Annotated in this window: 65 protein-coding genes (1 of these 65 only partly in view); 26 read left to right on the top strand and 39 right to left on the bottom strand. The window is 41.4% G+C overall.

Annotated features, from left to right (window positions below; genetic code table 11):
- Window positions 1-96 precede the first annotated feature (96 nt).
- On the top strand, window positions 97-567 hold the full coding sequence (locus tag FC093_RS08850) for a low molecular weight protein-tyrosine-phosphatase (RefSeq protein ID WP_240743246.1): 471 nt from the start codon (window positions 97-99) through the stop codon (window positions 565-567).
- Between the two features lie 6 nt (window positions 568-573).
- The gene (gene hisS / locus FC093_RS08845) at window positions 574-1,941 is read left to right on the top strand and encodes a histidine--tRNA ligase (RefSeq protein ID WP_137261405.1); all 1,368 of its coding nucleotides are present in this window, start codon (window positions 574-576) and stop codon (window positions 1,939-1,941) included.
- Between the two features lie 274 nt (window positions 1,942-2,215).
- On the opposite strand, the gene FC093_RS08840 is transcribed toward hisS, so the two are convergent.
- The gene (locus FC093_RS08840) at window positions 2,216-2,908 is read right to left on the bottom strand and encodes a Crp/Fnr family transcriptional regulator (RefSeq protein ID WP_137261404.1); all 693 of its coding nucleotides are present in this window, start codon (window positions 2,906-2,908) and stop codon (window positions 2,216-2,218) included.
- Between the two features lie 147 nt (window positions 2,909-3,055).
- Between FC093_RS08840 and FC093_RS08835 the strand changes: the two genes are divergently transcribed.
- From FC093_RS08835 to dinB, 8 genes are all read left to right on the top strand, one after another.
- Entirely contained in the window at window positions 3,056-4,954 is a 1,899-nt protein-coding gene (locus FC093_RS08835) for a chloride channel protein (protein ID WP_137261403.1), read from the top strand.
- 43 nt (window positions 4,955-4,997) lie between these two features.
- Window positions 4,998-5,426: a hypothetical protein gene (locus tag FC093_RS08830; protein WP_137261402.1), complete on the top strand. Its 429-nt coding sequence runs from the start codon at window positions 4,998-5,000 to the stop codon at window positions 5,424-5,426.
- A 62-nt stretch (window positions 5,427-5,488) separates the two neighbouring features.
- Window positions 5,489-5,923, top strand: coding sequence for a hypothetical protein (locus FC093_RS08825; protein WP_137261401.1), 435 nt, complete (start codon window positions 5,489-5,491; stop codon window positions 5,921-5,923).
- 156 nt (window positions 5,924-6,079) lie between these two features.
- Window positions 6,080-6,577 (top strand): hypothetical protein, encoded by a 498-nt coding sequence (locus FC093_RS08820; protein WP_137261400.1) that lies wholly within the window; start codon window positions 6,080-6,082, stop codon window positions 6,575-6,577.
- 35 nt (window positions 6,578-6,612) lie between these two features.
- Window positions 6,613-6,849, top strand: a complete 237-nt coding sequence (locus FC093_RS24380) for a chemotaxis protein CheB (protein ID WP_170971032.1) — start codon at window positions 6,613-6,615, stop codon at window positions 6,847-6,849.
- Complete coding sequence (locus tag FC093_RS24375) at window positions 6,846-6,968, top strand: hypothetical protein (RefSeq protein WP_262711020.1); 123 nt, start codon at window positions 6,846-6,848, stop codon at window positions 6,966-6,968. The genes FC093_RS24380 and FC093_RS24375 overlap by 4 nt, the downstream gene beginning before the upstream one ends.
- A gap of 21 nt (window positions 6,969-6,989) precedes the next feature.
- A complete protein-coding gene (locus tag FC093_RS24370; protein WP_137261398.1) occupies window positions 6,990-7,166 on the top strand; it encodes a chemotaxis protein CheB in 177 nt (58 codons plus the stop codon).
- 428 nt (window positions 7,167-7,594) lie between these two features.
- A complete protein-coding gene (gene dinB / locus FC093_RS08800) occupies window positions 7,595-8,749 on the top strand; it encodes a DNA polymerase IV (RefSeq protein ID WP_137261397.1) in 1,155 nt (384 codons plus the stop codon).
- Between the two features lie 105 nt (window positions 8,750-8,854).
- On the opposite strand, the gene FC093_RS08795 is transcribed toward dinB, so the two are convergent.
- Both FC093_RS08795 and FC093_RS08790 read right to left on the bottom strand, forming a co-directional pair.
- On the bottom strand, window positions 8,855-9,394 hold the full coding sequence (locus FC093_RS08795; protein WP_137261396.1) for a DUF1794 domain-containing protein: 540 nt from the start codon (window positions 9,392-9,394) through the stop codon (window positions 8,855-8,857).
- A 102-nt stretch (window positions 9,395-9,496) separates the two neighbouring features.
- The gene (locus tag FC093_RS08790; RefSeq protein ID WP_240743245.1) at window positions 9,497-11,509 is read right to left on the bottom strand and encodes a BamA/TamA family outer membrane protein; all 2,013 of its coding nucleotides are present in this window, start codon (window positions 11,507-11,509) and stop codon (window positions 9,497-9,499) included.
- A 222-nt stretch (window positions 11,510-11,731) separates the two neighbouring features.
- On the opposite strand from FC093_RS08790, the gene mqnE reads away from it, so the two are divergent.
- Both mqnE and FC093_RS08780 read left to right on the top strand, forming a co-directional pair.
- A complete protein-coding gene (gene mqnE / locus FC093_RS08785; protein WP_137261395.1) occupies window positions 11,732-12,916 on the top strand; it encodes an aminofutalosine synthase MqnE in 1,185 nt (394 codons plus the stop codon).
- 84 nt (window positions 12,917-13,000) lie between these two features.
- Window positions 13,001-14,875: an LTA synthase family protein gene (locus tag FC093_RS08780; protein WP_137261394.1), complete on the top strand. Its 1,875-nt coding sequence runs from the start codon at window positions 13,001-13,003 to the stop codon at window positions 14,873-14,875.
- 119 nt (window positions 14,876-14,994) lie between these two features.
- On the opposite strand, the gene FC093_RS08775 is transcribed toward FC093_RS08780, so the two are convergent.
- The 7 genes from FC093_RS08775 to FC093_RS08745 form a co-directional block, all read right to left on the bottom strand.
- On the bottom strand, window positions 14,995-15,462 hold the full coding sequence (locus tag FC093_RS08775; RefSeq protein ID WP_137261393.1) for a lipocalin-like domain-containing protein: 468 nt from the start codon (window positions 15,460-15,462) through the stop codon (window positions 14,995-14,997).
- Between the two features lie 336 nt (window positions 15,463-15,798).
- Complete coding sequence (locus FC093_RS08770; RefSeq protein ID WP_137261392.1) at window positions 15,799-16,890, bottom strand: hypothetical protein; 1,092 nt, start codon at window positions 16,888-16,890, stop codon at window positions 15,799-15,801.
- A 6-nt stretch (window positions 16,891-16,896) separates the two neighbouring features.
- Window positions 16,897-17,265, bottom strand: a complete 369-nt coding sequence (locus tag FC093_RS08765) for a hypothetical protein (protein ID WP_137261391.1) — start codon at window positions 17,263-17,265, stop codon at window positions 16,897-16,899.
- 343 nt (window positions 17,266-17,608) lie between these two features.
- The gene (locus FC093_RS08760; protein WP_137261390.1) at window positions 17,609-18,145 is read right to left on the bottom strand and encodes a nuclear transport factor 2 family protein; all 537 of its coding nucleotides are present in this window, start codon (window positions 18,143-18,145) and stop codon (window positions 17,609-17,611) included.
- A gap of 45 nt (window positions 18,146-18,190) precedes the next feature.
- The gene (locus tag FC093_RS08755; protein WP_137261389.1) at window positions 18,191-18,667 is read right to left on the bottom strand and encodes a hypothetical protein; all 477 of its coding nucleotides are present in this window, start codon (window positions 18,665-18,667) and stop codon (window positions 18,191-18,193) included.
- Between the two features lie 292 nt (window positions 18,668-18,959).
- On the bottom strand, window positions 18,960-19,970 hold the full coding sequence (locus tag FC093_RS08750) for a chitosanase (protein WP_206106536.1): 1,011 nt from the start codon (window positions 19,968-19,970) through the stop codon (window positions 18,960-18,962).
- Between the two features lie 3 nt (window positions 19,971-19,973).
- Window positions 19,974-21,293: a hypothetical protein gene (locus FC093_RS08745; protein WP_137261388.1), complete on the bottom strand. Its 1,320-nt coding sequence runs from the start codon at window positions 21,291-21,293 to the stop codon at window positions 19,974-19,976.
- 363 nt (window positions 21,294-21,656) lie between these two features.
- On the opposite strand from FC093_RS08745, the gene FC093_RS08740 reads away from it, so the two are divergent.
- The gene (locus FC093_RS08740) at window positions 21,657-22,283 is read left to right on the top strand and encodes a class I SAM-dependent methyltransferase (protein WP_137261387.1); all 627 of its coding nucleotides are present in this window, start codon (window positions 21,657-21,659) and stop codon (window positions 22,281-22,283) included.
- Between the two features lie 563 nt (window positions 22,284-22,846).
- Window positions 22,847-23,053, top strand: coding sequence for a hypothetical protein (locus FC093_RS08735; RefSeq protein ID WP_137261386.1), 207 nt, complete (start codon window positions 22,847-22,849; stop codon window positions 23,051-23,053).
- A gap of 659 nt (window positions 23,054-23,712) precedes the next feature.
- On the opposite strand, the gene FC093_RS08730 is transcribed toward FC093_RS08735, so the two are convergent.
- The gene (locus tag FC093_RS08730; RefSeq protein WP_137261385.1) at window positions 23,713-25,080 is read right to left on the bottom strand and encodes an efflux RND transporter periplasmic adaptor subunit; all 1,368 of its coding nucleotides are present in this window, start codon (window positions 25,078-25,080) and stop codon (window positions 23,713-23,715) included.
- A 36-nt stretch (window positions 25,081-25,116) separates the two neighbouring features.
- Window positions 25,117-26,550 (bottom strand): TolC family protein, encoded by a 1,434-nt coding sequence (locus tag FC093_RS08725; RefSeq protein ID WP_137261384.1) that lies wholly within the window; start codon window positions 26,548-26,550, stop codon window positions 25,117-25,119.
- A gap of 264 nt (window positions 26,551-26,814) precedes the next feature.
- Between FC093_RS08725 and FC093_RS08720 the strand changes: the two genes are divergently transcribed.
- Window positions 26,815-27,105: a GNAT family N-acetyltransferase gene (locus FC093_RS08720; RefSeq protein ID WP_137261383.1), complete on the top strand. Its 291-nt coding sequence runs from the start codon at window positions 26,815-26,817 to the stop codon at window positions 27,103-27,105.
- A gap of 208 nt (window positions 27,106-27,313) precedes the next feature.
- Here FC093_RS08720 and FC093_RS08715 read toward each other — a convergent pair whose 3' ends face one another.
- Entirely contained in the window at window positions 27,314-28,171 is an 858-nt protein-coding gene (locus tag FC093_RS08715) for an AraC family transcriptional regulator (protein WP_137261382.1), read from the bottom strand.
- Window positions 28,172-28,323: 152 nt separating this feature from the next.
- On the opposite strand from FC093_RS08715, the gene FC093_RS08710 reads away from it, so the two are divergent.
- The 11 genes from FC093_RS08710 to FC093_RS08660 all read left to right on the top strand — a co-directional run bounded on the left by FC093_RS08710 (window position 28,324) and on the right by FC093_RS08660 (window position 39,194).
- The gene (locus FC093_RS08710) at window positions 28,324-29,301 is read left to right on the top strand and encodes a phytanoyl-CoA dioxygenase family protein (protein ID WP_137261381.1); all 978 of its coding nucleotides are present in this window, start codon (window positions 28,324-28,326) and stop codon (window positions 29,299-29,301) included.
- A 72-nt stretch (window positions 29,302-29,373) separates the two neighbouring features.
- On the top strand, window positions 29,374-29,598 hold the full coding sequence (locus FC093_RS23725; RefSeq protein WP_170971031.1) for a hypothetical protein: 225 nt from the start codon (window positions 29,374-29,376) through the stop codon (window positions 29,596-29,598).
- Window positions 29,567-30,184 (top strand): HAD family hydrolase, encoded by a 618-nt coding sequence (locus FC093_RS08705; protein ID WP_137261380.1) that lies wholly within the window; start codon window positions 29,567-29,569, stop codon window positions 30,182-30,184. The genes FC093_RS23725 and FC093_RS08705 overlap by 32 nt, the downstream gene beginning before the upstream one ends.
- Before the next feature lie 103 nt (window positions 30,185-30,287).
- Window positions 30,288-31,592, top strand: coding sequence for an NCS2 family permease (locus FC093_RS08700; protein ID WP_137261379.1), 1,305 nt, complete (start codon window positions 30,288-30,290; stop codon window positions 31,590-31,592).
- Between the two features lie 146 nt (window positions 31,593-31,738).
- Window positions 31,739-33,139 (top strand): glycoside hydrolase family 140 protein, encoded by a 1,401-nt coding sequence (locus FC093_RS08695; RefSeq protein ID WP_137261378.1) that lies wholly within the window; start codon window positions 31,739-31,741, stop codon window positions 33,137-33,139.
- 189 nt (window positions 33,140-33,328) lie between these two features.
- Complete coding sequence (locus tag FC093_RS08690) at window positions 33,329-34,507, top strand: thiolase family protein (RefSeq protein ID WP_137261377.1); 1,179 nt, start codon at window positions 33,329-33,331, stop codon at window positions 34,505-34,507.
- A gap of 132 nt (window positions 34,508-34,639) precedes the next feature.
- Window positions 34,640-35,494: a universal stress protein gene (locus FC093_RS08685; protein ID WP_137261376.1), complete on the top strand. Its 855-nt coding sequence runs from the start codon at window positions 34,640-34,642 to the stop codon at window positions 35,492-35,494.
- Window positions 35,495-35,692: 198 nt separating this feature from the next.
- Window positions 35,693-36,121, top strand: a complete 429-nt coding sequence (locus FC093_RS08680; RefSeq protein ID WP_137261375.1) for a TerB family tellurite resistance protein — start codon at window positions 35,693-35,695, stop codon at window positions 36,119-36,121.
- A 383-nt stretch (window positions 36,122-36,504) separates the two neighbouring features.
- Window positions 36,505-36,819, top strand: a complete 315-nt coding sequence (locus FC093_RS08675; protein ID WP_137261374.1) for an ArsR/SmtB family transcription factor — start codon at window positions 36,505-36,507, stop codon at window positions 36,817-36,819.
- Between the two features lies 1 nt (window position 36,820).
- Window positions 36,821-37,327 (top strand): SRPBCC family protein, encoded by a 507-nt coding sequence (locus FC093_RS08670; RefSeq protein WP_137261373.1) that lies wholly within the window; start codon window positions 36,821-36,823, stop codon window positions 37,325-37,327.
- A gap of 418 nt (window positions 37,328-37,745) precedes the next feature.
- On the top strand, window positions 37,746-39,194 hold the full coding sequence (locus tag FC093_RS08660; protein WP_137261371.1) for a glycine--tRNA ligase: 1,449 nt from the start codon (window positions 37,746-37,748) through the stop codon (window positions 39,192-39,194).
- 301 nt (window positions 39,195-39,495) lie between these two features.
- On the opposite strand, the gene FC093_RS08655 is transcribed toward FC093_RS08660, so the two are convergent.
- From FC093_RS08655 to FC093_RS08530, 26 genes are all read right to left on the bottom strand, one after another.
- Window positions 39,496-40,227 (bottom strand): ferredoxin--NADP reductase, encoded by a 732-nt coding sequence (locus tag FC093_RS08655; RefSeq protein ID WP_137261370.1) that lies wholly within the window; start codon window positions 40,225-40,227, stop codon window positions 39,496-39,498.
- 148 nt (window positions 40,228-40,375) lie between these two features.
- Window positions 40,376-41,611, bottom strand: a complete 1,236-nt coding sequence (locus FC093_RS08650) for a BaiN/RdsA family NAD(P)/FAD-dependent oxidoreductase (RefSeq protein ID WP_137261369.1) — start codon at window positions 41,609-41,611, stop codon at window positions 40,376-40,378.
- A gap of 79 nt (window positions 41,612-41,690) precedes the next feature.
- Window positions 41,691-42,515 (bottom strand): type I methionyl aminopeptidase, encoded by an 825-nt coding sequence (map, locus tag FC093_RS08645; protein WP_240743244.1) that lies wholly within the window; start codon window positions 42,513-42,515, stop codon window positions 41,691-41,693.
- 91 nt (window positions 42,516-42,606) lie between these two features.
- The gene (gene secY / locus FC093_RS08640; RefSeq protein ID WP_137261368.1) at window positions 42,607-43,956 is read right to left on the bottom strand and encodes a preprotein translocase subunit SecY; all 1,350 of its coding nucleotides are present in this window, start codon (window positions 43,954-43,956) and stop codon (window positions 42,607-42,609) included.
- 99 nt (window positions 43,957-44,055) lie between these two features.
- Window positions 44,056-44,505, bottom strand: coding sequence for a 50S ribosomal protein L15 (rplO, locus tag FC093_RS08635; RefSeq protein ID WP_137261367.1), 450 nt, complete (start codon window positions 44,503-44,505; stop codon window positions 44,056-44,058).
- A gap of 109 nt (window positions 44,506-44,614) precedes the next feature.
- Window positions 44,615-44,797: a 50S ribosomal protein L30 gene (rpmD, locus tag FC093_RS08630; protein WP_137261366.1), complete on the bottom strand. Its 183-nt coding sequence runs from the start codon at window positions 44,795-44,797 to the stop codon at window positions 44,615-44,617.
- 71 nt (window positions 44,798-44,868) lie between these two features.
- On the bottom strand, window positions 44,869-45,390 hold the full coding sequence (gene rpsE, locus FC093_RS08625; protein ID WP_137261365.1) for a 30S ribosomal protein S5: 522 nt from the start codon (window positions 45,388-45,390) through the stop codon (window positions 44,869-44,871).
- 54 nt (window positions 45,391-45,444) lie between these two features.
- A complete protein-coding gene (gene rplR, locus FC093_RS08620; protein WP_137261364.1) occupies window positions 45,445-45,798 on the bottom strand; it encodes a 50S ribosomal protein L18 in 354 nt (117 codons plus the stop codon).
- A 99-nt stretch (window positions 45,799-45,897) separates the two neighbouring features.
- Window positions 45,898-46,452, bottom strand: coding sequence for a 50S ribosomal protein L6 (rplF, locus tag FC093_RS08615; RefSeq protein WP_137261363.1), 555 nt, complete (start codon window positions 46,450-46,452; stop codon window positions 45,898-45,900).
- Window positions 46,453-46,593: 141 nt separating this feature from the next.
- On the bottom strand, window positions 46,594-46,992 hold the full coding sequence (gene rpsH, locus FC093_RS08610; protein ID WP_137261362.1) for a 30S ribosomal protein S8: 399 nt from the start codon (window positions 46,990-46,992) through the stop codon (window positions 46,594-46,596).
- A 99-nt stretch (window positions 46,993-47,091) separates the two neighbouring features.
- Entirely contained in the window at window positions 47,092-47,361 is a 270-nt protein-coding gene (rpsN, locus tag FC093_RS08605) for a 30S ribosomal protein S14 (protein WP_137261361.1), read from the bottom strand.
- Window positions 47,362-47,399: 38 nt separating this feature from the next.
- Entirely contained in the window at window positions 47,400-47,975 is a 576-nt protein-coding gene (gene rplE, locus FC093_RS08600; protein WP_137261360.1) for a 50S ribosomal protein L5, read from the bottom strand.
- Complete coding sequence (rplX, locus tag FC093_RS08595) at window positions 47,975-48,313, bottom strand: 50S ribosomal protein L24 (protein WP_137261359.1); 339 nt, start codon at window positions 48,311-48,313, stop codon at window positions 47,975-47,977. The genes rplE and rplX overlap by 1 nt, the downstream gene beginning before the upstream one ends.
- 82 nt (window positions 48,314-48,395) lie before the next feature.
- Window positions 48,396-48,764, bottom strand: coding sequence for a 50S ribosomal protein L14 (rplN, locus tag FC093_RS08590; protein WP_137261358.1), 369 nt, complete (start codon window positions 48,762-48,764; stop codon window positions 48,396-48,398).
- A 111-nt stretch (window positions 48,765-48,875) separates the two neighbouring features.
- Window positions 48,876-49,136: a 30S ribosomal protein S17 gene (gene rpsQ, locus FC093_RS08585; RefSeq protein ID WP_137261357.1), complete on the bottom strand. Its 261-nt coding sequence runs from the start codon at window positions 49,134-49,136 to the stop codon at window positions 48,876-48,878.
- A gap of 38 nt (window positions 49,137-49,174) precedes the next feature.
- On the bottom strand, window positions 49,175-49,399 hold the full coding sequence (rpmC, locus tag FC093_RS08580; RefSeq protein ID WP_137261356.1) for a 50S ribosomal protein L29: 225 nt from the start codon (window positions 49,397-49,399) through the stop codon (window positions 49,175-49,177).
- Window positions 49,400-49,437: 38 nt separating this feature from the next.
- On the bottom strand, window positions 49,438-49,857 hold the full coding sequence (gene rplP, locus FC093_RS08575) for a 50S ribosomal protein L16 (protein WP_137261355.1): 420 nt from the start codon (window positions 49,855-49,857) through the stop codon (window positions 49,438-49,440).
- 95 nt (window positions 49,858-49,952) lie between these two features.
- Entirely contained in the window at window positions 49,953-50,783 is an 831-nt protein-coding gene (gene rpsC, locus FC093_RS08570) for a 30S ribosomal protein S3 (protein ID WP_137261354.1), read from the bottom strand.
- 104 nt (window positions 50,784-50,887) lie between these two features.
- The gene (gene rplV / locus FC093_RS08565) at window positions 50,888-51,244 is read right to left on the bottom strand and encodes a 50S ribosomal protein L22 (RefSeq protein WP_137261353.1); all 357 of its coding nucleotides are present in this window, start codon (window positions 51,242-51,244) and stop codon (window positions 50,888-50,890) included.
- Between the two features lie 72 nt (window positions 51,245-51,316).
- Window positions 51,317-51,586: a 30S ribosomal protein S19 gene (gene rpsS / locus FC093_RS08560; protein WP_137261352.1), complete on the bottom strand. Its 270-nt coding sequence runs from the start codon at window positions 51,584-51,586 to the stop codon at window positions 51,317-51,319.
- A 42-nt stretch (window positions 51,587-51,628) separates the two neighbouring features.
- Window positions 51,629-52,468, bottom strand: coding sequence for a 50S ribosomal protein L2 (gene rplB / locus FC093_RS08555; RefSeq protein ID WP_137261351.1), 840 nt, complete (start codon window positions 52,466-52,468; stop codon window positions 51,629-51,631).
- A 133-nt stretch (window positions 52,469-52,601) separates the two neighbouring features.
- Window positions 52,602-52,901, bottom strand: a complete 300-nt coding sequence (gene rplW, locus FC093_RS08550; RefSeq protein ID WP_137261350.1) for a 50S ribosomal protein L23 — start codon at window positions 52,899-52,901, stop codon at window positions 52,602-52,604.
- A 28-nt stretch (window positions 52,902-52,929) separates the two neighbouring features.
- Complete coding sequence (gene rplD, locus FC093_RS08545; protein ID WP_137261349.1) at window positions 52,930-53,574, bottom strand: 50S ribosomal protein L4; 645 nt, start codon at window positions 53,572-53,574, stop codon at window positions 52,930-52,932.
- Window positions 53,575-53,594: 20 nt separating this feature from the next.
- A complete protein-coding gene (rplC, locus tag FC093_RS08540) occupies window positions 53,595-54,212 on the bottom strand; it encodes a 50S ribosomal protein L3 (RefSeq protein WP_137261348.1) in 618 nt (205 codons plus the stop codon).
- A gap of 322 nt (window positions 54,213-54,534) precedes the next feature.
- Window positions 54,535-54,840 carry a 30S ribosomal protein S10 gene (gene rpsJ, locus FC093_RS08535; protein ID WP_137261347.1) on the bottom strand — a complete coding sequence of 102 codons (306 nt, stop codon included), beginning with the start codon at window positions 54,838-54,840 and terminating at the stop codon, window positions 54,535-54,537.
- A gap of 380 nt (window positions 54,841-55,220) precedes the next feature.
- Window positions 55,221-55,986, bottom strand: the 3' portion of a protein-coding gene (locus FC093_RS08530; RefSeq protein ID WP_137261346.1) for a TIGR03118 family protein. 299 nt of this gene lie beyond the right edge of the window; only the last 766 of its 1,065 coding nucleotides appear in the window; the start codon falls outside the window, past its right edge — the gene reads right to left on this strand; it ends in the stop codon at window positions 55,221-55,223.

The following is a 55,986-nucleotide window of genomic DNA, read 5'->3' as shown; positions in this document are numbered from 1 at the left end:
CATGCTTTTTTATTTAAAGCAATGCTTAAAGCGTTAACATTCTTCGTCCTGAAAATCTCCCTTTATCTCCCCAAATCTCCGGTTATCTTTGCATGCATGAAAGTGTTAATGGTTTGCCTTGGCAATATCTGCCGCAGCCCGCTGGCAGAAGGCATTTTAAAATATAAAGCAAAAAACGCAGGACTGAACTGGATAGTAGAAAGTGCGGGTACCGGCGGCTATCACACCGGCGAGCCGCCGCATCGTTTATCGCAAAAAGTAGCAAAGCTGAATGGTGTTGATATCTGCGACCAACGTGCGCGCCTGTATAAAAGAAATTTCATACAGGAGTATGATAAAATTTATGTAATGGATTCGGAAAATTACAATGAGATAAAACGCATCAGCGGCAACCTCTGGGATCCGTCTAAAGTAGATTTATTGCTTAACGAATTGTATCCCGGTGAAAACCGCAACGTGCAAGACCCGTGGTATGGCGCCGAGCCGGGCTACCACGAAGTGTATCACCTGATAGATAAAGCCTGCGACAACATTATACAAAAATACGGCACAAAAGAAACTGTTTAAACATTTATGAAACCTTCTATACCGCAGGGCATGCGCGACTTTGGCGCTGCTACTGTACGCAAGCGTCATTTTATCTTTGCCACCATTCGCAATATATTTGAGAACTATGGCTTTCAGCCGCTGGAAACGCCTGCTATGGAAACCCTGGAGACACTTATGGGTAAATACGGCGAAGAAGGTGATAAACTAATTTTTAAGGTATTAAATAATGGTTTGAACGACCCGAAAAATACAGCAAAAGCAACTGCTGCATTTGAAAATATTTTGCACGGCAAAAATGATAGACATCTCACGGAGCGTGCCTTGCGTTACGACCTCACTATTCCGTTTGCACGCTATGTAGCCATGAATTACGGACAGTTATCTTTTCCTTTTAAGCGTTATCAAATTCAGCCGGTGTGGCGTGCCGATCGCCCGCAAAGAGGTCGCTACCGCGAATTTTACCAATGCGATGCTGATGTAGTTGGAAGCTATTCGTTGCTGAATGAAGTAGAACTGGCTGCCTTGTATGCTGATGTTTTTAAAAGACTGAGCATTGAGGTAGAAATCAAAATCAACAACCGCAAGATTCTTGCTGCGCTGGCAGAGATATGCGGTGGCAGCGATAGTTTGGTTGACATCACAGTGGCAATTGATAAGCTGGATAAGATAGGATTGACTAAAGTAAAAGAAGAATTGAGCGAAAGAGGGTTAAACATGGAGCAGGTAGGTATTATTGAGCAGTATTTATCTATCGCCGGCAGCAACGAAGAAAAAATAGCCCAGGTTAAAGCATTGCTCGGTAATAACGAATGGGGCAAAAAAGGCATCGAAGAATTAGAATATATGATCAACTTTCTTCCGCCATCTGTCAACGAACAACTTATTACTGACTTCACGCTTGCACGCGGACTTAACTATTACACAGGAACCATCTTTGAAGTAAAAGCGAAAGGTGTACAAATGGGTAGCATTGGTGGTGGCGGACGCTATGACGATTTAACTGGTTTGTTTGGTGTGCCCAACCTGCCTGGTGTAGGTATTTCTTTTGGGGTGGATAGAATATATGATGTAATGGAAGAATTACAGCTTTTTCCGGCTGATATTGCCACCGGTACGCGTGTGCTGTTTTTTAATTTAGGTGAAGCGGAAAGCAAAGTTGCTTTTGCATTAATGCAGCAGTTACGCAGCAATAATATTCCGGCTGAGTTATACGCGGAAACAGCCAAATTCGATAAGCAATTTAAATACGCCGAAAAGAAGAATATTCCTTTTGTAGTGATTATTGGCAGTAAAGAAATGGAGGCAAAAACCTGTGTTATTAAATCCTTGCAAACCGGCGTTCAGCAAACTATTCCGCAGGAAGAATTAACTGACTTTAAGTTTACTGTTTAAAGTATTTCAACAACACTTTTCATTTTTCGCCGCTGTTGATGTTCTTCACCAACAGAAAACGCCTTTACCGGTGATAAAAAAACTGGCTAAGGCGTTAAAGCATTTCAAATAGCTTTCCATTTATATAAACCATAAACAATTGCTGCCGTTGCGCGTGTCTTCCCGCGCACAAGGGTTTTATAGCATTTTCAATCAAGTAGTACTGTCTGTTCTTAGTTCAAAAGCCCGTAACTCGCAGCCTAAAGCGCAGAGTTTCTCTCCGAAACCTATCATCTCACACTGCCGCTGCCGTATAAGCCTGCAATTGTAGCTCATTGAGAATTTTAATATTCTTTTCCTGTACGGCTATAATTTTATCATTCACCAGTTCATTCATAATCCTGAAAATGCTTTCGTAGCTGGCACCGGCAAAAGATGCAAGGTCTTGCCGGCTGATGATGATGTTAATATTCCCATCTTCGTCCAATCCAAACTGATTTTTAAGCATCAGTAAGCTATCTGCAATACGCCCTTTCATATCCATGTGCACCAGGTTGCTCATGCGGTGTTCGGCAGCCTGCAACTCACTTGCATAAAATAGCATTAGCTTAAAAGTGAGTTGAGGATTGATGTTGAGCGTAGAAAGGAAGAAGTCGGTTTCTACAAAACAAATAATAGTTGGCTCCAGCGCCGTAGCAGAAACCGGATAGGTAGCATTGCTGCCAAACCCGCGATGTCCAACAATATCACCATTCGTTGCAAACCGTATAATTAATTCTTTCTCTTGTCCCCAATGTTTATGCACTTTTACTTTTCCTTTATACAAAAAATAGATGCCTTCTATCGGCTGTCCCTCTTTAAAAATGAGTTCGCCTTTTCTGAAATGCAGGTTTTTCTTATGAATAGCCATCAACTGCAGCCAATCGGGCATACAACCCTGGCACATAAAGCAGCTTTGCACATCACAACTGGTCTTTGTTTTATTCATAATAAATTAGCACAAGATATTTTATAGCTCAAATTAAGTTAAAAAATATGCTATGTGGAATAGGTTTTGTGATAAATAAACTAAATTTAACTGTAAATATATTCTATATAGAATACCTTTGCAGCCCAAAATATATTTTCTATCTACATGAGTACGCGAGCAAAAACATCCGCCATCCCGGTATCCCCTTCTTTAAACAGCACCTTTGATAATACCGACAATACTTTACCCGAAAAACCGCACCTTTCGGGCAGGGTGTTTTTTTTGAGCTTGCAGGCAGTAGTAAATGCTATCATTATAGGCGTAATTGCTAAAGTATTGGTTTTACTCATCCAGCTTATCACCAATATTGCTTTTTACAAGCAGTTTTCTTTTGAACCTTCCTCGCCTGCCGGCAACCATTGGGGCTGGATGGTGATCTTTGTGCCCATTATCGGTAGCATTATCGTAGGTATTATGGCACGTTTTGGCTCTGCAGCCATCAGAGGACATGGCATACCCGAGGCAATGGAGAATATTATTACAAACGAAAGTAAAATAGCACCGATTATTACCTTTTTAAAGCCCATATCTGCGGCCATTTCCATTGGTACCGGCGGTCCGTTTGGCGCCGAAGGTCCAATTATAGCTACTGGTGGAGCGCTGGGTTCGGTAGCCGGACAGGTTATGCGCATTTCTGCCAGTGAGCGGAAAATTATGCTGGCTGCTGGTGCCTGTGCAGGTATGGCTGCTATTTTTGGCAGTCCGGTAGCAGCCGTAATGTTAGCTATCGAGTTGTTATTGTTTGAGTTTTCGCCACGCTCTATTATACCCGTAGCGCTCTCCTGTGCGGCTGGCGCAGCCATGCACTTAATCTTTTTTGGCAACGAGCCGGTGTTTAGTATGCCCGAAATACCGGTACCCGGCAATGCTGCACTGGCAACTTACGTGCTGATGGGTGCTGTGGTGGGGGTAGTAGCTTCCTGGGTGTCCAAATCGGTATATTGGGTAGAAGACATGTTTGAAAAATTACCTGTCCACTGGATGTGGTGGCCTGCAATTGGTGCCATAGCCGTTGGTGTGATCGGTTATTTTGCACCTCATACGATGGGTGTGGGCTACGATAACATTACCAGCCTGCTTACCGGCAAGCTGCCTGTAGCCATGTTATTATCGCTTTGCCTGCTTAAATATTTATCGTGGGTTATATCCCTCGGCAGTGGCACTTCCGGCGGTACGCTGGCGCCTTTGTTTACTATCGGCGGAGGTCTGGGTGCGTTGCTGGGCTTGGGTGTGCTCTACGTTTTACCTGGTACACACATCAATATTGCTACCGCCGCACTCATTGGTATGGCAGCCATGTTTGCCGGCGCATCACGGGCTATACTCACCAGCATCATATTTGCCTTTGAAACCACGGCCCAGCCACACGGACTTTTACCACTTTTAGGGGCATGTACCGCCGCTTATTTTGTGTCGTTCTTTATGCTGAAAGGCAGCATTATGACTGAAAAAATTCTGAGACGCGGTGTGCGAGCTCCTGATGCTTTTACACCTGATGTTTTACAAAATATAAATGTGGGCGATGTTATGGAGGATGAACCGGTAATAATAAGTGCCGATAATAGCATTGATGAACTGCGTACGTGGAGTAAAGAAAATATAGACAAAAGCAGCAATAAATTCTTTGTGGTGGCTGATGAAGAGGAAAACTTTAATGGCTATGTACAAAGAGAAAAACTATTCGACGAAACAATTGACGAAAATGCCTCTGTAAAGGATGTAATGACAGCCTACAATCCGGTGGTATTAGAAGATCAGCCGGTAAGTGATGCAAGCGAAATAATGGGGCGCACTGGTATGGATGTGATTGCCGTGCTGAGTAAAGAGGAAAAGAACAAAATTGCCGGTGTCATTACCGCACCGGACATCCTGAAGGCATATAGTGATATGCACAGAAAAGACAATTATTATCATACCTCTATTTCGCTGCCAAGGCGAACGATGCGCCTGATAGTAAGGGGACGCACGCTGATGCAGCAGCGAAGGAAAGAGGCAGATGCATAATATTATTTAAACAAAAAAATTCAATTAAAAAAATATACAATTTATGAACCACGATTATCCACAGACAAGACTTTCCAAAACTTTATTGACAGGTGTATTTGCCGGTATTATTGCAACACTCATTAATCTTGCGTACGACTTCTTTTACCGTGACTTTGCTGAGTTTTATCCTTCCGATTTTATCAATGTTTCTTCTATCATTTTTGCTACCATGCTGTTATTTACAATAGCAGGTATTATTTACTTTTTCCTCAATAAGCTTACGAAGTATGGCAACATTGTGTACATCGTTATTTTTCTCATACTCACTATTTTTTGCTTTTATGGCAGCCTGCACGTAATGCGCTCCAGCAATGCTATGGAGAACCAGGAATTCAGGGGACTGCTGCTGGGTACAGTAGCGGTAACGGGTTTACTGCTTACCTTTTTTATTCCCTATCTCACCACACACGATACATTGTACAACGATTAATCCTATCGTTTACAATGTGCATAGAAAATGATTTGTACCATTTGTATTAAAGACGTTTTACTATGAATTACATGGCGATGCTTACCAACGACGAAAAAGAGCAATTATATAAACTGCCGGCATACATTTCGTTGCTGGCTGCCAACCACGACGGCGGTATGGATGAAACGGAACGAAAAGCCGCTGTTAAGTTGTCGCATATTAAAACGTATAAATGTAATCCGATACTCGCCGCTTTTTATAATAAATCCGACGAAGTATTTGAGCAAAATATAGCAGAACTGGATAACGCCTTGCCGAAAGGTAAGGCAGCACGCGAACAAGCCATTAAGCAGGAAATAGCCAGGATAAATGATATTATTGCCAGGTTGGGACCCGAATATGCAACGGCTATGCGTCACGGTATGCAAACCTTCACCAACTATGTTGCCAAAGCGCATAACAGCGTATTTGAATATTTTCTTTTTCCAATGCCCATCAAAGGCATTACTGAATAATATCAGCCTTTGTCTCGAAAAAGCTTTTAATTAAACAACAGCCCTGCATTTTACGGGCTGTTTTGCATAATAACTTCTTATTAGTTAATCTAAGTACATGTATTTCAGGTGCTGGCATGAAATTAGAAGACTGAGCGGTATAAATTTTTGGTATTAATGAAACTATTTTCGTCTCTCCTGCTGCTGCTCGTTGTTATAACCGTAGGTTGCAGCCGCAAAACAACTGCTGCAAGTAAAACTACAACTACTACCCCTACCACCACAACGACAACTACGACAAACGAGCCGGTAAAGCCCTTGCTGGATTCAGCAGAAGCAGCGGAAGGAACGACGACAGCCCCTGCAGCACCGGCAGCCGTTGCAAAACCTATGATTATTGTAGATGCGCGGGGCAACTTTGCAGTAAAAGAAGAAGATCTGCCACCTGACGCGTCCAAATCCATCTTAAACAATTCCAATGCCCGCGCCTATACACCCGCCGAACTTAAAACTCTCTCCTATCGTTATGGGCAAATACCACCGCGCATTTTATATGTGCCCACTGCACTACAAAAAAAGAATAGCCGCGGCACTTATTATGTATTTATGAAAAAGTACTGGTACTGGCAAAAGTCCAACGGCTATTTTTATTTGGATGAGCATTATTATAAGTAGCTGAATAGAGGACCATTATTCTGCAATTCTTACTGGTGTGCCTCGGAGCATCTGCCGGCGGTGTACAGGCACTCAAGGACTTTTTTGGGCATGTGCCTGCCAACAGTGGTATTGCTTATGTAGTAATCCTGCATCTCTCGCCCGACTACGACAGCCAGCTTACGGCTGAGCTGCAGGCAGTATGCGCACTGGCAGTATCGAAAGCAACGGAGAAAGTACAGGTAGAACCTGACTATGCATATATGGTGCCGCCCAACGGCAGCCTAAAATGACGGGCCGGAACATTGCCGTAGAGCAAATTCATACTGTTGAGGAACGCCGTGCGCCGATAGATATCTTTCGTACGCTGGCAGATACGACCGGGCCACGAGCCGTGGCAGTAGTACTATAGGGTACCGGCGCTGATGGCTCGATGGACTTAAAGCGCGTAAAGGAAAACGGCGGCGTTGTATTTGTGCAAAACCCGCGCGAAGCCGAGTATTCCGATATGCCGCGCAATGCTATTGCTACCGAGTTGGTAGATGAGATATTGAACGCAGTCGAAATTCCTAATAAAATAATTACCTATAAAGACCACATGGTACCGTAGAAATTCCCATTACGCAGGAAGAACTCGAGGAAAAACAACAGGCTGCGCTATGCGAAATTTTTACACAACTCCGCATACGCACCGGCCACGATTTTACCAGTTATAAAAGAGCCACCATATTGCGCGGTATATAACGCAGGGCAAACACATTAAAAGGAGTTATTCACATCAGGCAAATAGTGGCTGGGATAAAGATTATCTCTTAAAAGTGCTCAATACCTCTAACCAGTTTTAATGCGTTTGCCCTGATCAACATATAGGCACTTAAAATTTATCCTTTTTATTTAACTATCTTTCCCTGCCAGCCCTTTACCAGTTATCATTTCCCTTACGCTCTCAATATTAGTGCTACCGGTTTTTATTTTCTTTTACTATCGGCAAAATCAGTTATTTTACTATTCGTTTTATCAGTTATCATTCAATCACATATGCCGCAACGCTATATTGCCCATTTCGATTTAGACTCTTTTTTTGTAAGTGTAGAAGTGCTGCAAAACCCTGCATTGAAAGACAAGCCGGTGATAGTAGGTGGCAGCCGCGAAAGAGGCGTTGTTGCTGCAGCCAGCTATGCAGTGCGTAAGTTTGGGGTGCATAGTGCCATGCCTATGGCAAAAGCGTTACAGCTTTGTCCCAACGCCATAGTAGTAAAAGGAACACGCGGTGCATACAGCCATTACTCCAGACTGGTCACTGACATCATTGCTGCCAAGGCACCGCTTTTTCAAAAGGCCTCTATTGATGAGTTTTATATTGACCTCACCGGGATGGACAAGTTTTTTGATGTGTATCAATGGACTATCGCCCTCCGTCAGGAAATTATTGATACAACCAAACTACCTATTTCGTTTGGTCTTGCCAGTAATAAACTGGTGGCAAAAATTGCAACGGACGAAGCCAAACCGAACGGTTACTTATTTATTCAGCCTGGCATGGAAAAGGTGTTTTTGGGTCAACTTGCGGTAAACAAAATTCCTGGTGTTGGTAAGCAAACGTTTGCTGCATTAAAGGCATTAAATATTCACTATATCAAAGACATCCTCAACTATTCGCCCGAAGCACTGGAAGAACAGTTGGGTAAATGGGGTGCCGAGCTTTGGCAAAAAGCCAACGGACAGCACGATGGCGAAGTAATCAACGAACACGAAGCAAAATCCATCTCTACCGAAAACACTTTTCATGAGTTTAGTGCCGATATTAATTTTTTGCTGAGCGAACTCGTTCGTATGACCGAAAAAGTGGCACATGAGCTGCGCCAAGATGAAAAGCTTGCAGGTTGCATTGCCGTAAAAATCCGTTATCCCGATTTTGAAACCACTTCGCGACAGGCAAGTATTGATTATACGTTTAAAGATGATGAATTTATTGAAGCTGCCAGACAATTATTTCACCAGTTGTATCGCAGGGGGCAACCGGTACGGCTGCTTGGCGTGCGCTTAAGCGATTTAACTTCGCATGCTATGCAGGGTAGTTTGTTTGAAGACTTTGATAAGAAGGCTAATTTATATAAAGCCATCGATGCTGTGAAAAACAAGTACGGTAACCCGGCCTTGCAAAAGGGAAGAGCAATTAGAAAGGGAAAGTAGTTTTACGCTCACCGCAGAGAATACAAGTGAATAGTGTTTATGCAGAGGATACTTATTCTATCCGCATAAACGCAGCGTTCCTAAATCCTCAGCGTTAAAATAAGATTACCGCTTTTTATTCAGTGTCATATTAATAAATAAACCCCAGGTTTGTTTATCTTTTGAGTATTCGCCGGTTTCTACCCATTGTCCGTTTTCATTCAGGTTGGCTTTGTAGCGCATGTAACCACCATTTTCGTTAGATATAAATTCAAACGAATTTTCACCCACTTTAAAGTTGGCTTCATCATAGCTGTCGCCGGGGTTGCGCCAGGTACGCCAGCGGTATTGTTTGTCTTTTACATTATACGAAATAACGCCAAAAGAACTATACACCTGTGTCATCTTATTGGTAGCCGAATCTAAAGCCGTTCCACGGGCAGACACCGTAAAGATGGTGTTATTGAGCATAGGTGTAATAATCTCCTGCACGTAGGTTATCTGCTTGCTATCATTTACATTTACTTCACTGGTACCGCTCCATCTGCCAACCAGCCATCGTAGCTGTTGCATGGCAGCCTGTTGCGATTGTGCCTTCGTTTCCTGGGCAAACGAAGCAGTTACAAAAACAATTAAGCCAAGCAGCAATAAAGCCCCCTTTTTCATATAAAAAATAGTATTTGTTTGTATGAAGCAAAATAAGTGCTACAAACATATTGCGAATAGCGCATTTGCCACCTAAATATGTTTGAATGATAGTAAAGCTCTTTAAAATACACTGTTACTATAGTCTGCATTTAACTGTATAATGTCGGGTGGACGCACATAATTGGTGTTGTATCTAAACCGGAGATTGATACTCCCTGTTATCTTAAATTGATTCAATCCATCAATACGGCGCGGAAAATAAATAAAGCGAAATTCCATGGTGCCAAACACCAGGTTTTCATTCCTGGTGCGTACACCGCCGCCAATACCACTGTAAAAATTGGTCTTCGCCAGCGATTTATTTTCGGGGGTCAGCCACGACAAATCGGCAAAGGCAAACGGTGAAAACTGAAAACCAAAGGCGCGGTAATTCATAAATACAAAGGTCTCGGTATGCAGGCTCAGGCGGCGGTCGCCAAGTATAGAATCATTTTTAAAATAGCGTAGGCCAAAAGGATTATTAATCTTTAGTTCATCGAGCGATACCCGGTTGAACTGCCTTGTGTAACTAAGCCTAAAGTATTGGCGCAGCTTGAGTTTATCCGTTACATACAACCTGCTGAAAAAGGAAGTGCCCAACAGCAAGCCGGCATCTTCCATTCTACCTTTATTCCAAAAGCCACCTACCCGTGCAAAATACTGTACAAAATCGCCACTGCCATTGATGCGGTAAAAGTTGGCATCTACCCCATTATAAAACCTTGACAAATTAAGTTGCTTGTACCAACCAGTAGTAACGGCTACATTATAACCCGTAGGAATATCCTCGGTAGTACCAAAACCATAGATATAATTGGTTTTATAAAAGTTTTGTTTAAAAAAAGTAAACTGCGTTAAAATGCCGGTTTTATCGTTGTACCACTGGTTAAAACTATCGCCAATCTGGTAAGGCAATTGCGTAAAATTGTTGTTGAAAAAACGGATGCTTACAAATTTCCGGTCACGCATGTTGTTATCTCCCATCAGCTTTTTTACCCCCAGATTGTAACCTATCCAGCCATCCACAATGTTGTAGCGGTATTTGTAAAAAAAGCTATCGGGTTGCAGGTAATCATTGCTCGACTGGTTGGCACCCAGCGTAAGTCCGCCTGCAAAGCGCGCGTAAGCCGACATCAGCGGGCGATTAAAGCTCAACAGGGCAGCATGCTCGTTTTTGTAATTCCTGCTCAGGTTCTGGTTCATCTGGCTATAGGTAAGCGTGGCATCAATAAAAGAATGATTGATACTGTTGATGCCATACAACACTGCCGCAGCCATATCCGGGTCGCGCGCTTTCTCGTACAGCCCGGTCACTTCCAGTTTCTGCCCCGTGCCAAAGAGGTTTTCATCACCTGCTTTCAGTCTTATTTTGCTCGAAGTAAAACTGCCAATAGAACCATTTATACTAAATAAATCTTTGGTTACCACCACCAGGTCAATAGAATCGGTGCCAGGCAGGTCTTTTACCAATATACGCGCATCCTGTATATAATCCAGCGAGCGCAGGTAACGTTCGTTTTCTGCCAGCAAATACACATTCAATGGCGTGTTTTCCTGTATAAACAGGTTATTGCGAATTTGCCAGGTGCGGGTATCTCGATGCAGGTGATTAAGTATGCGCGTTCCAAAATACGTACTGCGCTTGGCAGTATCGGTAAAGGTTTTTTCAAACCCATACTTCTGAATATCAATATGCCGGATAATTTTTCCTTTATAGGGCAAATAAGGCACTTCGGCTTTGGTAACCAGCTTAGGCATGATGGGTGAATAAGCCGTATCGGGGTGTTTTTTACTTATCAGGTGCAGGAGCGCCTGAAAAATATTGCGCTTTTTTTTGGCAATTGCTGTGTCCTGTTCAGCTTTCGTACTATCCGCGGTGTTGTATTGCTGTATGCTATCCTTAGCAGGCGCCTGCTGGGCAGTACCCGCATGGCAGCAACAAAGCAAAAAGTATAAGAAAATTGAGGATATTAAAAAACGTTGCCGGCGTATAGATTTAGTGCCACAACCGCTTGCAACAACCAAACGCAAACGATTAAGCACCGTTGCAGCTGCAAAACCCTTAAGTAAATGTCTGTTGAGTTGTTGTAACATTCAGCAAATAAATAAAATGAATTTGTTTTTGCGGCAGATTTATAAAAGCAGGCATGCTATTCAATTTTAGTTCCAAACCATTTATTCTTCAGCGTGTGGGGATGCTAAAGCAGAAAGCGGTAGTAACCTTTACATTTGATTAAACGAAAATGGCAACTTTTTGTTATTTGTAGCAAACCAAAAAATTCATTAATAAATTTGCAGCTAATTAAATGAAGTGTGATGATATATACCGAAAGGACATCCGTACTGCAACGATTAATAGATACAGAAAGAGACAAGGAATTACAGCAGATAGCAGAAAAAGTGGTGCAAAAGCAGCGTATTGGTTTTAATGAAGGCGTATTATTGTTTGAAAAAGCAACACTGCCTTTTGTGGGCGCTTTAGCGAATTTTGTGCGCGAAGAAAGGCATGGCAATAAAACCTATTTCAACCGCAATTTTCATATAGAGCCAACCAATGTATGCGTGTTTTCGTGTGCGTTTTGCTCGTACAGCCGCCTGTATGCGCACCGTGAAGAAGGCTGGGAACTAAGTATACCGCAGATGATGGATATTGTAAAGAGCTACGATGGCAAGCCCATTACCGAAGTGCATATCGTTGGCGGCGTGCATCCTAAACTCAACCTGCGTTTCTTTATGGATTTGATGCAACAGATAAAAGCGCATCGCCCGGAATTACACATTAAAGGTTATACAGCGGTAGAGTTGGATTATATGTTTCGCAAGGCAAAAGTGAGCATAACCGAAGGCATGCGCCTGTTGCACGAGGCGGGTTTGGATTCGATGCCGGGCGGCGGCGCTGAGATCTTTCACCCCGAAATAAGAGAACAGATTTGCGCCGATAAAGTAGATGCCGAGGGCTGGCTGGCTATTCATCGGGCCGCGCACGAACTGGGTATGCACACCAATGCAACTATGTTGTACGGACATATAGAAAAGCCCTACCATCGCATAGACCACATGGAACGATTGCGGCAATTACAGGATGAAACCGGCGGCTTCAATACCTTTATTCCACTCAAGTTTCGCAACCGCAATAATGATATGAGCAATGTGCCGGAATCGACCATTACAGAAGACATGAAGCTGTATGCGATTGCACGGCTGTACATGGATAACTTTCCACACCTGAAAGCTTACTGGCCCATGCTGGGCAGGCAAAATGCGCAGCTTTCATTATCCTTTGGCGTAAATGATTTGGATGGCACCATCGACGATACTACCAAAATTTATTCGATGGCGGGTAGCGAAGAGCAATCGCCGTCACTCTCTACCACACAGTTGGTAACGCTGATAAAACAAGCAGGCAGAGAGCCGGTGGAAAGAGATACACTGTACAACGAAATATATAACTATAAAGATGCCGATATAGCAGCAATGGAAGCCAATCCGCTGTATAATTAAGCATAGAGGGCAAACCTGAGCGCTTTTCAGGTTTGCCTTTTTATTTTATCTCACTTATCTCCTTCTTAATCTTGCCTTTTACAAATGCTCCACAACCTGCTTGCTGCTTTTAAATATTATTGCTTCTGGCTCATTTTCTTTTTTATAGAAAGGCTGGTTTTTATCCTTTATTTCTTTCCTAAAACACGCTTGTTTGCAGCTACAGACATCAGTAAAGTAGCCCTTTACGGCTTGTGGATGGACCTTTCGATGGCGGCATATATATGTGCATTGCCATTGCTTTTTTTTATCGTTCGTATGTTTGTTCCTGCTATAAGGTGGGGGAAAAAAATATTGCGTATTTATACCATTATTGTTCTTTTTTTATGTGCCTTTATCGCTATTGTCAATCTCAATATTTACTTTGAGTGGGGCAGCAAAATAAGTTATAAAGTAGTGGAGTATGTTATACGCTTTCCTGAAGAAGCAGTTGCTTCCAGCAGTTCTTCGCCTGTATTTTTATCGCTTGCCATATTGGCTGTTTTAGTATTGCTTGGTATTTTTTTATATAAAAAAATAATGGTTTTTGCCAGAAGCAAACAGCTCAAACCTTTGCTGGCAGCCGCTTGCAGCGTATTATTGATTGGGTTGGAAATACTGGCATTGCGCGGCGGCTGGCAACTGGCACCCATGAATGAAAGTATGGCTTATTTCTCCAACAGTCCTTATCTCAACCATGCTGCCGTGAATACCGAATGGAGTTTTTTAAATGATATTATTAAAAATACCGGCGGTAAGTACGGCCATAAAAATCCGTTTATTTATTATCATAAAGAATCTACTGCTGATAGTATCGTACGCAGTTTATATGCTGTGCCGCAAGTTCCGCCACCCGATGTATTAACAACAGCAACACCCAATGTAGTCATCTTTATTATAGAAAGCTATACTGCCGATGTAATAGAAAGTTTAGGCGGCGAAAAAGGCATTGCTCCAAATATGGAGCAGTTAATTAAAGAGGGCATCTTATTCACCAATACGTTTGCATCGGGCGATAGAACCGATAAAGGAACAGTTGCGGTTTTAAGTGGTTTTCCATCGCAAGCCATTACCAGTATTCTTAAATTTGATAATAAACAAAAGCAATTGCCTGCTATTTCGCAAGTGCTGGCTAATGCAGGCTACAGCACTTCTTTTTATTATGGTGGTGAAAGTGAATTTGTTAATACAAAATCATATCTTTTAAGTCATGCTTACTCGCGCATTATTGATAAAAATAGTTTCGATAAGAAAGATATGAACTCCAAATGGGGCGCGTATGATGAAGTGGTTTTTAACAGGCAACTGGAAGATATGAATAAAGAAAAACAACCTTTCTTTTCTACCATACTCACACTTACCAATCACGAGCCTTTTGAACTGCCCACTACTGCGCATTTTGGCCGTGCTACGCCGCCTCAGATGTTTAAAAGCACTGCTTATTATACCGATTCGTGCATTGGCGATTACATGCGCAAAGCAGCACAACAACCTTGGTTCAATAAAACCTTATTTATACTTGTTGCCGACCATGGGCATCTGTTGCCCGAAAACAGATATGACATCAACAACTATCATCGTTTTCGTATTCCATTGCTGTTTTATGGCGGCGCCATTGCACCTGCATGGCGTGGTAAAAAAATAGATAAAACAGGAAGTCAAACTGATATTGCTACTACCCTATTGCACCAAATAAATAGGAATGCAGATGCTTTTGTATGGAGCAAAGACTTGCTTAATCCGGCTTCTAAATCATTTGCTTTTTATGATTGGGATAATGGTTTTGGCTTTGCATCGCCGGAACAGATTATCTCTTTCGACAACATTGGCAAGACCATCACTTTCAGAAAGAACAATGTGCCGCAGGCAGTGGATGATTCACTGCTGATGTATGGTAAAGCGTATATGCAAAGCGTGTACAACCAGTTTTTGATGTATTAATTTTTGATAAGGATGATATGGATGGAATGCTGATAAAACTGGTAGAGAACTGCAATTGCGACTGCCGGTATTAATGTTCTTCACCAACATTTTCTTTACATTAACAAAGCATACATAAACTATTTACTTACCCTTACATACGTTTCAATGTTCATCCTGTTAATGCCCGAACTTTCCACTTTTTCTATACCACTTTGTACAAGTGTATCATTGTGTATTTGTATTGTAAAAGGAAAATCATTGCCCTCCCACTCTCTTGCGCTGCAATACTCCAGATGTTCGGTATAGGTGCTGTCGTTCAAAGAATAGCTACCTCCACCTGCCGCAAAGTTTGCCGCTGAATCTTTACCCTTAGTAAGATCGTGTTGTAAAAAAGCAAAATGCGTGTCGTTAATAATCTTAATAAAGGAAGTATTTTTGGTATAATCGGTAATGGTAGTATCACCCTTTTCTATCAGCATTCCCGTAATGAGTTTCCAGGTTCCTGTTATTAGTGGTACCTCTTGTTTTGGTTGCTGTACCGTACTATTTGTTTGGCACGAAAGCATCATCGTACTCATTAATACAAAGCCTGTTAGTAGTTTCATGTATGGTTTAAATTTTTGCTAAATATAAGGTTTAAAAGGTTGCAGATTAGGAAAGAATACATTAATAAAAGACTGTCCATATATGCTTGTTTTATTATTCAATTGTCAATTGAAATAAAAGATAAATTTCAGCAAACAATCACCGCATACAGTGAAATGGCAATAGCAATTTTATAGAAAAAAGAAGTTGTTGTTTTATAGGATAAGATTTGCCGCTACAATATGGTTTAAATCTGTATCACTGCAAAATTACTGCCTTATGTTGTTGAGGTAAAACGAAATGAGCGTAGGCTTGTATAATACCTATCGTTATAAACAGCATTATTATACACCTATTCATCTCCTCTTCTCCGGCGTACCAAAGCCAATATTAATGGCGGGCTGATAAGATACATTGCCGTTTGCTATTACCAGATTAATAGCAAATTGCCCCCATAAACCATTACTGATATTAAACTGGCAACCTGCACCGGCTATAGCGCTGCTGCTATTATTTTTATATACATATTCAGCATCTATAAATCCTTTTATATTATTGCTGCCATAATAAAATCGTTCGCCTAAAGATGCGGTTGTTTGCCAGGTGGTACTATCTACAAATCCTAATTTGCCGCCAATTAGCAACTGACCTTTTTTGCCGATGGGCACACCCGCAGTAGTCCAAAAACCTATTTGCGAAAAGCTTAAATTTTTAATCAAAGAGTCTTTGGAAGATTGCAATGTAGCTATGCCTGCTTCCCATATAGGTGCATTCCAAAGCAGGTTCCGGTATTGTTCTCTTAATGCAGCCAAACTGTCGGGCGGAACGATGTTATCCGGAATATATTGTGTTTCAAAAGCAAGCAACTTGTTGTATAGCGTACTATCATTTTCCAACGCTTCTCTGAATTGTATAGGTGTCATAGCCAAATGATTTGCTTTTATGTATGCAGGTATGGCTTTGTCTTCCGCATTCACTGCAGCGCCTAAGGTAGTAGTAATGGTTTTTAGAAAGGAGGTATTGGTTCGTAAATCGGTTTTATCAATAATGGTAAACCGTATTCCTTCGGCAATAGCGTAGCTGCCATTGGTATTGGTAGAAGTACCAACGGATATACGCATTCTATACAAAAACTTGTTTTGGTTATAATCATTCAAACTGGCTTTGCTGTTGAGTAAAAGCGGGGAGATTTCTACCGATAAATCTTTAGGCAATACAGAACCACTGGTAAAAAAATAATCACCTACACTCAATGCTACTTTGCGAACGGATGTGGGCTTTAATATATTATTGGGGTCGGTACCAAGTATTTTAAAGGCAGGAGATTCGGGTATATAATAATCGAGATTTGCCCAGCCAGGTTTTATGCTGGTATCGCTTACCTGTGCTTTTGCCGATAGAAACACATTTGCTAAAACAATCATAATCACCCCTATCTTCTTATACATTTCCTGTTATTGAAGATGAAAAATGGTTTGGTGAGAAATAATGCCGGAGGTAGTAGTGCCTGTTAAAGAAATAATGGGTTGCAGGTCGGTGTTATCTTGTACAATAGCAACCTCAATATCAAAATTATTTCCGCCACCTTGCGGATCAAATATTTTGATGGTACCTGCAACATAATCGCCAATGTAACCGGATGGGTTGTTTGGCAAAGCAATAACATATGGATTGGCAATTTGCGAATCGCCGGTATAATACTCCAATACGGTGCTGCCATCGGGTGCATACACCGTCATAGAAAAAGAAACTACCTGCATGGAGTTTACTTTTACTTTAATGGAGATGGTGCCATTGTTGGGATTGATAGAAATACTGGACATGGAATAGGTTGTTTGGTGTGCAGAACATTTAGGAAATTAATGTAGCATCATGTAGCTCGTTATTCCGCAATTGCCGCTATCGTGTGGGGCTTTGTGCAGGTGGGAAAGTAGTATTCCGTCTGTCTGCAATGCTGCTGTTTAAAAATACAAAGTTGAATTTAAGAACTAAAGTTGGAATTTATTCGTCCCGCCCGGACTACAGCCTCCATTTGCAATCAGCTGATGTTTGCCGGTCAAGCCCCACTTGCACAAAACCCAATGGTTGTATGCAGTAAAAAAATTTTGCGAATGTTGTAAAACATGCTTTTTACTGAACGGATGGAGCTTTTGTTGTGGTGCGTTTCTATTTTTTATTTGTCCTGTTTGCCGGCGAAAACTTTGACCACCATTTCTCGTCATCAGATCTTGTGGGAATATGGGAAACGTGTACAGTGGCTGCTTTCCAATCTCCATTAATTTTTTGCATACCATATGTAAAGCATCCAGAACTTCGTCCGGTATCACCATTTGCTGCAATGTGTATGTGATCAAATTCTACCAGGTAAGAAGCTGCATCTCTTGAAAAAACGTGTATTTTATGGTTTTTTAAATCCCATTTCAATACCTTTTTCCATTCTCTTTCGAGGATATCTTTCCAGAGCAAATCTATTGTTAGGTAATCGCCCCAATAATAACCATCTCCAAATACGATAAAATCTTCTGTGTTGGCATAAAATGTCATTACTGCTTTGTAGTCAAGATTTTCCAAATCACTAGCATGTTTCTCTGATCGCTTGATAATATCACTTTTGATTTGCGCAATTTCAGCAACGGACAACTTTTCTTCTTTTTGGCGACAACTAAATAAAATAATGACAAATACAAAAAGTATCCATTTCATATTATTTACATTTAAGGTGGGGGTTTCAAATTTCTATAGCAACGCTTATTTGGCAGATTCAAACATTGTATATTCTTCATTTTGATATTTTTCCTGAACGAAATATTTGCCAAAGAAATCATCCCAAGTGGACTTATGTTCTGCTAGTACTTTTTGGATATCTTCACTCCAACTTCCATCAGGTGGAAAATAATGATCTCTTGTTTTTGGAGAGTCAAAGAAATAAATCAAAACAAAATCTCCTTTTTCTTTGGCTGTGTTGTCTGGTTTTCCCCATTTACCCGAGCCAGTTGGTTCACCGAGTTGTGCATTCCAACCCGAATGATATCGATATAAAGGAAGATATTCATTTTCCATCCATTCTTTAGCTTGTTCTTTTGTTATTCCTTTTTGAAGCGTTAAAAACCGAGGCGCTATTATCCATTCTTTTTTAGGTATCTCTCGTTCCTTTTTATTATTAATAAAGCCAAAGATTGCAAGACCAATAAGGGTAGTTATAATCCCAAAAAGAAAATTTTTCATAACGAATAGTTTTAGATTATTGAAGAGAGTGAATTGCACACAACAGGATGATTGTATTATCACGACTTAGCGGCTCCGTGCGGAATCTGCTGATTGCCTTTGCTTTAAATAATTGTTTAAGAAGACTGATGTAAATGTTTTATCTCAATTTTGATTTATTGCGGTTTACAGACTCTGCACAAAACCGCCGCTAATTTGCTTTTTGTAATATCTTCTAGGCGGCAATTGCAGAATGAGGGCTATGGTCATTACTTATTTTAAACATGCTTATGGTGAAATACAGCATACTTTTTTACGCAATGGTAATGCCATTAGCACTAATTGGTTTAGATAAATCCCAATTGCTACGCATCATTTGCTCCTGGAAACAATGCGTTCGATAAATCGTTTTTCTCAGCACCGGATTAGAATGACTGGCGAGCCAGCTTTGCCGTACTTCTACATAATTGTTGATCCATTCTTTTTCGTTACCACCGGCAGCAGGCACTGCAGTTACAAATTTTCTTCTTAAAAAGGGTAAAATACAGCCTGAATGAACATAGCTGTCGTAAATAACCAGCATACTTAAAGGCATTGTAAAACCGTTGGTAACAAACCAGTTGCCGGCAGGTTGATAATAGACTTTATCGAAAAAGGTATCCTGGCAGGTACGCATAATCGGGTCTTTTTTACCGGCATCAATTAATGCCTGGCAAAATGTAGCATCATTAGCAAGGCTTGGCTTGGTGCCTATGCGGTTTACATAAGGTTTTAATTGTGCAGCATATAGACCATTGGCACCCACATAAGCCTGAATCAGGGCTTTCAAATTGCCGAATTCGGTGGTTTGAGAGCGCCCGTATGTAACCTGCACACTGCGCGTTTTAGTCACAGGATCAGTATAATCATCATACTTTACCAGTCCCGAATAATTACCCTGCGCCGATCCTGTTTCAAATGCATTTACTACCTGCTGAATCTTGTTTTTTATTGCCGGCGTTATACTTGTCTGCGGCAGTACGCTGCTGTCTGGTTCAGATGTAGCAGTACTTGTTTCCGGTATAGCATTCTCTGTTGGCGATGATACTTCGGCAGAATGGTCTTCTATTGTTTCCAACATATTCAAACCGCCGCCCCAGTAGAAATAGCCTTCCTTGTCTCTATACCATTTTCCTATGGCTGGATTTGGTACTTCAGCAACTTCTTCCCCTTCAAAAGTATAATTCAGAAATACAATGCCCGCTATGTTATTGCTATCCGGCAGTGCGGTTGGAATCAGACTTCTTTTATTGAGTTTTTGTACGTTTACAACAAGCTTTTCCATAGTTTATCCTACAGCCTCCTCTGCTGTTGTATTAGAACGTACCGATACGCCTGCCGGCTGAACAGCAGCGCTATTGTTGGTATTAGTGTTACCTGCATCCGTATTGCTGTCGGGTCTTTTTCCCGAAGAGCGAAGACTGATGAACCTGTTTAGTAAATCGAACCAGAACGGAGCGCCAAGCGTAATGGCAAAGGCCGTAATAATCCAGCCTAAAAAAGAAGTGTTGTTGTAACTTCTAAAATCTATTTGTTCTTTCTTTTTTAAGCGTTCAATATCTGCCGCCCGTAACTGGCTGCGTAAAAGATCGAGTTGCGGAGATGTTGGGTCTTTGGCTTTAATGTTGTTAAATTGAATGGCTATGTTGTTTCTTGCCGTTAGTAGTTTTTTATAATCCTGCTTTTCCTTATCCGAAACCCAGCCAATGCCCAATATGCTGTTTGCCTGTTTAACGTCCTGCTCCACCATTGCATAGGCCGCACTATCAAACTTTGCTTTATCCAACTCATAGGTCTTCTTTACCTGCGGAAGCGTATCATATTTGCTTTGCGACTGAACAGCTAATTGCACCATTTGTTCTCTTGCGGTTTGATTGGTAGCAAGAATGTGATAAATTTTAATAGTATCTACATTGCCGGCGAGTGCTATGCAAAAACCCATCACAAAAAGTATACGCTTGGCCAGTCTGGTGTACCAGCCATTTGCCCTGTCCATCGTATCGTTGTACCAGTTCTCAAGAAGCTTTTTAAACTTGTCAATATCCTGGTTTGCATCTACATACAATTGTCTGAACTGATCCAGTGTTTCCGGCTTAATTTGTGCCAGTACGGTATCTACAGCACCTACCGTAACGATGGGGAGTTGATTCTCGGGAGTTAGATGCAGCTTCTGGTATATCGCTACGATTTCAGGAATGCTGCCATCGTAATAACGCCCTCTTAGAATCTTGACTATGGTGGATGAAAAATTTTCGGGATGTATATAGGAAGGTTTACTTCTTATACTACTTGCGCTTAAATATTTTATACTCGGATGCTTATAAAATGCTTTTGCCAATGAATTGGAAGGTAAATTACACGTTATAAATTTCCACTGATTTTTTAAACTGACAGCAGCTCTTATTAAAACGCTTATAACCGGATTGCTGGTTTTAACATCCAAACGCTGGCGGTCATTAAGCATTACGCGTACGGCTTTTACAAGTACGGCGGCTCTAAGGTTTAACAACCCGGCAATGGCTTCCTGCAAAATGGTAGCTAAGAGGCTATACAGCAGAAAGACAAAGGTTAATCCTAAAAAGACATCAATAGCTACATTGTTGAACATAAGCGTAATTTGAAGTTTGGTTCTTTCTTTTTAAAATTACCGTTATTACCATAAGAAAACCCGCACACCAGATGCTGCATACAGAAAACCGCACTATTAACAGGAAAGCACAGGCAATATATTGGAGTTGTTCATGGCTACAGGTTTATTGGTTAGTAAATGAAGCTTTAGTAGTAATCGTTGAATAAATGTAAATACATTTTTGGTTATAATAGTATGGCGGAGAATAATTTTTTACATATTTACTTTCGTAATTCCAATTGATATGTAAAGACCGATTAAGTCTTCAGGCTTTAAGCATTTAAAGCCATATGATCCCTATACCGTTTGCAGTTATGTTACATCCTTTAATTTTATCACCTTATGGATATACAGCAAGCCTATAACGAATGGGCTAAACAGTACGACAGCAATAGCAACAAAACGCGCGACCTCGAAGCAAAGGCATTACGTAATACATTGTCGGCTATTCCTTTTGATAGCTGCCTTGAAATTGGCTGCGGCACCGGAAAAAATACCGTATGGTTCATGGAGAAAGCCAGCACTGTCACCGCTGTTGATTTATCGGAGGAGATGCTTGCCAAAGCAAGAGAAAAAGTAATTAAAGATAATGTAACATTTATACAAGCCGACACTACCAAGCCCTGGCATTTCACCAATAAAAAATACGATCTCATCAGCTTTAGCCTTGTGCTGGAGCATATAGAAAACCTGGACTTAATTTTTAGCGAAGCCGCCAAAATACTCAATAGCGGCGGTTATGTATATATAGGCGAATTGCATCCATTTAAACAATACACCGGCAGCAAAGCCCGCTTTGACACTGCCAGTGGAGTACAGGTAGTACAATGCTATAACCACAACCTGTCCGACTTTGTGCAGGCTGCAAAAAAGAGCCACCTGCTGGTAGCAGATATAAATGAATATTTTGACGAAGATAATCGCACTGCCTTACCGCGCATTCTTACTGTTTTGTTTAAAAAGAGTTGATATTATAATATAGAGGAGAGCGCTTTTACTTAAGATAAAACAAATAACATTCGCTCCAGTACAATTGTAAGGTAAGTCCCTCCATCATGGAGTAAACAGATTACTTATAATCCTGAAAGATTACCTTTTCTTCAAAAGTGATTGCATTTATAAAGGCGTTTATCCTCCGCTGCAGCCAGCCTGTATAAAACCACAATTGCTACCTGTTTACCTTAACTGATAGTTAATAATTACTACGAATGCAGCTGCTTAAAAATTTATGCCCTTCATTATCAATGACTGAATAAAAAGCTTGTATTTTTTGCTTGATTTTTGAGTATAGAGTACCAGGTGTATATTTCCTGAATATGTGTTGTTAACCTATGAAAAAACGAACAGGAAATCTGCCGCATTTGCTTGTTGCTGCCGTACAATAACTAAATGAAAAAGGAGTGATTGTACCAGCTTTATTGGATCTTGTGGGTAGGGAGGAGTGTACAACGGGTGTACATTCCTCACACTGCCTGAGCAGCACAGGCATCTCAAACTTTTTTATTTTATTCATTTATATAAAACAGTGAGCTATGGAAACAAAACAAAATATGCAGGAGGAAAAAGGTAATATACATAATACACCCGGCAGTGCATCGCTGCCAAAAGGCAACATAAACGATACCGGTGTTAAAAATGGTATTGGCATTTCTGATGCACCCGGTAAAAAGAACAGTATTTCTAAACAGACCGGTAATAACCGGAGCAGACCTTTTTCCAACGAGAGACCTATTTTTTAACGATAGCTTTTACCCAGGCAAACAAGAGGTGTTTACAAATATGTTGTAAGCACCTTTTGTTTATAAGAAATTGTTTTCGAATATTAACGGAGTGCCCGCACCAGCCAGAAAATTGAAAGTGTCAGTTAACAATATTCTTGTATTGAAATAGACGTTGAACCGGATATATTTGAAAGGCACTCCATAATTTTTTATTTAGCTGCCACTCTAATTTATATAACATTATTCCAAAAATGGAACTGCATCCTAAGCAAAAATTTATATACTTACTCATTTTCAGCACTTTAAATACTGGCATTTTGCTTGGCTACTGTGTGGCATGACTGACATGTATATTTTAATTCCGGTTTTGATAGTTGCTATCTTATTCTTTTTGCCTGCAACTTCGGTTAAGCGCTTCAATTGTTATGCAGCCGGAAATCAGGACCACGATTTAGTGTTTTAGTACAACAGACAGATGCTTTCAAACCGGTTTTCCTGGAGCAAAAATTTATATTGATTCAAACAGAGTCTCTGCTGAACGATAAGCAGCAACTTAAAACGGCAATCACCATTTGCCGGGATACAGCATAACAGCAATTTTAATATTACAACAGCCCTAACATAAAAATAAGAGCCATGCAAATGCGTGGCTCTTTTCATTATATCACCTTCAGCTTTTATTTTTTGAAACCTTGCACCAATTCGTCTTTGGATACCACTTTTACTTTATCGCCATTTTTCAGATCTTTGCTTACTACATCATAAGGGCCGGTTACCACCTCGTCGCCGGCATTGATACCGCTAAGAATTTGAATGTAATTTAAATCCTGTATGCCGGTCTTCACTATGTGCTGCTTTACTGTACCATCTTTTTGCACTACAAACACTACTTCATTAATATCGTCGGTGCTGGCAGCAGTGGTATTATTGTCGTTATTATTGTTGCTATTGCCGTTGTTATCGTCACTTTTTTGGGTACTGTTGTTGTTTTTATCGCGTGTAGTTACGGCATTCAGCGGTACACTCAATACATTCGCTTCTGTGTTGGTTTTTATATCGGCGCTGCCTGTCATGTTAGGGCGGAAGGGAAACGGCTTTCCTTTACCCATCAGGTCGGCATAGCTCTCGGGCAGCAGGCGTATGTGCACTTCGTAGTTGGTAACGGTAGTAGTGCTGCTCGTGGCAGAAGTAGCGCTGGTAGAAGGATTGGCAATTTTATATACCACTCCTTTAAACTTACGTTGGTTATATGCATCCACCTCCACATCGGCGCTGTCACCAAGCCTTACTTTGGGTATATCATTTTCACTTACATCCACTTGTACTTCTATGCTGTTCAGGTCGGCAATGCGCATCATTTCGGTACCCACATTAAAGCTGTTGCCGGCTACACGCTCGCCCTTTTTTACCGATAACAAGCTGATTACGCCATCCATAGGTGCCGTAATGGTAGTACGGCCCACATCCTGGCTGGCACGGTTGAGGCTGGCAATATTTGCCTGCACATTGGCTTTGCTGGCCTGTATGCCTTTGAGGGCAGCCTGATAATTGGCTTGTGAAGAAAGATAAGCTTGTTGTGCGGTTTCAAATTCTGCCTGCGAAATCACTTTATCATCCAGCAGTTGCTTGTTGCGTTTGTAAGCAGCTTCTGCCTGGTCTAAGGTAGCTTTTAAAGCACCTAATTGTGCCTGCGAGTTGGCAACCTGCGCCTGCGACTGTGCCACAACGGCAGCAGCCTGGTCGCGCTGCGAACTGTATATATCGGCATAAATACGCGCCAGCACCTGCCCTTTCCTAACAGTATCCCCTTCGGCTACATTCAGCTCTACTATTTCGCCCGAAATATCGGGACTTACTTTTACTTCTACTTCGGGATATATTTTGCCACTGGCGTTTACCGTTTCGGTAATGGTGCGGCGCTCGGCCTTTTCGGCAGTTATTTTGGTACCTTCATCTTTACCTATTGCGCCGGTAGCCTTTAGCACCACCAACACTACTATCAGCAGTACTAAAATTCCAATAATCCATTTTAATGTTTTGCTCATAAAAAGCTTGCTTTATAAAATAAAAAGGTGCGGGTTTTATAACTGAACTTGACCGAATTTGTAATACTCCAGCAGTTTGATGCGAAAAATATAATCGTAAAAAGCCGATGCTTCATTGATTTTTGCTGTTTCCAGATTGTTTTGCACTATCAGGTATTCGCTGGTGGAAAGCATCCCTATTTCATATCTTTTTTTACTCAACTCATATGCATACTGGGCATAATTGGCTGCCTTCTTATTAGCACTGTATTTTTGAATAGCTGCCTCGGCATTGGCACGTGCCGTAAAAATATTTTGTTGTAAAGTTTGGTTGTCCTGTGCAAGCTGCAGCTTATAGTTTTCCACATCCAGCTTGGCGCGCTCGTAACTGGTACGTGCCTGTCGGCCATTGAAAAGGGGAATATTTAATTGCAGGCCGATAGACTGATTAAGGTTGATAGTACCTAACTGGCGTAAGTAAGGTGCTTTATTATAAAGCGTGGTATAGCCGGGAGCGGTAGGATAATATTTTTGTCCGTCAATGTCAATCACACCTAACGTATCCACTCTGCCGCTGGGTATCACACCGGCAAATTGCTGATAGGTGCTGGCATAATTGCTACCAATGCTACCAAAAGCAGTAATGGAAGGATACATGGCGCCTTTCGCAGCTTTTACACTGTATTGCCCTGCTATGATGCGCAAAGAATCTACCTGCTGCAGTGGTTGCGTACCTTTTGCAATCTCATACAATTCTGTCGGTTCCAGTTCACTCAATGGCGGCAACGGTATTTTATTTACATCAGGCAGGCTTACTTCAAAAGGTTGTGAAGCATCGAGGCTAAGTAAAGCAATCATCTGCAGCTTGTTGCTTTCCATAGTACTTACAGCCGTAATATAATTGCTGCTGTCTAATGCCAGTTGCGATTCTAACTGGGCTACATTCAGCGGCGGCATAGCGCCCACATCTACCTGTTTTTGTGTAATAATGCGTTGCGAATCGGTAAGATGAATCTGCGCCTGGGCAATATTCATTTGCTCAATAGACAAAAGTAATTGCAGGTAGGCAGCCACTACATTCAATCCCACATCGCTACGCACGCGATCCACATCCACACGGCTGGCTTCTTCATTTACCTGTGCTGCTTTTCGCTGGTTTTTAATATTAAAAAAATTAAAGAGCGTAATGTTGGACTGCAGGTTATAACTCTGAAAAAATACATTGTTGTTGACAAACTGGTTGGAAGTGGGGTCAATGTTGCGGCCAAACTGAAAACCGGCATTAGTGCTAAAGTTTAAGTTGGGAATGGAAGCAGCTTTTGCCAGCTTGGTTTGCAACGCAGCAAGACGCGACTGCACATCGCTTTGCTTTACCGAAATATTGTTTTGCATGGCATAATCCACGGCGCGGCGCAAGTCCCATTTTTCCGATTGGGCGGTTAGTAAGGTAGGTATGATAATGCAGAGCAGTATCAATAAACGCTTTGTCATGCAAACAAAAATAAAAGATAGCCACTGATGATTGCAGAAAAAATAGATAAATGGAAAAAATAAAGCGCACAGTGGCTTTTTTGACAAGGATAAATGCAGCTAAAGCATGATGAACGGTGAACAGTATTGTTTGAAGTATGAAAATAAACAGCTGAAAAAGAAAGCGCGGAGTTTAATAAATCAGCAACATAAGTGTATTATTGTTGCTGTAGGTTTTATTTTGGGTAATAAGCAAAACAATTTCATTTTAAACTATATTAATTTATGGCTTACGAAAACATACCACTTCATGTAAATGCTGCCCAACATCGTTTTGAGATGAATATTGATGGCGAATATGCTTTTATCATCTACAGGCAGTCAGGCAATACTGTAAATCTAATTCATACCGAAGTTGCTCAACCACTCGAAGGCCAAGGTGTTGCTGCTACATTAGTGAAAAAAACATTGCAGTATTTAGAAGAACATCACCTCAACATGGTGCCTTCGTGCCCTTATGTGCAGCATTATTTGCGCAGGCACGCAGAATGGAACCGGCTTGTGGCAAATGAATAGGAATAAGGTAAAATGTTCTTTCAGGATAAAAAAATACAATTATATAAAAGATCTGCCTGTGGGCAGACAAAAAACAGGAGTTAAAAGAGATTTCGCAGCGTAGCTTGATAAAATTCACTTTTACGTTAACAATTAAGTTGCTTAAAAAGTACCAATACAAGTCTCTGCGGAAACTCTGCGTGAACGCCCGTTCCCGGCGGTGAAAAACTCATACATATATAGTAGCTATTCTGTGCTTCTTTTTAAACTGCGAAGGATTTTCGCCGGTGATTTTCCTGAATAACTTATTGAAATAAGAAAGACTATCAAAACCTACTTCGTAGCAAACCTCTGATACTGTTTTATCTTGCAGTAATAATGTTTTGGCTTGTGTAATGCGGTACTGATTTACAAAATCGGTAAAGGTCATGTTGGTTTGTTTTTTGAAATACCGGCAAAAAGCAGCCGTGCCCAAATGCACACCGGCAGCTACTTTATTTACATCCGGCGTTTGGTTGTAATGGGCGTGAATATATTTGTAAACAGAGCCCATACGTATCTTATCATTTAAAAACAATTTGATACTGGTGTCTTGTTCATTTAATTCTATTACTTCATCAGCGTTGGCAAGCAGTTGAAAGATTTCCAATAAACAAAGCAGTTGCTGAAAGTGATTCAAGTCCTGCATGTACTTCAGTTTTTCTGCAACAATATGTTTTGTTTTACCACCAAACGATAAGCCCAAATATGCTTTATCAAACATCACTTTTATGGCTTCAAGCTCCGGTGTTTCTTTAAATGCATCGCTCATAAAATTTTCTTTTAACTGCACTACTATTTGCCGGTATTCTGTTTGCAAACCATAGTCAAAATTGAGGTGCGGAATGTTGGCACCAATCAACACCAGATCGCTATCCATAAATGAAGAGATGTGCTGCCCAACATGCCTGATACCGGTAGTTGCCTCCACATATACCAACTCATACTCAGGATGATAATGCCAGAAGAAATTGTTTCTTAAGCTGGGTTTAAACAGCTTGAACGATTGTCCGGGATTGGGTAAGACAATCTCTTTCTGAATTTTCATGTTAGCTGCTATATTTTTCTATAAAGCTACTATTCTCGTCCAAAAAAGAAGAAAAAAGTCAATACAGAGCAAATAATGGTCATTACAGGTATTTGCTCCGGCTGTTTATAAACAGAGCTTTGTGTTATTCAAACAACAATAAAATACGCTATATGGAAACAGCAACAATGGCGCCCACCATGGCACCAGCTATAACAAACGCACACAAAGACATTCCCGGCAATCCATCTACCTCCAAGAGCAGCAAAGTAAAACTGAACGACCGCAGCAACGGCAAACCACTGCAAATATTAAGCGAAGAAGACTGGCAATTTTGGATTGAAAACGGCTACATCGTTATTAAAAATGCAGTGCCCAAAGAGCAGGCAAAACGGCTTGCCGATTTCTTGTGGGAGTTTGAAGAAAAAGACCCTAACAATCCCGAAACCTGGTATGCACCACCACGTGCCGAAATGAAGATGAAAGAACTGACCAATACCGGCATGGTGGAAGTATATAATCATCAATACTTATGGGATAACCGTCAATATCCAAAGGTGCATCAGGCATTTACAGATATTTGGGGAACCGAAAAGTTGTGGGTAACAATTGATAGAGCAAACCTCAACTTACCTATCCGCCCCGGTTATGAATACAAAGGTTTTATTCATTGGGATTACGATCCCGAAACAAAGCCACAAAATGTGCAGGGCGTGCTTGCATTGGCAGACCAGAATGACGAAAATATGGGCGGTTTTCAATGTGTGCCCGAGTTGTACAGAACGTATGACACCTGGAAGTTGAGACAACCCGAAAACCGGGATCATTTTAAGCCTGATGTAACCGGCTTTGAAATCGTGAAAGTAAAAATGAATGCCGGCGATTTACTCATCTTCAACAGCTTGCTACCGCATGGCATACGCGCCAACAACAGCGTCAACAAAGTACGCCTGGCACAATACATTTCGATGATGCCGGCAGAGGAAGATAATGAAGCATTACGCGAGTGGCGCATTTCGTCGTGGATGGAAAGAAAAGCACCCGAAGGCTATGCGTTTCCCGGCGATCCGCGCGGATGGGAACGCACTAAATACCAGACAGCCGTATTAACCAAACTTGGAAGAAAACTGCTGGGTTTGGATAAATGGTAGTTGTCTAAAATCTATTTAAAGAACAGCAATGGCAAATGTTGTTGCTGTTCTTTTTATTTTAAAACTTATTATATGTGTACAATAATACAAGGCGAAATAAAAAAGAGCTGTTGCAGTTGTGGTGGTTTTTGCAAAAGCCATAAAAAGTTAGCAGAAAAAATGAGCAGTATTACTAAGATGAACGAAGCTGTTACTTCTATTATACTTTTGCAAAAAGATCAGTCATTACAACATTCAACCAGCGCAGCAGATACGGCAAAGCACTATGAAAAAAGCAATCATTTTCGATTTGGATAATACGATATATGGCGTGCCCACTATTGCCGATGGATTATTTGCTCCACTGTTTCAATATATAAAAGAAAGCGGCGCACACGATGATAACTTTGAAGCAATTAAAGCGGAAATTATGCGTAAGCCTTTTCAGGTGGTTGCGGCTATGTATCATTTCAGCGAAGCATTGACGAAACAAGGAATGGAACTGCTTTCTAATATCAGCTACAAAGAGCCTATTCAATACTTCAGCGATTACGAAGCAGCAAGAAACATTACCTTAGAAAAATACCTGGTTACTACCGGTTTTATGCAGTTGCAGCAAAGCAAGATTGATGGAATGAACATTAGCAAAGACTTCAAAGAAATCCACATTATTGATCCGGCAACATCAGCTACCACCAAGAAGGATGTTTTTGCAGCTATCATACAAAGACATGGCTATCACATTAATGAAGTATTGGTAGTTGGCGACGACCTGCACTCCGAAATAAAAGCAGCGCAAGACCTTGGCATAGATGCCATAGTGTATGATAAATACAACCTTCAACCCGATGGAATGGCATTGCCAAAAATTAATGACTTCACGCAACTGATGCGTTTTATATAACCGGTGTTTAGCAGTTTGTTGTTTGCATTTAAAATACAAACCGCTATAGAAAACAGGCAGTGTGCTTTTCTATACCTATCTTCCGGCTTCAACCAGCTTTTGTATGCTATCTTATTTTGAGCTAACGAAAAACAAAACGACCTGGCAAACCGAAGTGCTGGCTGGCGCTACTTCTTTCTTAGCTACTTCGTATGTCATTATCGTTAATCCTTCTATTCTTAGCCAGGCAGGTTTACCATTTTCAGGCGTATTGACAGCTACAGTGCTGGTGTCTTTTTTCAGCAGCCTGATGATGGGTTTGTATGCAAAAAATCCAATACTCGTGGCACCCGGTATGGGGCTGAATGCCTTCTTCACCTTTACTGCCGTATTGGGTATGAAAGTGCCGTGGACGGTTGCATTAGGCGCCGTGTTTTGGGCAGGCATTTTATTTCTTATACTATCTGTATTCAACATCCGCACTTATATTGTTAAGGCCATTCCGCGCCCGTTGCGCTATGCTATTGCTGCCGGTATTGGTTTGTTTATTACCCTGATTGGTTTTGCCAATGCAAAATTTATTGTAGCTAATCCTGCAACAATTGTTGGTATTGGCAGGCTCACGCCTGCCCTTCTTACCTTTCTTGCCGGTTTACTGATAACGGCTATATTAGTTATCAGGCAAGTGAAGGGAGGTATTTTACTGGGAATTCTTTTTACTACATTAATTGCTTACCCGATGGGTCGATGGTGGGCATTGGATACAGCACCGTTAATTAACTGGCAGGGATTGTTTGCAGCACCAGACTTTTCACTTCTGTTCAAGCTCGATCTTATACACTCCTTGCAATGGGCAATAGCACCGGTTATTTTTGCTTTTGTATTTACCGATATGTTCGATAGTCTTTCTACGTTTGTAGGGCTTGCTGAAGCTGCCAATTTGCTGGATGAAAACGGAGAGCCGAAAAATGTACAACGTGCTTTGCTGACCGATGCCGTAGCTACTACCTTAGCAGGATTAGTAGGCTCCAGTCCCGGAACTGCTTACATCGAATCGGCAGTAGGCATAGAAGCGGGCGGCAGAACTGGCTTAACAGCCGTGACTGGTGCAATACTTTTTTTACCTTTTTTGTTTTTAGCACCGCTATTATCCGTAGTGCCCTCTATTGCTACTTCGCCGGCATTGGTGCTGGTAGGTGTATTTATGGTAAAGCCGGTGGTCAAAATCAACTGGCTGCAATTAGACGATGCAATACCTGCATTTTTAGCGATGGTACTCATTCCTTTCACTAATTCCATCACACAGGGAATTATTTGGGGCTTTTTGTCGTGGACGGCTATTAAACTGGTGATGGGTAAAAGCAAAGAAGTGAGTGTTACACTGATTATTATAGATGTGTTTGCGATTGTTGCATTGGCGTTGGAGTAAATGGAGCATTACACGTTATTGATTCATTTATAAGAATAAACGTTTAAATGTATTGCATCAGTAAATCGTAAATGGGTTACTTTTATTTCGCACATCAATTAATTTCAATTTTAGAATATTAACCACAATCACTTCATATTTTTTCTATGCGATTGCTTATTACTATTTTCAGTATCCTTATTTCCTGCACCTATTTATCTGCACAATCTTTATTCGGGCACGGACGATTACAAGTAACAAAAGACGGGCACTATCTTCAGTTTGCCGATGGCACACCTTTCTTTTGGCTGGGCGATACGGGTTGGGAGCTGTTTCACCGGCTGAACTTAGAAGAAGCTAAACAATATTTGGATAACCGCGCTGCCAAAGGTTTTACCGTTATACAAGCAGTAGCCTTAGCAGAGTTTGATGGCTTGCGCAAGCCCAATCAATATGGTGAAGTACCGCTAAACAACTTAGATCCAACCCAACCGAACGAAAAATATTTCACTGAAATGGACAGTGTTATTCACATGGCAAAAGCACGCAATTTGTTTATTGGTTTGTTGCCCACATGGGGCGATAAAGTAACGAAGATGTGGGGCACAGGTCCGGTGGTGTTTGATAGTGTAAATGCTTATACTTATGGCAAATGGATTGGCAATCGTTATAAAAACGAGCCAAATATTATCTGGATTTTAGGCGGTGATCGCCCGGCAGTACAAGACAGCAACGACTGGCGCCCGGTATGGCGTGCCATGGCAAGAGGCATTATTGAAGCTACGGATCACCAATGCTTTATCACCTATCATCCATCCGGTGGCGATAATTCCACTTCGCAATGGATACACCACGAGCCCTGGCTGGATATGAATATGTTTCAATCGGGACATGGCAGCGGGCACGATGTAGCCTGCTGGGATTTGGTAAAACGTGACCGCAGTTACACACCCACAAAACCTACTTTGGATGGTGAGCCCAACTATGAAGACCACCCGGTGAATCCCTGGCCTAAATGGAACCCGGATAATGGATATTATCGTGCTTACGATGTGCGCAAGCAAACGTATCGTTCGGTGTTTGCAGGTGCTTGTGGCGTTACGTATGGCCATCATGCTATCTGGCAATTTATGAATGCGCGGGAAGAAACAATTAATTATCCCGACCGTGGCTGGATCAATGCAATGGATCGTCCCGGTGCTTACCAGGTGGGATACTTACGCAGGTTGATGGAATCCAGACCCGCATTGGGGCGCATACCCGATAGTTTATTGGTGGCGGGTGGCTTAGGTATTAAAGGCGAACATATAGAAGCGTTTCGTGGAAGGGATAATAGTTATGCCATGATTTATTTGCCGGTTGGAAAAACGGTTACGATTAATACGGCTGCTTTGCCGCAGCGTTTGATTGCCTGGTGGTTCAATCCACAGGATGGCAAAGCACAGCAAGCTGCTATTAATACAGCCCAGGGAACTATTACTGCTACACCGCCAACTACCGGCGTTGAGAACGATTGGGTGCTGGTGCTGGACGATGCAGCCAAAGGCTATGGCGCACCTGGAAAGTGATATGTTTAATATCGTTTTTTAAGCTTGAAAATGCTTACACCTTATAAACGTATGTATTGGTTACCAAGCTTTTCCTCAGCACGGCCTGCAGTAATAAATTATACAAACTGCTCCTGTAAATATAACTTCCCTTACACCATTCACACGGCCTCAATTGCTTATTTTTACTACACAAAAAATAAATAATAAATGCAGGAAGCATATATCGTAGCCGGTTTTCGTACAGCGGTTACAAAGGCTAAAAAAGGTGGCTTTCGCTTTTACCGCCCCGACGATTTGGCCGTAGAAGTAATAAAAGGATTGATGGCAACAATGCCGCAATTGGACACCAAACGCATAGACGACGTAATTGTTGGCAATGCAGTGCCCGAAGCGGAGCAAGGCTTACAGTTCGGACGTATTATCGCGGCAAAAGCATTAGGTATAGAGGTACCGGGCATCACCATCAATCGCTACTGCGCCAGTGGATTGGAAGCCATTGCAATAGCAACTGCCAAAATACGCACTGGCATGGCAGCATGTATTATTGCCGGCGGCACCGAAAGCATGAGCCTTGTACCTACTGCCGGCTGGAAAACCGTGCCTTCGTACAACATTGCCAAAGACGAACCCGACTATTACTTAAGTATGGGCTTAACCGCTGAAGCCGTAGCTAAAGAATTTGGCGTAAGCCGCGAAGCACAGGATGAATTTGCTACTGCATCGCACCGAAAAGCAGCGAATGCGATTGCAAACGGCTATTTTAAAGGAGGTATTTTGCCCATAAATGTAGAGCAGGTTTATGTAGATGAAAAAGGCAAGCGTAAAACAAAAAGTTATGTAGTAGATACCGATGAAGGCGTGCGCCCTGATACGACCCCCGAAGTGCTCGCTAAATTAAAGCCAGCCTTTGCACTAAACGGTAGCGTAACAGCAGGTAATGCATCGCAAACGAGCGATGGTGCTGCCTTTGTAATGGTGATGAGCGAACGGATGGTAAAAGAATTAGGTATCCAACCTATCGGCCGACTGGTAAATTGTGCCAGTGCAGGCGTGCATCCGCGCATCATGGGCATTGGCCCGGTAGCCGCAGTGCCCAAAGTATTGCAGCAAGCTGGCATGAGCCTGAATGATATAGCGTTAATAGAATTAAATGAGGCTTTTGCTTCGCAATCTATTGCTGTTATTAATGAACTTAATTTAAATACAGAGATAGTGAATATTAATGGTGGAGCTATTGCATTGGGACATCCATTAGGCTGTACCGGTGCTAAGCTGACGATACAAATATTGAATGACATGAAGCGATTACAAAAAAAATATGGCTTGGTAACAGCCTGCGTAGGTGGCGGTCAGGGTATTGCGGCGGTGATTGAAAATATAGAGTGAGTTTCACCGCAGAGAACAAGAGAAATTAGAGTTTACATTAAGCGGATTAACCTTCATGCAAACTCTATTTACTCAAGTCCTCTTCGGTGAAAAAATCAACATAGCAGTTTCACTTTTATTAAAACTTCCTTCATGAAAAATATGCTTGTTCCGGTTGATTATTCTGATGCTGCCAAAAATGCACTTCATTATGCATTAGGTTTAGCAAAACAAATAGAAGCCGATAAAATCATTTTGTACAATGCCTTTCAACCACCGGTGCCTGCAGATTCTATAAGCATCACTACCGATGGTAACTTTAATACCTTAGGCTTGTACGACATGGAGAGTCTGACAGAAAGCAATAAAGTACATTTAGAAAGATTAAAGCAGGAAATCACCGAATCCTACGGCAGCGATATTGCAGTGGAAACCATTAGCGAATTTAATTTACTGTCCGAAGGTGTTGCAGAAATTTGTCGGTCGCAGAACATTGCATTGATTGTAATGGGCATTTCCGAAGCAGATGGATTGAGTGAAGCATTGGTGGGCAGCAACAGCCTGGATGTAGCCAAACATGTTATAACACCGGTAATCATTGTGCCACGTAATGCAGCATACAGGCCTATACAACAAATCTTATTTACCTGCGATTACAAAAATGTAGCGGAAAGCGTACCTGTAGCATCACTCAAAAACATACTTGGTGCTACCAATGCGCACCTGCATGTATTGCATGTAGATGCTAATGCAGAAACACAGGAGCATTTACAGCAAGCCGCAATTTTAAAGAATTTATTACACGACGTTGCAGCCGATTATCATACAATACAACACGATAATTTTAAAGAAACAGTTGATCTATTTGCAGCACAACACAACATTGATCTGATAATAGCCATTCCAAAAAAGTATGGCTTTTTCCAAAGCTTATTTCATCATAGCTATACCAAGTTACTGGCTTTTCACAGCCATATTCCGTTGCTGTTGATACATGAGGAAAGTTAGTTTCATATTCAACGTTTGAGTTTGGAATAATGCGGAATTGTAAGTTCAATAAATAAGTATTAATTATATACCCTTTCACCCCAACTCGCGAACCCGTAAACTTGCGAACTCATGAACTTCCGACTTTAAACCTGTGAACTTTAAACAACAAAAATCTCCCGGCATTATCCTTGTTTATACTCACAACAAAATAAACCAATGATGTATAACACCTACATAGACACAGCGGATAAAGCAGTTTGCCACTTGTTTTTGCACTGCTGCTTTAGAGATGGCAACTTCAGCGAAGCAGAAATAGATAGTGTATCTGCAAAATTTGTAACACTGGGCTTACAGAAAGACCTCAACTTCAAAGACGAACTGGTGCATTACAGGTCTTACAAAGACACCATTGCAGATGAACGGCAATATATACAAGACCTCATTAGCCAGATAAACCCTACGAGCGAACTGGCAGTGTATTCCTATTGTTTAGAGTTGGGCTTAAGTGATGAAGCGCTGGAATTTGGAGAGGAAGAGTTGTTGAAAACGATTGGTACTGTATTAAAAATTGATGCCACCGAGCAGGAAATTGCCCGCAAAATATTTTTGCAACGACAGCTGGTAGCAGCGAATAAATTTTTCTAAATTTTAGACTTGATATATAACTTAAAATAAGGGGCACAAAACTTTAATGATTAATGTTTAAAGCAAGTGTAACGCTGGCAGGGTTCAGAGTCCTGTCAGCGTTTTTATTGAAAGACTGATGAATATTTGAAATAAATTCCCCACTAACCTATACGCTTGTAAGCAGTTATACCACTTTCAATTAGGTTACCTTATATAGGCGGCAAGCGTTGAACTACGAGTTTTGAGATAGGCAGTATATTATGCTACTTATTTGAAAATCGTATTAGAAAACTGCTTTTTAAAATAACAACCATTATTAAATAAATAATTGAAAATAAATTTTGCGCAACCAAATAGTTGCACATATATTTGCAACCGAACAGTTGCAAAAAGAAGAAGGTATGAGACGAGATGTATTTCAGGCAATTGCCGATCCGACAAGACGGGCAATCATCAGCTTAATTGCCTTACAGGCAATGACGCCCAATGCTATTGCAGAACATTTTGACAGCAGCCGGCAAGCCATATCCAAACACATTAAAATTCTTACGGAATGCCAGCTTCTTAAACAAGAACAGAACGGCAGAGAAATCTACTATCACTTCAATCCTCAAAAAATGAAAGAAGTAGATATATGGCTGGAGCAATTCCGCCAGCAATGGGAAAGCCGCTTCAACAATTTGGAAAAAGTTTTAAACCAAATAAAACCCCAATAACATGGCAACGAACAACCAACTGCAAATCAGCAAAGATTTGCCCAACAAGAAAATCACGATTATCAGACATTTTGATGCTGCGCCGGAACAAGTATGGCGCGCCTGGACGGAAAGCGACCTTTTAGACCAATGGTGGGCACCCAAACCCTGGCGAGCAGAAACCAAAACGATGGATTTTAGAGAAGGCGGTTATTGGCACTACGCGATGGTGGGGCCGGACGACACCAAACATTGGTCAAAAGTGGATTTTATAAAAATCAATCCCGGCAGCAGCTTTGAGGCATTGGATTTCTTTTGCGATGAAAACGGCAACCCTAGCCCGGATTTTCAAAAAAGCAATTGGAAAAATGAGTTTAAGGCAAGTAATGGCGGGACAGATGTGGTGGTTGAAATTACATTTGCAACCGAAGCCGATATGCAACAATTAATGGCTATGGGCTTTGAAGGCGGCTTTACTATGGGTTTGAATAACCTGGAAGAATTATTAGAGCAAACACTGATAAAGTAAAAAGTTTGCAATAATTATATTTAACGCCGACGAGGTTTAAACCTCGTCGGCGTTTTTATTGAGGAGGGTTTAATAAATTAAACCTTTCCTCAAGCAGTGAAAATATCGTCCAGGTTTGGTGAACTCGACATCTATAGCTTGATAGGTAAGAAGCCCTCATGCACTCGATGAAAAAACAACAAAATATTGGATTATTGTTTAAAAGCTCAAGAACAGTTACATATATTTTGAATTTACCAAAATTCAAAAATGAATCAGGTGATCCAGAGCTAAATAAATTAAAGAGCGAGCTAATAAAAGTTCAACATTTAACCGAATGTTCCAAGCCCAAATCCTTATTCAATATATTAAATAGCTTCTACCCTATCCATGTTTTATTTGCAGCAAAGAACAATCTTCTCATTATTTTTGCCGCCCTATGAGCGTACAACAAGACAACAAACTGCAGGCAATTATTGCCCATGCTAAAGAATATGGTTTTATTTTCCCCAGCAGCGAAATATACGATGGCTTGAGTGCCGTGTACGATTATGGTCCATGGGGCAGCGAGCTGAAGAAAAATATTAAGGACTATTGGTGGAAGAGCATGACACAACTGCACGAAAATATTGTAGGCATTGATGCCGCTATTTTTATGCATCCTACTACCTGGAAAGCTAGCGGGCACGTGGACAACTTCAGCGACCCGATGATTGATAACAAAGACAGTAAAAAGCGCTACCGTGTAGATCACCTGATAGAGGCACATGCCGATAAGCTGGCGATGGAAGGCAAAAAAGAAGAAGAGTATGCCTTACTGAAAAATATGGAGCAGTTGCTCGCAAAGGACGATTATGTTGCTTTGAAGCAATTGATTGAAGATAATAACATTGTTGACCCGGTTAGTGGCACTTGCAACTGGACAGACATTCGCCAGTTCAACCTGATGTTTTCTACTCAGTTGGGTTCTGTAACGGAAGAGGCAGATACCATTTACCTGCGCCCCGAAACGGCGCAAGGTATTTTTGTCAATTTCCTCAACGTGCAAAAGTCGGCACGCATGAAGATTCCGTTTGGTATTGCACAAATTGGTAAGGCTTTTCGCAACGAGATTGTAGCGCGCCAGTTTATCTTCCGTATGCGTGAGTTTGAGCAAATGGAAATGCAATATTTTGTACGTCCCGGCTCTGAAGGCGATTGGTATCAATACTGGAAAGAGGCGCGCCTGCAATGGCATTTAAGCCTGGGCATTCCCGCCAGCGAGTACCGCTATCACGACCATACCAAACTGGCGCATTATGCCAAGGAAGCCTGTGATATTGAATACAATTTCCCGATGGGTTTTAGGGAGGTGGAAGGTATTCATTCGCGCAGTAATTTCGACTTAAGTCAGCACCAGCAATACAGCGGCAAAAAGATGACGTATTTTGATACGGAGTTGAACCAGCATTATGTGCCGTACGTGATAGAAACATCTATTGGTTTGGATAGAATGTTTTTACTGATATTAAGCAACAGTTACGAAGAAGAAACACTGATTAAAGATGATGGCAGCAACGACAGCCGCGTGGTAATGCGCATACCGCCGGTACTGGCGCCAATAAAACTCGCTATTTTGCCACTTACTAAAAAGGATGGCTTACCCGATGTGGCCCGCAGTATTATGAATATGTGTAAGCCGCATTTCAGATGTTTTTATGAGGAGAAGGATACGATTGGCAAGCGTTATCGTCGTCAGGATGCAATTGGTACACCGTTCTGCATTACCATAGATCATCAAACCAAAGAAGATAATACGGTAACCATCCGTTATCGCGATACAATGCAACAGGAAAGAATTAATATTGCTGATATTAAGGCAAAGGTGTTTGCGTTGATTGGAGCTTGATTTTTCACTGCAAAGAACAGGAGCTTAAAGAGTCTATGCGGAGTATTATTATGGAGTATTATTATAATGAAAATGGTTCCGGACTACTAATCCGTAACCATTTTGTTTTCATGCCAAATCGCTATTGAGATGGCAAACTGATTTTATATACCTGTAAGATGTTGCTCGGTTAACTATTCTGTTTTTGGTACATAAACCTGAAAGGTTTTATTGAATATCTCATCTTGATGGCGGTTTGTTTTCAAGTTATCTCTTATCTCTGCGAAGCCTCTATTTTTTCTCTTGTCTGTAGCGAAGGATTCTACCCATACAATTCCAAATGTATATCGTGTTTATCGTAGCCTAAGGCTACAATCTTTTCCTTTGCCTCATCAATCATATTCTTCCAGCCACATAAGTAAAACTTAGCGGCTGGTTTCTTCTCTTTTACTACTATTTCTTCGTATAAATGATGCACATAGCCGTGATGAATATCTTGTAAGGTATTGTCTTCGCGGGAGAAAGTAGGCAAATAATAGAAGCCTTTCATCTGCGTTGCTAACTGTTCCAATTCTTCTTTGTATAAGCAATCACTTAAATAGCGGGTACCAAAAATAAGATAGATGTTCCGGTATGGGATATTATGTAGATGAATATAATGCACCATCGAGCGAAATGGTGCTATGCCCGTGCCGGTACATATTAAAAATAAATCTTTATCCAACACTTCCGGCAATACGAATACCCCTTGCGGACCACGCAACGTCAGTTCACTGCCTACAATTATTTGATTGAATAAATAATTGCTTCCCAGCCCGCCTTCCAGCAGTACAATTACGAGTTCAATTACATTGCTGCCATCAGGGTACGAAGCAATAGAATAGCTGCGCCAGCGTTTGTTGCGCTTTTCGGAAATAGGTAAATCAAGCGTTACAAATTGTCCGGGTTTAAAATGAAATACTTCCACGCCCTGGATCTCTATCCAGAAGCGACGCGTATTAAACGTAGCATTTTCTATCTTAATTACTTTACCGGTGCGCCAGGGCTCAAGCATAAACTCTGTTTAATACAAATGTATTCAGGTTGAAGGGAAGATAGTTAGAATTTTATTTTTGCGAAGGCAAGCGTAACGGCTAAGACGTGAAGTTTCACGAAGCAAATGCTTTTGTTCTTTGTACTCCTTCGTCTTAGCGTCTTTATAGTTAAAGTACTTCGGCAATTGCCTTTGCAGCAATCCAGCCGCTTGTCCAGGCATGTTGAAAATTGAAGCCTCCGGTAATACCATCTACGTCCATTATTTCACCAGCAAAAAATAAATTGGATACTATACGGCTCTGCATCGTAGAAGCATTTATCTCAGATAGTTTAATACCGCCACAGGTTACAAATTCTTCTTTAAAAGTGGTTTTACCCTTTACCTCAAAGGATTGTGCAACCAGTGTTTGAATGAGCTTGTTTTGCTGCTTAGCAGTTATGGCAGACCAGCGCGTTTCAACAGGAATAGCTGCCTGCTGCAAAAAATATTGCCATAAGCGGGCAGCCAAATGAAAAGGATTTTTACTACCTATTGCCTGCGTTGCTAATTGATTGCGTAATAACTGCCATTTTGTTTTTAAAGTCTGCTCGTTGTACTGCGGCAACCAGTTGATAAGTATCGAAAAATTGTATCCTTCCTGTGCTAATTCTCTTGCAGCATACGCCGATAACTTGAGTACTGCAGGTCCACTTAAGCCCCAATGCGTAATTAAAACAGGCCCTTCCTGCAACAATTTAGTACCGGTAATTTTTACAATTGCCTGTTCTACACTCACCCCCATAAGGGCCGTAATACTGTTGCCTGGCATATTGAATGTAAAAAGAGAAGGCACCGCAGATTCAAAACTATGTCCTAATTGTTGCAGCCATTGAAAATGTTCCGGTTTGGAAAAACCACCACATGCAACACAAACGTAATCCGCCAGTAAGTGCCTGCCACCTGCAAGCTGTAATTGGAAAACAAAGTTTACTTTGCTTATTTGTTTTACATCAGCATTCATTATTATTTCCACATTATACTTGTTTGCTTCTTTCAGTAAACAATCTATAATGGTTTGCGAGGTATTGCTCTGTGGAAACATGCGCCCATCTGCCTCGGCTTTTAATGTGATACCGCGTTCTTCAAACCATTGTATGGTATGTGCTGTGTTAAAATGATGGAAAGCCTTTTTAAGGAAATGCTGACCACGCGGATATTTTTTTATTAATTCCTCTATCCCAAAGCAGTGATGGGTTACATTACATCTGCCACCACCACTCACTTTTACTTTGCTTAATAATTTGCTACTTTTTTCTGTAATAATTACGTTGAGCGTAGGATTATTTTTAGCGGCATTTACAGCACAAAAAAAGCCTGCAGCTCCCCCACCAATTACAATTAATGTTTTGCCTTTGTTCTCCATGTAATAAAATCGCTACGAAGGCTCAAAGACACATATTGTTTAATATGTGTCTTTGAGCCTTCGTGACAAGAGATGCTTCTTAGTAATAACTTGTATTTAGGTAGGAATTAGCTTTTTCTGCTGCTTCTATAATGCTATAATCCGATAAAATTAGTGCTTTGTTGCGCTTTACACATACATCGTGTTCAAAGTGTACAGAAGGTTTACCGTCACTTGTGCGCACGGTCCAGCCATCTCTGTCAGTATATACTTCGCGTGTACCCAGGTTAATCATCGGCTCTATTGCCAATACCATATTTTCGTGCATTTTCGGCCCATTGCCACGTTTACCATAGTTAGGCATTTGTGGATCTTCGTGCAGACTTCTGCCCAAACCATGCCCTACCAGTTCGCGTACCACTCCATAGCCATTTTTCTTTTCGGTATGCTCCTGTATAGCATACGAAATATCGCCAAGCCGATTGCCTGCTATTGCTTTTTCAATGCCTTTGTATAAAGATTCCTTTGTAATGCGTACAAGTTTCAACACGTCTTCGCTTACATCACCTAAAATAAATGTATAGGCATGATCGCCATGCCAGCCGTTTAGTATTACCCCCAGATCGATAGAAACAATATCGCCTTCTTTCAGCGGCTCATTATTGGGAAAGCCATGCACCACCACATCATTAATAGATGCGCAGATACTGTAAGGATAACTGCCCTTGTAGTTCTTAAAAGAAGGAATGGCATTGTGGTCGCGCACAAATTCCTCACAAAGCTTATCCAGCTCCATGGTGGTAACGCCAGGCTTCAGCACTTTTGCAACTTCTGTCAGGGTTTTACTTACCAGTTGTGCGCTTTGTTGCATTAAGCCTATTTCTGCATCTGTTTTGTAAATAATCATATTCTTTGGTCTGCCCATTATTATTCTTATATAAAAAAACCTGTCAGAAGTTCTCTAACAGGTTTTGTATAAAATGTGTTTAATTAAACGCTCTTCCTGATGCAACTTCTTAGTAAGAAATTGGCGCAGTTTGCCTGCCCTGCAGGCGTCCGCCTTTCATCAATCCATCGTATTGGCGCATCAGCAGGTGCGTTTCTATCTGTTGCAAAGTATCAAGTATTACCCCTACCATAATCAGCAGTGAGGTACCACCAAAGAAGGTGCTGAACTCTGCCTGTACACCTAATAACTCTGCAAAACCGGGGAAAATACCCACGAAAGCCAATAAGATGGCGCCTGGCAAGGTAATCTTATCCATGATAGCGCCGATATAATCGGCTGTTGGCTGACCAGGTTTTACGCCCGGAATAAAGCCATTATTACGCTTCAGATCTTCGCTCATTTGCTTTGGATTGAAGATTAATGCAGTGTATAAAAAAGTAAATGCAATTACCATTACACCATAGATAAGCATATACCATGGGTTACTGTGATTGCTGAATATGCTGATGATGCCGCCTTTGGCGCTTTCTGTTAAGCTGGTAAAAGAAACCAGGGTAGGCAGGAACATAATTGCCTGCGCAAAGATGATAGGCATTACACCGGCACTGTTTACCTTCAACGGCAGAAACTGACGTGCGCCGCCGTACTGACGGTTGCCTACAATTTGTTTGGCATAGTTAACAGTTACTTTTCTTACTCCTTGTACCAGCACTATCAATCCCATAATAATAGCAATCAGGATACCTATTTCAATTAAAAAGATAAGTAAGCCGCCACCACCTTTGTTTTGACGTGCATCAAACTCCTGCACCAACGATTGTGGCAAACGTGCTAATATACCTATCATAATGATGATAGAAGTACCGTTGCCTAATCCTGAATCCTGAATTTTTTCGCCAAGCCACATCACGAATAAAGTACCGGCTGTAAGTATTATTAATGTAGAAGCAAAAAAGAAAGGTGCATAAGCCGGAATTAACGCTTCGGCATAGCCCGGTGTTTTTAAATACTGTACATAAGCACCCGCCTGAAATAAGGTAACGATTACAGTAAGATAACGTGTCCATTGGTTAATTTTCTTTCTGCCGCTCTCACCTTCTTTCTGAATTTTTTGCAACTGCGGAACCAATATAGTAGCCAACTGCATAAAAATAGAAGCTGAAATATATGGCATTACTCCTAACGCTAAAATAGAAGCATGAGAAAAACCACCACCTGCAAAAGAGTCAAACAGCCCTAATAAGCCATTGCCTTGCGCATTATTTGCCGCTTCCTGAATTCGGTTGGGATCTAAGCCGGGAAGAACAATAGCATTTCCTAAGCGGTAGGTAAAAAGTAAAGCAAGTGTTACAATAATTTTTGTACGTAACTCCTCAATACTCCAGATGTTCTTTAATGTCTGTACAAACTTTTTCACTAATCGTGGATTGTAAGGTGAATATCTTTAAGCAAAAACGCATCGCTAAAATGGATGCGCCTGTCTGCCGGCAGGCAGGTTACACAAATATCGGAAAAATTATTTTAAAATCTCAACACTTCCACCGGCTGCTTCTATAGCTTCTTTTGCCTTAGCACTTACCGCATTTACTTTAAAGGCAAGACCGGTTTTTAATTCTCCATCTCCCAATATTTTTACCTTGTCTGTTTTACCAATCAATCCGTTGACATACAGGTTTTCAAGACTAAACTCGTTGAAGGCGTATTTTTCATTCAACGCTTCAATTTGACCAAGGTTGAATACTTTATATTCTATACGGTTGTTATTTTTAAAGCCACGTTTTGGCAAGCGGCGTTGAATGGGCATCTGACCGCCTTCGTGTGCATTTTTCCGCTGGTAACCGGCACGGCTTTGTCCACCTTTATTACCTTTTGTGGAAGTACCACCTTTACCACTTGCTTCACCGCGGCCTAAACGTTTTTCTTTGTGTGTAGCACCTTCTGCAGGTTTTAATGTGTGCAGTTTCATTATTTAATTTGATTTTGACTTAACGGGGAATCGCCCCTCGCAATATTATGTACAATTTACGATGTATGATTTGCTTTATTATAACAGGTTGCAAATCTATCTTATTAACTTATAATACTTCCTCAATTTTTATCAGGTGGCTCACTTTTCCCACCATGCCAAGTACCTGCGGTGTAGCTTCTACTTCTTTGGTAGCATGCAATTTGGTAAGACCTAATGCCTTTAGCGTTTTCTTTTGACGCTCTGGCCTATCTATACCGCTTTTTACCTGTGTAATTTTAATTTTTGTCATAGCCTAAAATCCTTTACAGGAATATTGTAAATGATGTAATGATTTGTTTTCACTCCCTTAAAGGGGACTATTTATCCGTTGAATACTTTTTTCAACTGGATGTTGCGATTTTTAGCCACTTCTACTGGTTCGCGCAACATAGTTAATGCTTTCAATGTAGCCTTTACCACATTGTGCGGATTGGCGGAACCAAGGCTTTTTGCCAATACGTCTGTGATACCAGCACTTTCCAGTACCGCACGCATACTACCACCGGCAATCACACCAGTACCATGAGCCGCTGGTTTTATTAATACTTTAGCAGCACCTTCTTTGCCTAATTGGTCGTGTGGAATGGTGCCATGCATTATCGGCACTTTTATCAGGTTCTTTTTGGCATCTTCAATACCCTTGGTAATAGCTTCCTGTACTTCTTTGGCTTTGCCCAAACCCTGACCAACTACGCCGTTTTCGTTGCCTACAACAACAAGAGCAGAAAAAGAGAAAGTACGACCACCTTTTGTGGTTTTTACCACGCGGTTTATGGCTACTACTTTTTCTTTCAGCTCTACATCGCCGCCGGCTTTTACTTTATTTGAAATTACTTTTGACATCTTACCGAGTTATAATAAATGAGTTATAATGTATATACCGAAAAAGTCAGCAGTTTAAAACTGCAGTCCGCCTTCTCTTGCACCTTCTGCGGCTGCTTTTACGCGACCATGATACAAGTATCCACCTCTGTCAAACACGGCTGCAGTTACACCTAATTCTGCCGCTTTGCGTGCAATAGCAGCACCAGCCTGCTTAGCTTTTTCCGACTTTGTACCAGCCTGTGCTGCAACATCTTTATCTTTTGTAGAGGCAGCTGTAATTGTTTTACCACTTTCGTCATCAATCAATTGCAGGTAAACAGCCGTGTTGCTGCGAAATACAGAAAGACGTGGCTTTTGACCAGTACCACTAATCTTTTTACGAATGCGGTAATGTATTTTCTCTCTTCTTATACCTTTTGTGTTCATTATTGTATGTATGCTTTCCTGATACTGCCAGGAAAAGGTGAACGATTATCTTTTAAATAAAACAATAAGCCCGAAAGCCTCATTATTGTGTAATTAAGCTTATTTACCGGCAGCTTTACCAGCTTTACGGCGAACCACTTCGTCTGTGTATTTAACGCCTTTACCTTTGTAAGGCTCTGGCTTACGGAGACTTCTTAATTTAGCAGCTACCTGACCTAACAATTGTTTGTCTATTCCTTCCAGAAATACTTTAGGATTCTGGCCTTTCAAAGTTTCTGTTGAAACTTTCAATTCTTTAGGTATTTCAAAAACAATATTGTGCGAATAACCTAAAGAAAGGTCTAACAAGTTGCCGGTATTTGCTGCTTTGTAACCTACACCCACTAATTCTAAATCTTTTTTGTAGCCGTCAGTTACGCCTTTTACCAGATTAGCTAATAAAGAACGGTATAAACCGTGCATAGCGCGATGGCGAATCTGGTCGGTAGAACGGGTGATGTTAATTTCGTCACCATTTACTTCCACGGTAATATCCCTGTCGATAGCTTGTTTCAGTTCGCCTTTAGGTCCTTTTACCGTTACCACGTTATCCTTCCCAACCGTAACTGTTACGCCTTTCGGTAGGGTAACTGGCTTTTTTCCTATACGTGACATAATTACTTTTTTAGATTTTTATTACTGTTAAACGATATTGAAAGAATGTGTTCAGTTACCGTATAGAAAACTTAATTGTCATTCATCCATTATAATCCTGCTACTATCGTTTGAATAGCCGGATGCCTTACAGGCAAATCTTTATGCAATATAGCAAAGCACTTCGCCGCCAACATTCTGCGACTTCGCTTGCTTATCGGTCATAACCCCTTTAGACGTGCTAAGGATAGCAATACCCAAACCATTGATTACACGACGGAAATCGGCTGGCTTAGCGTATTGACGCAACCCCGGACGGCTGATTCTTTCCAATGAACGGATAGCTGGTTGTTTTGTAGTGGGATCGTATTTCAAGGCAATTTTTATCAAGCCTTGCTTCGCATCATCTTCGAACTTGTATTTTAAAATGTATCCCTGTTCGTAAAGAATTTCAGTGATACGTTTTTTCAAATTAGACGCGGGAATTTCAACAATCCTGTGACCGGCTAACTGCGCATTTCTAACTCTCGTGAGGAAATCTGCTATAGGATCAGTTACCATTATTTTGTGCCCTCCATCTCCCTAAAGGGAGCGAAAAGTTTTTATTTAAATTATTAAGTTTAATGTTATTTGCTTCAATTCCCCTTAGGGGCAAAGAGCTTACCAGCTTGCTTTCTTTACACCTGGAATTTTACCATTCAATGCCATGTCGCGAAACATATTGCGCGATAAACCGAAGTAACGTATGTAACCTCTGGGACGGCCGGTGAGCTTGCAACGGTTGTGCAACCGGACAGGTGAAGCATTGCGTGGCAATTGGTCTAAAGCAGCATAATCACCAGCTTCTTTTAAAGCGGCACGTTTTGCAGCATATTGATCTACCAATGCCTGACGTTTTCTTTCTCTGGCTTTTATCGATTCTTTTGCCATAATCTTATATTGTGTAGTACTACAGTGTACTAATTAATTTATTGATTATCTTTTTTGATGCCTTTGAAAGGCAAACCCAATTCCTTCAACAATTCGTAAGCTTCCTGGTTTGTTTGAGCTGTAGTTACAAACGTGATATCCATACCAGTGATTTTATTCACCTTATCAATATCAATTTCCGGAAAAATGATTTGCTCAGTAACACCTAAAGTATAGTTGCCACGACCATCAAATGCCTTGTCGCTAATGCCTTTAAAATCGCGAACGCGGGGCAGAGCAACAGAAATCAAACGGTCCAGAAATTCGTACATTTTTTCTCCACGAAGTGTAACACGTGCGCCGATAGGCATGCCTTTACGCAACTTAAAGTTGGAAATGTCTTTTTTACTTTGTGTAGCAACCGCTTTCTGACCAGTGATGTTTGTCAGTTCATCCACTGCAACATCTACTAATTTCTTGTCAGCTACAGCGCCGTTTACACCCCTGTTGATGGAAATCTTTTCCAGCTTAGGCGTTTGCATTACGCTTTTGTAGCCAAACTTTTTTACCAATGCAGGTACAACTTCTTTTTTGTACTTATCTGCGAGGCGCGGAGTATATTTTTCAGTGCTCATTATTTAACTGCCTCCCCTGATTTTTTAAATATGCGAACTAATTTACCACCTTCTCTGCTGCGTTTGATTTTTGAAGGAGCACCAGCTTTAGCATCCCACAACATTACATTGCTGATAGCGATTGGAGCTTCTTTCTTAATGATGCCGCCCTTTGTATTTTGTGCGGAAGGTTTGGTATGTTTTGTTACAATATTTACACCTTCCACTACCACGCGACCTTTGTCTATGATAACTTCCAGCACCTGACGCGGTTTCTTTAAATCCTTATCGTCCCCTGCAATTACTACTACAGAGTCGCCGCGTTTAATATTGTATTTAGGTTTAAATCTGTTGCTCATTGTTGCTTTATTTAAAGGAGTCAACCTTTTTATTTGTTATTCAACACCTTACCGCTTTTCAAAAGGGCGGCAAAGATACGTATTATAATACTTCTGGTGCCAGTGAAATAATCTTCATGTAACCTTTATCGCGCAATTCCCTGGCTACAGGTCCAAAAATGCGGGTTCCACGAGGCTCATCGGCATTATTTAACAATACCACAGCATTATCATCAAAGCGGATGTAAGATCCGTCCTTACGACGAAGCTTGTTGGTAGTACGTACAATTACTGCTTTAGAAACCGTACCTTTTTTTACACCGCCAGCAGGCAAAGCGTCCTTTACGGTTACTACAATCTTGTCTCCTATTTTAGCATAGTCCTGACCGGAATTGCCTAACACCCGGATGCAAAGCACTTCTTTGGCACCGCTGTTGTCAGCTACATTTAACCTGCTTTCTTGCTGAATCATTTGTATAAGCTTTGAGCTATTAGCTGCAAGCTGCAAGCCTTTAGCAATTAATAACTATATATTTTCTACAGTACGGCTCGTAGCTCAGGGCTCGTAGCTCGTAGTTTTTTACTACTTTGCTTTTTCAATTACTTCCACCAGTCTCCAGCGTTTTGTTTTGCTGAGGGGACGGGTTTCCATGATTCTTACCACATCACCCACAGTACACTCATTCTTTTCGTCATGAGCGTGAAACTTGGTGGTTTTGTTCAGGAATTTACCATAAATAGGATGCTTTACTTTTCTTTCCACAGCAACCGTAATGGTCTTTTCCATTTTGGTGCTGCTTACAGTACCTATTCTTGTTTTTCGCAAATTTCTTTCTACAGCCATTGTATTAACTTTTGTACCGGATTACCGGCTTCTTATAATTAAGCGTTTGAAGCGCTTTGTAATTTTCTTTTCTTCAACTCCGTTTTTACCCTTGCAATATCCTTGCGAAGATTGCGGATGCTCATTGGGTTTTCCAATGGAGAAATTGCATGAGCAAATTCCAGTTTTTTAAGGCGAACAGTATCTTCGTTTACACGAGCCTGCAAATCTGCCTCGTTAAAATCTTTCAGGCTTTTGTTGAATTCGTATTTTTTATTAGCCATTGTATTATTCTTTTAATAATTGGTAATTAAACCAGGTATTATGCCTGAAGATCTCTTCTTACAACAAATCTTGTTTTAATCGGTAACTTTTGTGCTGCCAGTTCCATAGCGTCTTTTGCTACTTGCTCAGGTACGCCATCACATTCAAAAATGATACGACCTGGTTCTACTACAGCGGCCCAAAACTCAGGGTTACCTTTACCTTTACCCATACGCACTTCCAATGGCTTGCGGGTGATGGGCTTATCAGGGAATATTCGAATCCATACATTACCTTCACGCTTCATGGCACGGGTCATCGCCTGGCGGGCTGCTTCAATCTGGCGGTTGTTCAACCAGATTGGCTCCTCAGACTTCAGTGCATATGAACCAAAAGCAATGCTGGTGCCTCTTTTAGCCACATTGCGGATGCGACCTTTTTGTGCTTTTCTATGTTTACTTCTTTTCGGCTGTAACATTTCAAAACTGTTTTAGTTACCGGTTGCCGGTTGCCCGATTCCGGTTATTAATTTTATATTCACCGGCATCCTGAAACAGATAACCGGAAACTAATTTATCTTCTTGGACCACCACCGCCACCTCTGCGGTCATTTCCACCACCACCTCTGCGGTCGTCTCTTCTATCTCCACCGCCACGACGGTCATCTCTTCTGTCTCCACGGTGATCGCGATGATCGCCACCATCTCTCCTGTCATCTCTTCTATCGCCACTTACATCTTTACCGCCGATGAAGTTTGGATTGAGGTCGCGCTTACCTAAAACTTCACCCTTACAAATCCATACTTTAATGCCTATTTTACCATACACGGTTTGAGCGTACACGTTGGCATAATCTATATCCATGCGTAAAGTATGCAAAGGCACACGTCCCTGCTTGAATTCTTCGCTGCGGGCAATTTCAGCACCACCCAGGCGACCGCTCAGTTTTACTTTAATACCTTCTGCACCCATGCGGAGCGTAGAAGCTACTGCCATTTTGGTAGCACGTTTAAAGTTGATGCGGTTTTCAATCTGGCGTGCAATTGTATCGGCAACGATGTTGGCATCCAGTTCCGGACGACGGATCTCCAGAATGTTAATCTGAACATCGTCTTTTCCGGTGAGTTTTTTCAGTTCTTCTTTAATACGGTCAACTTCTCCACCGCCTTTACCAATGATGATACCCGGCTTAGAAGTATGAATGGTAACAATCAGCTTGCCCAAAGTGCGTTCAATCACTATACGGGAGATACCGCCTTTGTTGATACGGGCATTGAGGTAAGTCCGGATCTTGTTATCTTCAATGAGTTTGCCGGCATAGTCGTTTTTACCGCCGTACCAGTTGCTTTCCCATCCTCTGATGATGCCTAACCGGTTACCAATAGGATTTGCTTTTTGACCCATGTTGTCTTATTTAGAGCCCCATCTCCTAAAGGGGAGTTTGGAAGCTGCGATTTTTATTTTGTCAATTTAAGTTGTTCAATCTTTTCAGTTCGGATTGCCCTTTCTTACTCCCCTTTAGGGGTTGGGGCATCAACGATGATTGTTACATGATTGCTGCGCTTGCGAACGCGATACCCGCGACCTTGTGGTGCCGGGCGCATCCGCTTCAAAACACGTCCACCATCAACAAAAATGGTTTTTACTACCAGGTTTGCATCAGCAGCATTGCCGCCTTCGTTCTTTTGTTCCCAGTTGTTAATAGCACTTTTAAGCAATTTAGCCAGCGGAACAGCATTGTGTTGCGGATGATGTTCCAGTATCGCTAATGCTTTTTCTACCTGCATACCACGAATCAAATCGGCGAGCAAACGCATCTTCCGGGGACCCGTAGGATAATTATTTAATTTAGCAACAGCTTCCATTTTATTTGTTTCAAGTTTGATGTTTAATGTTTAATGTTACTTTTCAACTTTAAACCTTAAACGTTAAACAATTTATTTTTTAGAACCAGCGTGTCCTCTGAAGTTGCGTGTAGGGGCAAACTCACCTAATTTATGACCTACCATGAACTCGGTAACATACACCGGGATAAACTTGTTGCCATTGTGCACAGCAAAAGTGTGACCTACGAAATCCGGCGTGATGGTAGAGCGGCGGCTCCATGTTTTAATAACGCTTTTCTTATTTTTTCCTTCGTTGATGTTGAGCACCTTTGTTTCGAGGTTTACATCTACATAAGGACCTTTTTTTATCGAACGACCCATAGTAATGAGTTAATTTGAAATTTAGAAATTAGATGGTAAATACTATTTTAAGGTAAGTTTTTTACCATTTCTGCGCTGAATGATCAATTGATCGCTGCCTTTATGCTTGCGAGTCTTTAAACCTTTTGCATATTTACCGGTACGGCTGCGTGGGTGACCGCCGGAAGCTTTACCTTCACCACCACCCATCGGGTGATCTACGGGGTTCATCGCAACACCACGGTTACGTGGACGGATACCTTTCCAGCGGTTTACACCTGCTTTACCAGCCTGCTCCAGGTTATGGTCGCTGTTAGAAACCACACCTACCGTTGCATAGCAGTTAATAAGCACTTTGCGCAATTCACCACTTGGCATTTTCAATACCGCGTATTTTTCTTCTTTGTTGGTCAACTGGGCAGAAGAGCCTGCGCTACGAGCCATTTTAGCGCCCTGCCCTGGCTGCAATTCAATATTGTGAATTACAGTACCCAGAGGCATGTTTTTCATTTGCAATGCATTACCCAACTCAGGAGCTACAGCATCGCCGGCTATTACGGTTGCGCCCACCTGAATACCTTGCGGAGCAATAATGTATCTTTTTTCTCCATCAGTGTATTGCAGCAATGCTATAAATGCAGTACGGTTTGGATCATATTCAATGGATACGACCTTCGCGTCAATACCTCTTTTATCACGCTTGAAATCTATAATACGGTAATGATGCTTATTTCCACCACCCATATAACGCATAGAGCGACGACCTTGCGCATTACGACCACCAGTGCTATGCTGCGGTTCCAGCAAACTCTTTTCAGGCTCATTGGTAGTGATTTCAGCATAAGCATTTCCAATTCTCCAGCGTGTGCCGGCTGTCATTGGTTTGTATTTCTTTAATGCCATTTGTTAAGCCCCCATCCCCTGAAGGGGAATTTTTTTAACTGCTTTTATAATCAGACTTTCTCGGCGTCTGTTACCATATTTAGAAATAAGTTCTATTTAGATGCCTTTATTCCCCCTTTAGGGGTTAGGGACATTAAATATTAGAGTATAAATCTATTGTTTCGCCTTCAGCAACGGTTACGTAAGCTTTCTTATAACCAGGCTTTACACCTTTTATGTAACCGGCTTTTGTAAAGCGTGTTTTGTTTTTGCCGGGAACGATAACTGTATTCACGTCTTCTACGCTTACGCCGTACATGTCTTCTACAGCTTTCTTTATTTCCAGCTTGTTTGCCTTTTTATCTACCTTAAAAGCATATCTTCTCAGCTTTTCCTGCTGGTTGTTTACTTTTTCGGTCAGTACCGGCTTTATTAATACATCACTGAGTTTCATTATTGATAAAAGTTGAAACGTTCTTTAATTATGCTTCTGTTTCTGCTGGCAGCTCTTCCTCGCTGAAAATCTTTGCAGTATTTTCAGTCAGCACCAGTACATCGGCGTTTACTACTTCGTAAGTGTTCAGGTCTGCCAGCAACGTGCTTTCTACTTTTGGCATATTGCGGAGGCTGAGATACACGTTATCATTATAGTCGGGTAATACAAACAATGCTTTTTTACCAGCTACGTTCAAAGCTTTCAGCATATCGCTGAACTGCTTTGTTTTTGGAGCTTCCATGTTCAGGTCTTCCAACACTACAATCGCATTGTCTTTAGCCTTATAAGAAAGCGCGCTTACTTTAGCGAGGTCTTTTACCTTTTTGTTCAGTTTAAAACCATAGCCGTGTGGCTTAGGTCCGAAGATAGTACCACCACCTTTGTATAAAGGGTTGCGGATGTTACCTTTACGGGAACCGCCGGTACCTTTTTGCTTGTGCAATTTGCGGCTGGCACCATGCACTTCGGCACGGGTTTTTACTTTGTGTGTACCCTGGCGCTGTGCAGCCTGGTACTGCTTTACAGCCAGATACAGCACGTGATCATTTGGCTCTGCACCAAATATTTCGTTCGGTAATTCTACCATTCTGCCGGTTGGCTGGCCTTGTATATTTAAAACTTCTACCTGCATTTTAATTCTTTAATTAGTGATTATTTCTGGATTAAAACGATAGAACCGTTGTGGCCGGGAACCGAACCGCTTACCAGTATATAATTCTTTTCAGGAAATATTTTTACCACTTTCAAGCCCTTCATTTTCACACGGTCGCTGCCCATGCGGCCTGCCATACGCATACCTTTAAATACGCGGGAAGCGTCGGAAGAATTACCGATAGAACCGGGAGCGCGCTGACGGTCGTGCTGACCATGAGATTGCTCACCTACACCGTGGAAGCCATGACGTTTAACAACGCCCTGGAAACCTTTACCTTTTGTAGTGCCTACAACTTCCACCTTGTCGCCTTCGGCGAAGATGTCTACAGTAACGGTGTCACCAATATTTTTGTTGAGAGAAGAGTCGCGGAATTCTTTTACGAATTTTTTGGCTGAGGTATTAGCCTTTGCGAAGTGATTGATTTCGGCTGAAGTAGCGTGTTTTTCTTTTTTGTCGCCGAAGCCGACTTGGATTGCATTATAGCCGTCCGTTTCCTGGGTTTTTACCTGTGTTACTACACAAGGTCCAGCTTCGATAATAGTAACAGCGGTTTGCTTTCCGTCTGCCCCAAAGATGCTGGTCATCCCCACTTTTTTACCAATAATACCTTTCATCGTGTTTTGCGGTTTGTGCCCCGCGGAGGTATGGAGGACATCACACCGATGAAGCGTGATTCAATCCTTGTTTTCCTACCGACCTTTTCTGTTGTTTCCCGACGTAATCGGGAGGAGAAGTACCGGAGGTAAACAAACCTCGAAGGGCCTGTTTATATGTCTGGTGAAGCCCCAGCCCTAAAGGGAGTCTGGAAACTTCGATTTTTTATTGTTGTTCAGAGCTCTTTTTTCAATCCTAATAATTTTTAGGACGATTGAGAGATGACGATAAGTTAAGAACTTTTGTTGTCTGCCTTTCCTCCCCCTTTAGGGGTCCGGAGGCTTACGCTTTGATTTCTACTTCTACACCAGAAGGCAGGTCGAGCTTTGATAAAGCATCTACTGTACGGGAAGAAGAAGTATAAATATCCAGCAAGCGCTTGTGCGTTGCTAACTGGAACTGTTCACGGCTCTTTTTATTTACGTGCGGCGAACGCAGCACAGTAAATATTTTTGTATGCGTTGGCAAAGGTATTGGACCCGTAACCACGGCACCGGTACCACGAACTGTTTTTACGATTTTCTCAGCAGATTTATCTACCAGGTTGTGATCGTAAGACTGTAATTTTATGCGTATTCGTTGCGACATATCCTTAACCCAAATTTCAAATTGGGAGCGCAAAGGTAACAGGATGAATATTAATACACAAGCTTTTTTTGTACTTTTTTAAAAAGAAAAGTAAAAAAGATGAGTTTTAGGGTAATCTTTCTGGCTTACACGCATTATTCCATCATCCTAAATTCGAAAATTTACCATTTCTACCGTTCTATAACTTTCTTTCTATGAAAAAGCCTTTCCTGCTGTACTGTATTTGCGGATAGCTTTTATAATAAACAATTGAAATAACATATTGGCTCTATAAAATTGAAATAAATATATTATTTTACAAAAGCTCCTGCTTTTATGTGTACTAAAAACAAAAGCCGACCTAATAACAAGTCGGCTCCTTTGCTCAAAACTGCACTACCCTATTTATGCATAATATACCCAAACAATCCATGCGCTTCATCATCTATACCGGCAGTAAAATATAGCAGACCGGGGTCAGTGCCAGGCACGTTGGTTTCCAATGCCCATAAGCCCTCAATTTCAAGCGGCATCCCTTTGCTCATTATTTGTCCTTTATACCTGCCCAATGCGTCAAAAACATTAATTTTTCCATCGCCAAAATTGCCTATCAATATCGCATCACCACGTCCGTCGAAGCCAGGTGTAGAAGCAGCAAGTCCCCAAGGTGCATTGAGCGTACCGCCAGTAGCAAAACGCCTTACAAAGGTCCCATTGGGTGTAAACACATTGACAATGCCTAAACCTACTCCTTTTTGCTCGTGATGTGTTACAGGATCTACCATTGCATAGGTTACATACAACAGGCGATTGATAAGACGGATGTTATAAGGGGCATAGCCTGCGGGCAAATTAGGATCGGTGAATGACATATTTACCCAATGAAAATCTTTGTCCCAAACATCAATTTTGCCGGCTGCAAAGTTGGCGGCATAGATGTAATTGTTGCTGCCTACATTGCCCAAAGTAATACCAGTGTACACCGCCGTGCCTGCGTTATTGGCAATTATAATGGCTGCACTGCCGCCGTTCCATGCCGATACAATACCATCAACGCCTACATAAATGAATTTGGCAGGTAAGCCGGTGCCCGGAATTACAAAATCGGTAGTTCCATTGAACACAATACCTGTTGGATGTCCGGGCGTGTGAGGGTCAGGACCGGGT

It is taken from the genome of Ilyomonas limi, from assembly GCF_005233845.1.
Classification (GTDB): Bacteria; Bacteroidota; Bacteroidia; order Chitinophagales; family Chitinophagaceae; genus Ilyomonas; species Ilyomonas limi.
Note: the sequence above shows the minus strand (reverse complement) of the source record. Positions and strands in the feature narration are given on the sequence as shown.

Excerpts from the sequence above, each read along its gene's own strand:
- FC093_RS08685 (WP_137261376.1), top strand. The coding sequence starts at position 34,640 with ATGAAAAATATGCTTGTTCCGGTTGATTATTCTGATGCTGCCAAAAAT.
- FC093_RS08725 (WP_137261384.1), bottom strand. The coding sequence starts at position 26,550 with ATGACAAAGCGTTTATTGATACTGCTCTGCATTATCATACCTACCTTA.
- FC093_RS08720 (WP_137261383.1), top strand. The coding sequence starts at position 26,815 with ATGGCTTACGAAAACATACCACTTCATGTAAATGCTGCCCAACATCGT.
- rpsH (WP_137261362.1), bottom strand. The coding sequence starts at position 46,992 with ATGGTAACTGATCCTATAGCAGATTTCCTCACGAGAGTTAGAAATGCG.
- FC093_RS08825 (WP_137261401.1), top strand. The coding sequence starts at position 5,489 with ATGAATTACATGGCGATGCTTACCAACGACGAAAAAGAGCAATTATAT.
- rpmD (WP_137261366.1), bottom strand. The coding sequence starts at position 44,797 with ATGACAAAAATTAAAATTACACAGGTAAAAAGCGGTATAGATAGGCCA.
- rpsN (WP_137261361.1), bottom strand. The coding sequence starts at position 47,361 with ATGGCAAAAGAATCGATAAAAGCCAGAGAAAGAAAACGTCAGGCATTG.
- rpsC (WP_137261354.1), bottom strand. The coding sequence starts at position 50,783 with ATGGGTCAAAAAGCAAATCCTATTGGTAACCGGTTAGGCATCATCAGA.
- rplD (WP_137261349.1), bottom strand. The coding sequence starts at position 53,574 with ATGCAGGTAGAAGTTTTAAATATACAAGGCCAGCCAACCGGCAGAATG.
- dinB (WP_137261397.1), top strand. The coding sequence starts at position 7,595 with ATGCCGCAACGCTATATTGCCCATTTCGATTTAGACTCTTTTTTTGTA.
- FC093_RS08730 (WP_137261385.1), bottom strand. The coding sequence starts at position 25,080 with ATGAGCAAAACATTAAAATGGATTATTGGAATTTTAGTACTGCTGATA.
- rplV (WP_137261353.1), bottom strand. The coding sequence starts at position 51,244 with ATGGAAGCTGTTGCTAAATTAAATAATTATCCTACGGGTCCCCGGAAG.
- FC093_RS08680 (WP_137261375.1), top strand. The coding sequence starts at position 35,693 with ATGATGTATAACACCTACATAGACACAGCGGATAAAGCAGTTTGCCAC.
- rplC (WP_137261348.1), bottom strand. The coding sequence starts at position 54,212 with ATGAAAGGTATTATTGGTAAAAAAGTGGGGATGACCAGCATCTTTGGG.
- FC093_RS08735 (WP_137261386.1), top strand. The coding sequence starts at position 22,847 with ATGGAAACAAAACAAAATATGCAGGAGGAAAAAGGTAATATACATAAT.
- mqnE (WP_137261395.1), top strand. The coding sequence starts at position 11,732 with ATGATATATACCGAAAGGACATCCGTACTGCAACGATTAATAGATACA.
- hisS (WP_137261405.1), top strand. The coding sequence starts at position 574 with ATGAAACCTTCTATACCGCAGGGCATGCGCGACTTTGGCGCTGCTACT.
- rplB (WP_137261351.1), bottom strand. The coding sequence starts at position 52,468 with ATGGCATTAAAGAAATACAAACCAATGACAGCCGGCACACGCTGGAGA.
- FC093_RS08840 (WP_137261404.1), bottom strand. The coding sequence starts at position 2,908 with ATGAATAAAACAAAGACCAGTTGTGATGTGCAAAGCTGCTTTATGTGC.
- rpsQ (WP_137261357.1), bottom strand. The coding sequence starts at position 49,136 with ATGGCTGTAGAAAGAAATTTGCGAAAAACAAGAATAGGTACTGTAAGC.
- rplO (WP_137261367.1), bottom strand. The coding sequence starts at position 44,505 with ATGAAACTGCACACATTAAAACCTGCAGAAGGTGCTACACACAAAGAA.
- rpsJ (WP_137261347.1), bottom strand. The coding sequence starts at position 54,840 with ATGTCGCAACGAATACGCATAAAATTACAGTCTTACGATCACAACCTG.
- rplX (WP_137261359.1), bottom strand. The coding sequence starts at position 48,313 with ATGAGCAACAGATTTAAACCTAAATACAATATTAAACGCGGCGACTCT.
- FC093_RS08660 (WP_137261371.1), top strand. The coding sequence starts at position 37,746 with ATGAGCGTACAACAAGACAACAAACTGCAGGCAATTATTGCCCATGCT.
- FC093_RS08850 (WP_240743246.1), top strand. The coding sequence starts at position 97 with ATGAAAGTGTTAATGGTTTGCCTTGGCAATATCTGCCGCAGCCCGCTG.
- FC093_RS08695 (WP_137261378.1), top strand. The coding sequence starts at position 31,739 with ATGCGATTGCTTATTACTATTTTCAGTATCCTTATTTCCTGCACCTAT.
- FC093_RS08710 (WP_137261381.1), top strand. The coding sequence starts at position 28,324 with ATGGAAACAGCAACAATGGCGCCCACCATGGCACCAGCTATAACAAAC.
- rplE (WP_137261360.1), bottom strand. The coding sequence starts at position 47,975 with ATGAGCACTGAAAAATATACTCCGCGCCTCGCAGATAAGTACAAAAAA.
- FC093_RS23725 (WP_170971031.1), top strand. The coding sequence starts at position 29,374 with ATGTGTACAATAATACAAGGCGAAATAAAAAAGAGCTGTTGCAGTTGT.
- FC093_RS08705 (WP_137261380.1), top strand. The coding sequence starts at position 29,567 with ATGAAAAAAGCAATCATTTTCGATTTGGATAATACGATATATGGCGTG.
- FC093_RS08830 (WP_137261402.1), top strand. The coding sequence starts at position 4,998 with ATGAACCACGATTATCCACAGACAAGACTTTCCAAAACTTTATTGACA.
- rplW (WP_137261350.1), bottom strand. The coding sequence starts at position 52,901 with ATGAAACTCAGTGATGTATTAATAAAGCCGGTACTGACCGAAAAAGTA.
- FC093_RS08780 (WP_137261394.1), top strand. The coding sequence starts at position 13,001 with ATGCTCCACAACCTGCTTGCTGCTTTTAAATATTATTGCTTCTGGCTC.
- FC093_RS08740 (WP_137261387.1), top strand. The coding sequence starts at position 21,657 with ATGGATATACAGCAAGCCTATAACGAATGGGCTAAACAGTACGACAGC.
- FC093_RS08775 (WP_137261393.1), bottom strand. The coding sequence starts at position 15,462 with ATGAAACTACTAACAGGCTTTGTATTAATGAGTACGATGATGCTTTCG.
- FC093_RS08750 (WP_206106536.1), bottom strand. The coding sequence starts at position 19,970 with ATGGAAAAGCTTGTTGTAAACGTACAAAAACTCAATAAAAGAAGTCTG.
- FC093_RS08790 (WP_240743245.1), bottom strand. The coding sequence starts at position 11,509 with ATGTTACAACAACTCAACAGACATTTACTTAAGGGTTTTGCAGCTGCA.
- FC093_RS08675 (WP_137261374.1), top strand. The coding sequence starts at position 36,505 with ATGAGACGAGATGTATTTCAGGCAATTGCCGATCCGACAAGACGGGCA.
- FC093_RS08700 (WP_137261379.1), top strand. The coding sequence starts at position 30,288 with ATGCTATCTTATTTTGAGCTAACGAAAAACAAAACGACCTGGCAAACC.
- rplP (WP_137261355.1), bottom strand. The coding sequence starts at position 49,857 with ATGTTACAGCCGAAAAGAAGTAAACATAGAAAAGCACAAAAAGGTCGC.
- FC093_RS24375 (WP_262711020.1), top strand. The coding sequence starts at position 6,846 with ATGACGGGCCGGAACATTGCCGTAGAGCAAATTCATACTGTTGAGGAA.
- rpsS (WP_137261352.1), bottom strand. The coding sequence starts at position 51,586 with ATGGGTCGTTCGATAAAAAAAGGTCCTTATGTAGATGTAAACCTCGAA.
- FC093_RS08690 (WP_137261377.1), top strand. The coding sequence starts at position 33,329 with ATGCAGGAAGCATATATCGTAGCCGGTTTTCGTACAGCGGTTACAAAG.
- FC093_RS08765 (WP_137261391.1), bottom strand. The coding sequence starts at position 17,265 with ATGTCCAGTATTTCTATCAATCCCAACAATGGCACCATCTCCATTAAA.
- FC093_RS08770 (WP_137261392.1), bottom strand. The coding sequence starts at position 16,890 with ATGTATAAGAAGATAGGGGTGATTATGATTGTTTTAGCAAATGTGTTT.
- FC093_RS08655 (WP_137261370.1), bottom strand. The coding sequence starts at position 40,227 with ATGCTTGAGCCCTGGCGCACCGGTAAAGTAATTAAGATAGAAAATGCT.
- rpmC (WP_137261356.1), bottom strand. The coding sequence starts at position 49,399 with ATGGCTAATAAAAAATACGAATTCAACAAAAGCCTGAAAGATTTTAAC.
- rplR (WP_137261364.1), bottom strand. The coding sequence starts at position 45,798 with ATGAACACAAAAGGTATAAGAAGAGAGAAAATACATTACCGCATTCGT.
- FC093_RS08755 (WP_137261389.1), bottom strand. The coding sequence starts at position 18,667 with ATGAAAAATTTTCTTTTTGGGATTATAACTACCCTTATTGGTCTTGCA.
- FC093_RS08715 (WP_137261382.1), bottom strand. The coding sequence starts at position 28,171 with ATGAAAATTCAGAAAGAGATTGTCTTACCCAATCCCGGACAATCGTTC.
- FC093_RS08820 (WP_137261400.1), top strand. The coding sequence starts at position 6,080 with ATGAAACTATTTTCGTCTCTCCTGCTGCTGCTCGTTGTTATAACCGTA.
- FC093_RS08760 (WP_137261390.1), bottom strand. The coding sequence starts at position 18,145 with ATGAAATGGATACTTTTTGTATTTGTCATTATTTTATTTAGTTGTCGC.
- FC093_RS08745 (WP_137261388.1), bottom strand. The coding sequence starts at position 21,293 with ATGTTCAACAATGTAGCTATTGATGTCTTTTTAGGATTAACCTTTGTC.
- map (WP_240743244.1), bottom strand. The coding sequence starts at position 42,515 with ATGGGCAGACCAAAGAATATGATTATTTACAAAACAGATGCAGAAATA.
- FC093_RS08670 (WP_137261373.1), top strand. The coding sequence starts at position 36,821 with ATGGCAACGAACAACCAACTGCAAATCAGCAAAGATTTGCCCAACAAG.
- FC093_RS24370 (WP_137261398.1), top strand. The coding sequence starts at position 6,990 with ATGGACTTAAAGCGCGTAAAGGAAAACGGCGGCGTTGTATTTGTGCAA.
- rplN (WP_137261358.1), bottom strand. The coding sequence starts at position 48,764 with ATGATTCAGCAAGAAAGCAGGTTAAATGTAGCTGACAACAGCGGTGCC.
- FC093_RS08795 (WP_137261396.1), bottom strand. The coding sequence starts at position 9,394 with ATGAAAAAGGGGGCTTTATTGCTGCTTGGCTTAATTGTTTTTGTAACT.
- FC093_RS08835 (WP_137261403.1), top strand. The coding sequence starts at position 3,056 with ATGAGTACGCGAGCAAAAACATCCGCCATCCCGGTATCCCCTTCTTTA.
- FC093_RS08650 (WP_137261369.1), bottom strand. The coding sequence starts at position 41,611 with ATGGAGAACAAAGGCAAAACATTAATTGTAATTGGTGGGGGAGCTGCA.
- rplF (WP_137261363.1), bottom strand. The coding sequence starts at position 46,452 with ATGTCACGTATAGGAAAAAAGCCAGTTACCCTACCGAAAGGCGTAACA.
- rpsE (WP_137261365.1), bottom strand. The coding sequence starts at position 45,390 with ATGTCAAAAGTAATTTCAAATAAAGTAAAAGCCGGCGGCGATGTAGAG.